Consider the following 55821-nt stretch of genomic DNA (forward strand, 5'->3'; position numbering starts at 1 on the left):
GGTGTCGTAGGCAGGGCGCTTCGCGGCCGGCCCGGTGGGGCCGAAACCGGTGATCGAGCACGTGATCACCCGCGGGTTGCGTTCGTGCAGCGCATCGGGGCCGAACCCGAGCCGCTCGGCGACACCGGGGCGGAAGTTGTCCAGCACGATGTCGGCATCGTCGACCAGGCCGAACAGCGCAGCGAGCCCCTCGGCGCTCTTGAGGTCGAGCACGACCCCGCGCTTGCCCCGGTTGTAGGCGGCGAACTGGGGACTCATGGTCGCCCGCCCCTCCCATCGGCGCATCGGGTCCCCCTCGGGCGACTCGACCTTGACGACGTCGGCGCCGAGGTCGGCGAGCAGCTTGGCCGCGAACGGACCCGAGATGTACTGGCCCAGCTCGACCACGCGGATCCCGGCCAGCGCACCCGTGCCGGGTGATGCGGAATTCGTCACTTCTGGTCTCCTCTTCGATACCGAGGGCGGTCAGCGCACATCGACGACGACCTTCCCGTCGCCCTTGCGGGGGAAATCGCGATACGCCGTGGCGATGTCGTCCAGCGCGTAGCGGCAGCCGACGAGCGAGGGCAGGGCCCCGGCGGCGGCGAGCGCGAGAGCCTCGGCCACATCGTCGTAGCGTGCGCTGGCCACACCCGACAGCCGCTTGCGACGCAGGTAGAAGTCGCGGGCGTCGATGCGCAGGTCGCTGTCGACGGATGCCGCGCAGAACACGGCCCGACCTCCCCACCGCAACGCCGAGATCCCGGCGCTCAGGGTCGGAGCGTGGCCGGAGACATCGAGCACGACGTCGAACCCTTCTCCCCCGTCGAGGGCCGCCGCCAGCGCGGCAGCTCCCGAAGCCTGGATGAGCTGCTCGTCTCCGAGCGGTGCGAGAGTACGGCGCGACGCGGCGACGACCTGGGCCCCGCGAGCGAGGGCTACGGCAACGGCCGCGCGTCCGAGCGTTCCCCCCGCACCGGTGACGAGGATCCGGTCGCCGGCGGAGAGCGCGACCGTGCGCACGGCGTTGATCACGATGGAGGCACTGTGCACCACGGCGGTCGCCTGTGCCGCGTCGAGGCCGTGGCGGTCGATCGCGTTGCGGGAGGGGACGACGACGTACTCGGCGGCGCCCCCGTCGCGGTGCACGCCGACGACGGTCTGGTTCGGGCAATCGGCTTCGTCTCCGGCCTGGCAATGGGCGCACTGCCCGCAGGCGATGTTGGGTTTGACCACCACGGTCTGGCCGATCCGCTTCTGGTCGACACCCGCTCCGATGGCGATGATCTCGCCGGCCGGGTCAATCCCGAGGATGCGAGGCAGCTGCGCCCGTGCTCCTGGGCCGACACCGGCGATGACGTTGAGGTCGAGCTGATTCACCCCGACCGTCTCGACGCGCACGAGCACTTCGCCGTCGCCGGGTGCCGGGACATCCGCGACCGCGACGGTCAACCCGTCCAGGTCATGACGGCTCAGCACGGCGGCACGCATCTTCACCTCTTCATCGCGGGAATCTGTTTGGGATACTGTATCCAATTTTCATCACAGTCGTCTAGACCCTGTTCGAGCACGATATCCCGCAAACCATGGACACCCGATTCCAAATTGGATACCGTATCCCAAAATCCGCGTGAGGCGCCCCACTCCACGGAGGAGTCGCACGCACTTGCCCGAATGGAGAGTCATGCGCACGACACGAAACAGACTCGGCATCGCCGTGGTCGGGGGCGCAGCAGCACTGACGCTGCTCGCCGCCTGCGCCTCGCCGACGCCGACACCGGAAGGACCCGTCGACCTCGGCGACGGCGAACCCGGAGCCGCGGAGGACACCAGCATCACGGTGGCCATCCCCTTCCCCGACATCACGATGTACTCGATGTTCGTCCTGGCGTCCGACCTCGGCTACTACGAAGACGAGGGCCTCACCGTCGAGGTCATCACCGCCGACAACGTCACGGCCGCCGTCGCCAGCGGCAGTGCCGACATCGGCGTCGAGTCGACCGGCACCGTGATCGACGCCATCCGCGGCGGTGTCGAGATCGATCTGGTCTCCGGGCACTACTGCCGGCAGAACTTCGACTTCGCGGTGCAGTCCGACGTGAAGAGCGTCGACGACCTCGACGGCACGTCGATCGTGCTGGCCGGCACTCCCGGCGACCCCGCCGAGTTCCAGCGCGCCCAGGTGCTGAAAGAGGAGGGCTGGGACGTCGCATCCGTAAACACCGAGGTCGTCTACCCGGGCCCCGGATCGGAGTCGTGGACGGAGTTCTTCGTCAACGACAAGATCAGCCTGCAGCCGTTCTACGCCGACGACAGGGCAGCCCTCGAGGAGCACGGCGCGAACATCGTGGTCGAGTCGCTGCGCAACTGGGCGAACGACGTGCAGATCGCCGGCACGAAGTGGGCGCAGGAGAATCCGAACACCCTCGTCCGGTTCCTGCGGGCCACGCTCAAGGGCACCGACTTCATGACGGCGCCCGCACCCGGCGAGTTCCCCGAGAACGCGGAGGAGGCGCTGGACATCTACGAGGCCAACGACTTCGACGTCGCGGAACTGCGTGATTCGGACAGCGTCTGGATCCTCGACGGACACCTCGCCTGCCCGAACCTGTACTTCGACGGCGAGGCGTGGGACACCACCATCAAGACGCAGAAGCTCGAGCCGCTGGAATTCGACGACGAGCAGCTCGTCTACCTCCGCAAGGCGCAGGAGCTCCTGGGCCTCGACAACGAGGGACCGGCCACGCTGACCTACCCGTGAGTCGCTGACTCGCACGAAAGGCCCCACCGTTGCGCATGGCGGTGGGGCCTCTTCGTCTGTTCAGGCTGCGAGATCTACCGCTGAGCGAAGAGCCCTCTGACTCCGGCGGGGTAGAGGGGCAGCGCCTCGGCGTCGTCATAGAAACTGCGCCAGACGACGGGTACGACTGCTCCGTCACTCTCCGTGAGGGTCGCGCCCTCCGCCGCAGGTTCCGGGTCGAGCCGGCCGGTGTACACGAACACGATCTCGTGCCCGACTTTGCCATCGATCCGGAAGATGTTCTCCACCACCCCGAGGTAGCTCAGCTCCTGGATCGTCGCCGACAGCTCCTCGCGCACCTCGCGTCGGACCGCATCGACATGGGCCTCGCCGAGCTCGACACTGCCGCCGATGAGCCGGTGATACCCGCCTGGATTCTCTGCGGTCCCGGCATTGACGCTGACCGCATGCGCGGTTCCCTGCTCGTTCGGCGCGACGAGCATCGCCTTGACCCGGATGTGGCTTCGATCGATCGACACCCGGCCACGCTACGCCAGCCGGTTTCGAATCGCGCAAGTGGCCGTACTCCGACGGCGAATGGAGCCAGTTGCGCAATTCGAAACGGGGGAAGACAGACCCGACCCCCGTCGCGCATGAGACGGGGGTCGGGAGTCTGCGTCGGTGCCGGTCAGCCGACGATCTTGCGCTCGTCGTACCAGGGCGCGAGCCGGCGCCGGAGGATCGAGATGAGCAGCAGCGTGAGGTTGGCGATGATGACCATCACCACGACCATCGCGATGGCCTCGTCCATCCGGAACTGGTACGCCGCGAACTCGAGCAGGTGACCGAGGCCGCCGGTGCCGCCGAGGAACTCGCCGAGCACCTCGCCCGTGAAGCCGAGGGCCGCACCGCGCTGGATGCCGGAGAGGCTGTAGGGCAGCGTGGCAGGGAAGATCACCTTCCAGCCGAGCCCGATCCCCTTGGCGCCGTACACCCTGGCCGCGTTGACGAGCGAAGGGTTCACGGTGACCGCGCCCTCCATCGTGTTCAGCAGGATCGGGAACACCGCGAGCAGGATCACGAGGGCGATCTTCGACTCGCTGCCGAGCCCGAGGCCGAGGATGAACAGCGGGGCGAGCGCGACCTTGGGCGTGGAGTACAGCACCCACAGGAACGGGGCGACCATGAAGCGCAGCACCGGCGACCAGCCGACCGCGAGCCCCACGACGACCCCGACGACGATCGCGATCGCGAGGCCGATCAGCAGGTTGGTGACACTGAACGCGAAAGCGCTCCAGAACTCGGGGTCGACCATGAGCTGGCCGAACGCCACGGCCACCGCGGTCGGTGCGGGCAGGAAGGCCGCCGGTATCCAGTGGAACCAGCTGACCGCCGCCTCCCACAAGAGCAGCACTGCGGCGATCACCCCGATCAGGAGCAGGGTCCACTTTCCCTCGCCGGAGCGCACCACCCGCCGCGGTCGCACGATGCGGACGGTTCCGGTTGCCGAGACGACGCTCATCGCGTGCCCTTCCTCGTCCAGGGCGCGACCCCGCGTTCGATGGCCGTGACCACCTGGGTCATGCCCACGCTCCACAGCACGACGACGGCGATCGCGGCGAACGCCTGGTCGGTCTGATACGTGTTCGACGCGCGGATGATGAGCGCGCCCATGCCGCTCGACGAGCCCGCGAGCTCGGCCACGACCATGCCGATCGTGGCGAGGACGACCGCTTGCCGCAGCCCCGCGAACAGGAACGGGATCGTCGACGGCAGGTACACCGAGCGATACAGCCGCATCCGCCCCGCCCCGTACACGCGGGCGGCGCGGATGATCGACGGGTTCGTGGTGCGCATGCCCGCGGCGACGTTGAGCAGGATCGGGAAGATCGCGCTGATCGTCACGAGGAAGATCACCGGACCGATGCCGAATCCGAACCACGCCTTCGCGAGCGGCTGATAGGCGATCGACGGCGTGGCGTAGATCGTCCACGCGATCGGACCGATCACTCGGTCGACAGGAAGCGATGTTCCCATCAGGAGCCCGACCGGGATGCCGACGACCACCGCGAGCGCGAAACCGGTCAGCCACGCCTGCACCGAGATGCCGGCGTTGGCGGCGAGCGATCCGTTCGCCACGATCTCGCCGAACCCCTGCGCGATGGCCAGGGGCGGCGGCAGGAAGACCGGACTGATCCAGCCGAACACCCCGACGACCAGCTGCCAGAGCACGAGGAGGACGACGACCTCGATCGCGATGACCGCCGCCTTGCCCCGGGCGCTCAGCCCCGCGAGCCAGGCGGCGAGGCCACCCCTGCCGAGGTTCGGCCCGGTGGCGAGCAGCGCGGTCATTTCGACACCGCCGCTGCCGTGGCCTCACCCTCCAGCGCCTCCCAGAGGTGGTCGCGGAGTTCGAGGAAGCGCGGATCGTGCTGCACCGACCGTTCCGAGCGCGGGCGCGGGATGCCGGTCGTGATGATCTCCTTGATCGCACCGGGGTGGCTCTTGAAGACGACGATGCGGTCGCCGAGGAGGATGGCCTCCTCGATCGAGTGCGTGATGAAGAGGACGGTCTTGCCCGTCGCCTCGATGAGCTTCTCGATCTCGTCGCGCATCACCTCGCGGGTGAGGGCGTCGACGGCGCCGAGCGGCTCGTCCATCAACAGGATGCGCGGCTCCGCGACGAACGCGCGGGCGAGCCCGACGCGCTGCTGCATGCCGCCGGAGAGTTCACGGGGGTACGACGACTCGAACCCCGCGAGCCCCACCATCTCGATGGCCTCCTGCACCTTCGCACGCCAGTCGGCGGTGCGCAGGCCCTTCTGCATCTCGAGTCCGAACTTCACGTTGTCGAACACGGTGCGCCAGGGCAGCAGGGCGTAGTCCTGGAAGACAACGGCCCGGTCGGGACCAGGGCCGTCGACCTGCTTCCCATCGACGAGGACGGCCCCGGTGCTCGGCGCGACGAGGCCGGCGATGACGTTCATGAACGTCGTCTTTCCGCACCCCGACGGGCCGAGCACCGTGATGAACTCGCCCTCGAACACGTCGAGGTCGACATCCTCGATCGCGATCAGCTTCTTTCCCGTCCGCGCGACGTCGTAGCTCACCGAGAGCCCTGTGACCGAGATCAGCGGATCCGCCGAGTCCCGTGCGGTGTCGTTCACGTCAGTCATCGTCGACCTCTCGTCTCATCGCCGCGCGTCGGTGCGCGGCTTATCGCAGCTTCGGAAGCACCTCGGTGCCGAGGAGTTCGATCTGCTCGAAGAACCGATCGAACTTGAAGCGGAAGTCGAACACCAGGTGCTCGGTGCCGACCTCCTCGAACCGCTTGATCTGCTCGACCGCCTCGTCGGGGCTGCCGACGATGAGCTGTCCTTCGAGGTCTTCGACGGTCTCGAAGCTGCCGGACGGCGGCTTCACCGCGAACTTGGCCTTGTTCGCCCAGGCGAGAAGGCCCGGGATGTTCACGTGCTTGAGCGCCTCTTCGCGGGTGTCCTCGATCGACGTGGGCGGGATGACGGCGATGGTCGGCATCGGGCGGCCGTTCTCGTCCGTCATCTCGCGCATGGTCTTGATGCGCTTCTCCATGGTGAGCAGGCCCGTGCGTCCGGGCATCCATCCGTCGGCGAACTCCGCCGCGAGACGGGCCGAGCGCGGGGTCGCGCCGCAGTACCAGAACGGGATGCGCCCGCCCACGGGCTTCGGCTCGATCGTGACGTTCTCGAATGTGAAGATGCCGTCGTCGTAGGTGACGTCGTTCTCGGTGAAGACACGGCGCAGGATCTCGGCGTTCGAGCGCACCATCTCGACGCGGTCGAGGTCGCCCCAGCCGATCGCGTCGAACTCGTGATCGAACGTTCCGGCGCCGAAGCCGAGGATCAGGCGCGGGCCGAGCAGCTGGGTCATCGTGCCGGCCATGAGAGCGGTGACGAGCGGGTGCCGGAACGGGATGAGCGATCCGGTGCCGAGCTCGATCTTGTCGGTGACGGCACCGATGGCAGTGAGAGTCGTCAGCGCGTCGTAGAACGTGCGGTTCGGCTTCTCCATCTCGCCGTGCGGCTCGAACACCAGGTGATCGCGCACCCAGACGGAGTCGAATCCGAAGCTCTCGGCGAGCTTCGATCCCTCCAGGAGCTTCTCCTTGCTCGCCTCCTCGCCGAAGTGCGGCAGCAGCAGTCCGAATTTCATGTCAGTTCCTCTCCAGCGGCGAACGCCGCCCTGTCTTCCGCCGATGCGGCGAGCTTTCCGAATGTGCGGTCGCCGACGACCTCGTCGCCGACGTAGACGTCGACACCGCGCACGAGCGTGCGCTGGATGCGGGCGCTGATGGTGCGCCCGTCGTAGGGGGTCCAGCCGATCTTCGACAGCACGCCGTCGTTCGTGATGGTCCACTCCTCGGCCAGGTCGGCGATGACGATGTCGGCATCCGCCCCGATCGTGAGAGACCCCTTCACACCCTCCAGGCCGAACTTGGCGGCGGGGATGTGGGCGACCATGTCGATCGCGCGCTGCAGATCGAGCTCGCCCTTATTCACGGCGTCGAGCATGAGCTCGTAGTAGTACTGGATGCCGGGGGTGCCGGTGTGCGAACTCCACATCTGCGTCCACCCGACCTCCTTCTCCTCGCGCGTGTGCGGGGCGTGGTCGCTGGCGGCGATGTCGATCGTGCCGTCGCGCATGCCCTCCCAGACCGCCGCGCGGTTGTCGTCGGGCACCCAGTAGCTGAGCGCGTACGGGCCGAGGGTCTCGACGTCGTTCCAGGTCGACAGGAACGGCGCCCAGTGGTTGACCTCGCAGGTCACGTCGATGCCGTTCTGCTTGGCGCGCCGAACGGCCTCGATCGAGCGTCGGGTCTGGATGTGCGCGATGTGCACGGGACAGCCGGAGGCCCCGGCGAGACGCAGCACGACGTCGATGGCCGTGTCCCAGATCACACCCTCGCGCGCGGCGTAGGCGGAGGCGTAGCCCTCGGGGGTATTCTCACCGCGGGCGAGGTAGGCGCCCTCGATGTAATCCATGAGCGCCTGGTCGTGCGGGTGCACGATGAAGCGCTTGCCGGTCTGGGCGATGTGATCCATGATCTCGAGCAGGTGGCCGTGGTTGTGGATGCCGGTGCCGGAGGGGTGCGGGTAGTCGCGGCCCGTGTCGACGACCATGTAGATCTTGTACGCCCGGATGCCCATCTCGCTCATGCCGGCGATCTCATCGAACTTCGTCGGCGCGGGGTTGTGGTTCCAGTCGACGATCGACGACTCCTCATACCGGTGGAACACGTCGGTCAACGTGGCGACGTCGGTGGTCGGCGGCTTGAGGTTGGGCATCCCGAACATCGTGGTGACGCCACCGGCCGCGGCCTGCAGGCTCGTCGTGTAGATGTCGTCCTTGTGCTCGTAGCCGGGTTCGCGGGTGTGCACGTGCACGTCGACCATGCCGGGAAGCACGAGCTTGCCCGCGGCGTCGATCGTGCGCACAGCCACGACGTCGGTACCGGCCGCGACCATGCCCGCGACCTTGCCGTCGGCGACGAGCAGGTCGGCCAGGACCGGCCCTGCGGGGGTGACGACGGTGCCGCCGGTGATCTTCAGATCCACGCTCATCGCGCGACCTCCTCTTTGCTGTCGGACTGTGTCTGCACGGTTTCGGTGGTGATGGATTCGCCGATCGCGGGCGACGGCGAAGACCGGTGGATGAGGTGCGCCGGGCGCACGTACCGGTCGAACCAGCCCACGATCACCGGGGTGGTCTGCTCCCAGTACGCGTCGTAGGCGGCGTAGTGGGTGGTGTGCCGCTGCATGATGAGCTGCTTCGGTCCACGTGCCGCCTCGTACAGCGCCTCGGCGTGGTCGGTCGGGGTGGTGGCGTCGCCTTCGACGCCGATCACGAGCAGCGGTGTGGTCAGGCGGCCGGCCGCGTCGATCGGCCGGTACGCGATGATGCCCTCGGCACACGCGAGCGGCACGGCTGTCGGGATGCGGTCGTCGACGTCGGCCTTGATCTTCGTCGCCCGACGCTCGGCCGTGGGGATCATGATCTCCTCACGGGGGTGCACGATCCGCCCCTCCCCCGTGGCGACGCGCAGGCGGCGGTCCTCTTCGAGGGACTTCTGGAAGTCGAGCCACTCGTACTCGCTGCGCATGCGGTGCAGCCAGTCCTCGCCGTCGGCGACCGGCACCTGGCTGACCGCGGCCTTGATGCGCGGGTCGGCGTCGGCGAGGAGCACGGCGTTGCCGCCTCCGGTGCCGCCGGTGCCGAAGACCCCGATCGCGTCGGCGATCACGTCGTCGCGGGTGGTCAGGTAGGTCACGGCGTTCACCAGGTCCTGCAGCTGCCAGGCCGGCGAGAGGTATCCGCGGTCGCCTTCGGAGTCGCCGAAGCCGCGGTAGTCGATCACGAGCACGGCGAAGCCGGCCTCGACCAGGGCCTCGTGGTAGCGGACGTAGAGTTTGGCGTCCTTCAGTCCGAGCCAACCGGGCCCCTGCACGATCGCGCGGTACGGCCCCGCGTGATCGGGGGTGCGCCACACGGCGGAGATGCGCTGACCCTCGCTGAAGTACGAGACGGGTGTGGTCTGCATGGGTTCCTCTCGGCTGAACGCGGCGTCGCGATCGGCGATCTGCGCCGCTGCGGTGGGGCGTTTCCCATCCTTATCCATTTTGGATCCAGAATCCAGTATTGATTTGGATCCAGTATCCGCGCTACCATGACCCCATCGCGTCGACCCGATTGGCCGACGCCGGTGGTCCCGACCTGGACTGCGAACGTGCTCTCTCTTGCGCCCTTCCCGTCCTCGTCTCCCGGAGAACCATGCCTGCCACCGCCCGCGCCCTCGGCGCCCTCCCCGCCCTCGCCCTGCTCGTCGCCGCCGGACTCAGCGGCTGCGCCGGCGCGCCGGCGTCATCGGCCGAAGCGCCCGACGCCGAAACCCCCAGCACCGAGCCGATCGTGCTCGACAACTGCGGCACCGAGGTCTCGCTCGGCGCCACGCCGCAGCGCATCCTCACCGTGAAGTCGTCGACTCTCGAACTCGCGCTGGCCCTCGGCGCCGGGGATCGGATCATCGGCTCCGCCTTCTCCGACGGCCCGCTGCCTGACGATCTCGCGGCGGATGCCGAGGACATCCCGGTCGTCTCCGACAAGGTGCCGTCGAAGGAGGCCGTGCTCGACCTCGAGCCCGACCTGGTGTTCGCCGGATGGGAGTCGAACTTCTCGGTCGACGGCGCCGGTGAGCGAGCCGACCTGCAGAATCTCGGCATCACCACCTACGTCGCCCCCGCGGCCTGCAAGGCTCCGGCCTACATGCCCGACCCGCTCACGTTCGACACGGTCTTCGATGGCTTCGCGGAGGCCGGCCAACTGCTCGGCGAGACGGAGGCGGCGAGCGCGCTGATCGCCGAGCAGCGCGCAGAGCTCGACGCGATCACCCCCGACGACCGTGGCCTCACGGCGCTCTGGTACTCGTCCGGCACCGACCAGCCCTTCGTGGGCGCCGGCATCGGCGCGCCGGAGATGATCATGTCGGCCGCCGGGCTCGAGAACGTCTTCGCCGACGTGCACGACACCTGGACGTCGAGCTCGTGGGAGCTGATCGCCGAGGCCGACCCCGACGTGATCGTGCTGGTGGACGCCGCCTGGAACACCGCCGCGTCGAAGATCGCGCTGCTCACCTCGAACCCGGTCACCGCACAGCTCGACGCGGTGCGGAACGAGCGGTACGTGCTAGTCGACTTCCCGGCGACCGAGGCGGGCATCCGCAACGTGACGGCCGTGGAATCGATCGTGACGCAGCTCGGAGAGCAGTGAGCGTCACGGTTCCGCTGCGCACGGCGCTCCCTGTCACGGCGGCATCCGCCCCCCACCCCCGGGGACGTACCGTCTCGGCGATCACGGTGCTGCTGCTCGCCCTGGCGGGATCGGTGGTCACCGCGGTCGCGATCGGGCCGGCCGACGTCGCCCCGGCCGAGCTCGCGGCGAGCGTGTGGTCGCACCTGACCGGCGCGGCCACAGGCCTCACCCCGCTCCGCGACGCGATCATCTGGGAGGGGCGAGTACCCCGCGTTCTCACGGCCGCGGCGGTCGGAGGCGGCCTGGCCCTGTGCGGTGCCGTGATGCAGGCCCTCACCCGCAACCCGCTCGCCGATCCCTACCTGCTCGGTCTGTCCTCCGGCGCCTCGACCGGCGCGGTGATCGTCATCGTGCTCGGTGCGGCGGTGGCACTGCCGTTCGCGGCGTTCGCGGGTGCGCTGCTCGCCCTGACACTCACGTTGGGCCTCGCGCGCGCGGCCGGTTCCGCAGGAGCCACCGCCGTGGTCCTCGCCGGTCTCGCCGTGTCGGCCGTGCTCGCGGCACTGACCAGCCTCGTGATCTTCTGGAGCGCGACGAACGACAGCTACCGTGAGATCCTCAGCTGGCTGCTCGGCTCCCTCGGAGGTGCCGACTGGGCGGACGCCGCCCTCGCCGGGGTCGCCGTGGCGGTCTGCGCCGTCCCCCTGCTGGCTGCAGCCCGGCCACTGGACACCCTCGTACTGGGTGACACCGCGGCCGAGGCACTCGGCATCCCGGTGACCCGGCTGCGCGTGCTGCTCTTCGTGTGCACGGCGCTGCTGACCGGAGCGCTCGTGGCGGTGAGCGGGTCGATCGGCTTCGTCGGACTGATCCTGCCGCACGCGGTTCGGGCGGTCGTCGGCGCCCGGCATCGCGCGCTGCTGCCGGTCTCGTTCCTCGCGGGCGCCGTGTTCCTCATCTGGGCCGACACCATCGCCCGCACCGTGTTCGAGCCACGCGAGCTCCCGGTCGGGATCGTCACCGCTTTGATCGGCGGCCCCGTGTTCGCGCTGCTGATGCTGCGTATGCGGAAGAGCCGCGCATGACCGGAGTGCGTGAGGACGGCCTCGATGCCCGACGCATCCGATTCGCGCACGGGGGTCGGATCCTCTGCGACGACATGCACATCACCGCCCCCGGAGGTTCGGTGACCGCTCTCCTCGGCCCCAACGGCTCGGGCAAGAGCACGCTGCTGCGGCTGATCGCCGGAACCCTGCGGGGCGAGGTCGAGACCCTCGCGCTCGACGGCGCATCGCTGCCCTCGATGCGGCGGCGGGAGCGCGCACAGCGCGTCGCCCTGGTCGAGCAGGAGTGGTCGACCGCCGAGGGGATGACCGGGCGCGACATCGTCGGGCTCGGACTGCTTCCCCACCGCGGGTGGCTGTCGTTCGAGGGGGCGCAGACGGATGCCGTCGCCACCGATGCGGCTCTCGTCCGCGCGGGGGCGCTCGAGTTCGCGGAGCGCGATGCCGCGACCCTGTCCGGCGGCGAACGCCAACGGGTGAACCTCGCGAGGGCCCTCGCTCAGCGACCGGCGCTGCTGTTGTGCGATGAGCCGACGAACCACCTCGACATCCGCGCGCAGCTGGACGCACTCGCCCTCCTCGCGTCCCTCGCGCGCGACGGCATGACCGTGCTGGCTGCTCTGCACGATCTCAATCACGCGGCGGCATTCGCCGATCGCGTCGTCGTGATCGCCGACGGTCACGTGCAGGCGGCGGGTTCCCCACAGGAGGTGCTGACGCGGGAGCTCATCGCGCGCGTCTGGCAGGTCGACGCCGAGGTGCTCCTCCGGCCGGGCAGCGATCGTCCGCTGATCGTGTTCGATGCGGCTCCCGCCCTCACGCGCTGACCGGTTCGGACGATCGGGATTCAGACGAGCTCGGCGGATGCGAACTGCGGAGCGAGGACGAACGAGCCCAAGCGGTGCGCGAGCGCTTCCGCCTCGGCCTCCAGCGCCACCTGCTCCTGGCAGTCGTCGAGCGCCACGGAGCCGGCACCCCCTCCCACCCCGACGAGCGCGCATACCTGCGCGGGCTTCCGCAGCTGGTCGAAGGTCATGGGCAGACTCTCGCATCGCGTGTGCCCGCACAGCAGGTGCGAGAGCTCGTGGATCACCACGTGCAGTCGGTACCACTGCGGATCGGAGCGGCGGACCGGAATCCTCGCACGGTCACCGTCGACGAGCAGGAACCGCGGAACGGCCCGCCACTCCTCCTCGTTCAACACGTCGACCTCGATGTCCAGCCCCAGCAGGGCGGACGCCCGTTCCGTGATGCACTGCATACTCGCGCCGCACTCGACCTCCAACTCTTCGAAGAGCCGGTCCACTCGACTTCGACCACTCACGATTCCCTCACCCCTCGCACAGCCCGACCCCCTTTCGGCCGGACAACCCTCACAGTGGAGAGACGGCGGTGGGGGCCCGGTCATTACGCCGAAAGACTGGGAACTTTCGGCCAGTCTTTCGAGACCTGTGACTATGACGTTTGGTGCGCGTCGAGCTCAGCCGAGTGGAGAGCCTCGGCGGCGAGAGCCGTCGCAGTGTCGAGATCGCGCATCCACAGCGGATGCACCGGCGCGCGCAGTCCGGCCGCCTCGAGCCCGCCTGCGAGAGAAGCATCCTCCTCGGCGATGAGCCACGCATCCAACAGTCCGCCGGCTGCGCGTGCCCCGTAGTGGTGTCCGACCGCGTCGGCGGTGGCGGCGAGACCGATGGCGGCGAGACAGGCGTCGGCCATACCGCGCACGGGCGCACCGGCGATGATCGGCGACACCCCGACCACGGCTCCGGGGGCGGCACGTACGGCGTCGGCGATGCCGGGGACCGAGAGGATCGGCCCGAGCGAGACCACGGGATTCGACGGGGCGAACAGGATGACGTCCGCTGCAGACAGCGCGTCGACCACTCCGGGTGCGGGCACGGACTGCGCGATCCCCGGCGCGTCGAACCGCTGCGCCGGGAGGGTCGCACGATGCCGGGTCCACCACTCCTGGAAGTGCATCCGACCCCGGGCGGTGAACACGTGGGTGTCGACTTCGGTATCGGTCATGGGCAGCAGTCGGATGCCGAGCGGCCATCGGGAGGCGAGGCGATCGACGACCTCGGTCACGGAGGCGCCGTCGCGGAGCCAGCCCGTGCGGGCGATGTGGGCACCGAGGTCGAGGTCACCCAACGTGAACCACGGCCAGCCGGCTCCCCATGCCTGCAACTCGGTGGCGACGCTCTCGCTCTCGCCCTCCCTCCCCCATCCGCGTGCGGTGTCGTTGACACCGGCGAGCGCGTAGATCATCGAGTCGACATCGGGCTGCAGCCGCAGGCCGCTGAGCCACAGGTCGTCGCCGGTGTTGACGATCACGGTGATGTCTGCTCGGGTTCCTCCCGCGGCATCCGGCCATCGTCGCCGTGCGGCCTCCCGCACCCCGACCACGAACTTCGATCCGCCGACGCCACCGGCGAGGACGACGATGCGCGGGCCATCGGAGGTGTCGGCGACGCCGCCGGTCATGAGGCGAGCACCAGCGGTCGGTCGACCAGCGCCGCAGTGCGCGGGCCCAGTCCGGCACGGCGGGCGGCCCGCAGGTGCTCGGCATGATCGAGGTCACGTCGCAGACCACTCAAGACGGGAAACCCGACCTCGACGAAGCCGGCCGCGCGATGTGCGGAGGCCGAGTCCGCCCCGAAACACGGAGTGAGGTCGAAACCCGCCCGCGCCGTGGCGAGCACGGTGCCCGTGCCCTCGGCGTCCGGCACGAACGCCCGGGAGTGCGAAGAGGCGAACGCGAGCGCCCTGGCCAGCTCATCGGGGCGCAGGGCCGGCAGGTCCCCGAGCATCACGGCACGAGGACGCATGTCGGGGGCCGCGCTCACGCCGAGCCCGATCGCCGCGGTCAGCCCTTCGCTGCGGTCGCGCACCAGTCGCACCCGCGGCAGCACACGCAGAGCGGTCCCCGTGACCTCGTCGCTCGTGACGACGATGACCTCGGCGACGCGCTCGCATGCGGTGGCCGCCTCGACCGTGTCGAGGGCGATCGCGCGGGCGAGGGGCTCGCGATCGACGCCGGGGATGCGCAACCGCGACTTGCCGATCTCCGCGCGCTTCACCGGGATCACCACGATCCACTCACGAGCGGGCACTCCCGGCAGCGGCACCCCGACTCCCGAACCGCGGATCATCTCCGTCGCCTCACCCGCGCAGTTCGGCAGCAGTCTCGCGCAGTACGGCGGTGTCGCGCAGTACGGCGGTGTCGCGCAGCCGGGGCGCGATGTCGCGCTCGAACAGTTGCAGGAACCGGCGCTGGTCGTGACCCGGCGCGTGGAAGACGAGGTGGTTGAAGCCCCAATCGATGTACTGCTGGATCTCGGCGGCCACGGCATCCGGGTCGTTCCCGACGATCCAGCGCTTGGCGATGGTCTCGAGCGGCAGCGCATCGGCGGCCTTCTCCATCTCGACGGGGTCGGTGATGTCGTGCTTCTGCTCCTTCGAGAGCGACAGCGGCGACCAGAAGCGGGTGTTCTCCAACGCCGCCTCCCGGGTCTCCTCGTACGACAGCTTGATCTCGATCATCCGGTCGTAGTCGTCGAACGAGCGCTCGGACTGCTCGAGCCCCTCTTTCACGGCCGGGAGCAGCTGGTCGACGTAGAGCTCCTGGCCCTTGCCCGAGGTGCAGATGAAGCCGTCGCCCGCGCGCCCGGCGTAGCGCGCGACCATCGGTCCGCCCGCGGCGATGTAGATCGGGATGCCGCCCTCGGGACGGTCGTAGATCGAGGCGTCGTGCGTGGAGTAGTACTCGCCGTCGAAGTTCACCCGGTCGCCCGACCACAACGCGCGCATCAGACGCACGGATTCGCGCAGCCGCGCATAGCGCTCCTTGAACTCGGGCCACTCCTGCTCCCCGGCGCCGCGGAATCCGGTCGCGATCTCGTTCAGCGCCTCGCCAGAGCCGACGCCGAGGATGATGCGGTCCTGGTACAGGCAGCCCAGGCTCGCGAACGCCTGCGCGAGCACGGCAGGGTTGTAACGGAAGGTCGGGGTCAGCACCGAGGTGCCGATGCGGATGCTCGACGTGCGCTCGCCCACCGCCGCCATCCAGGTGAGCGAGAACGGAGCATGGCCGCCGGTGTGGCGCCAGGGCTGGAAGTGGTCGCTCGCGAACACGGACTGCATGCCGTGCGCCTCGGCCGCTACCGAGATCTCGACCAGCTCCCGCGGGTCGAACTGCTCTGCGCTGGCCTTGTATCCGAGGGTCAGTGTCATGTCGCATCCTTCGTGTCGGGTTCCTGCTGTGCGTGTAGGTGCTGTTCGTGGGTGCCGAGGTCCGCGAGCGCAGCGGCGTAACCGTCGCGGTATCCCTCGTCGAGTGCTTCGGCGGTGCCCAGCCAGAAGAGGTCGCGCTCCGCGCCGCGCACGATGCTCGCGGCCCCGGGCAGGGTGAGGGGTCCGACGAGATCGGAGCGGCCGCGCACCACGGCGACCGGGTTGCCGCTCGCCTTGCCCTTGACCAGATCTGCGGCCGCGGCGAGCTCGTCCGCGACACACGGGGTCGTGACGCTCAGGACCTTTCCCGCCTGGTCGGTCGTGCCACGGAGGTCGGCGATCATGTGCACGCCCCCGCCGCCGATCGCGACGTCGGTCTGCCCTTCGCGCCAGGGACGGCCGAGGGTGTCACTGAGGATCACGCCCACCTCCGCGCCCGTGGCCGCCCGCAGTCCCGCGGCGAGCGCACGCGCCGAACGGTCGGGGTCTTCGGGGAGCAGCAGCACCCAGCCGTCCGGGGTGTTGCTGGCATCGACGCCGGCGGCCGCGGCCACCATGCCGAGCCGGTTCTCGACGATGCGCATGGTGTGCCCGTCGAAGGTGCGCGAGGCGACGAGCCGCACGGTCTCGGCGGTGATGGCCTCTTCGCGGTCGGCGGCCTGTACGTAGCGGCCTTCGGCCTTGGAGACGATCTTCGAGGTGACGACGAGGATGTCGCCGTGGGCGAGCTCGACGCCGGTGGCGAGGATCAGGGCCACGAGGTCATCACCGGGGTGCACCTCGCCGATGCCGGTAGGGGCGAAGACGGTGATCGCGGGGGCGCTCATGCGTGCACCTTCGGCAGCACGTCGCGGCCGAAGACCTCGACGAACTCCCGCTGGTCGGGCCCGACATTGTGCAGGTAGATGCGCGTGAAGCCGAGGTCGGCGTACCGCTGGATCTGTGCGCGATGCACGTCGGGATCGGAGGAGATGGGCATCGACGCCCGCATGTCGTCGGCCGTCACCCCGCGCACGAGCTGCTCGAAGTCGTACGGCGAGCGCACGTCGCCCCGACGCATCCGGAGTCCGGCGACCGGCCACTCGGTCAGTGCGTTCGCGAGGGCCTGCTCGTCGGTCGGCGCCCACGAGAGCCGCAGCTGGAGCACCCTCGGGAGGGCCTCGGGATCGTGACCGGCCTCCCGTGCCCCCTCGGCGAATCGGGCGAGCAGCGGCGCGAGGCGCTCGACTTCGGCCGAGGTCGTGATCAGGCCGTCGGCGTTCCGGCCGGCGCGGCGAGCGGTGGCCGGGCCCGCCGTGGCCACGTAGACCGGTGGCGCAGTGGGCGGCATCGTCCAGAGCCGGGTCGATTCCATGCGGAAGTGCTCGCCACGGTGACGGGTGTCGCGGCCGCCGAGCGAGGCGGTGAAGAGCTTGCGGATCAGGTCGACCGCCTCGAACATGCGGTCGATGCGCTCGGCGGGTTCGGGCCAGTATTCGCCGACGATGTGCTCGTTCAGCGCCTCCCCCGATCCGACGCCGAGCCAGGCCCGGTCGGGGTAGAGGGTCGCCAGCGTCGCTGCGGCCTGCGCGACCACGGCGGGATGCGTGCGGAAGCCGGGGGTCGTGACGCCGGGGCCGAGGTCGCCGGTGGTGTGCGCGCCGATCGCGCCGAGCATGGTCCACACATGAGCGGCGTTGCGGTGGCGGGGAAGCCAGGGCTGGAAGTGATCGGTGGCCATGATCCCGCGGAACCCGTGCGCCTCGGCGAGGACGCAGTTCTCGATCACGGCGGTGGGCTCGATCTGCTCGAGCATCGCGGCGTACCCGATGTGCATGCGGCCTCCTCACCCTTTCTTCTCCTGCTGTTCCTATTGAATGGATACTGGATCCAAAAGTCAAGGGAGAGGTTCGGAGTGGTGTCGAATGCACGGGATCTCGCCGAGCGCACGGCGTGTTCACGCCAGGAAGCCGTGCACTCGACAGGAAGCCGTGCACTCGACAGGAAGCCGTGCACTCGGCGGGAGCGAGAGGGTGGGAGCGAGAGGGTGGGAGCGAGGGAGCGGGAGCGAGAGGGTGGGAGCGAGGGAGCGAGGGCGGGCTATCCCTTGTGCGGCCGCTCGACGCGGGCGAGGCGGGTCGCGGAGAGCGCATATGCCCCGGCCACCGCAAGCGTCAGCAGCGCGCCCAGAACGACAGCGGCCGGGAACGGGGCGGTCCCCGCTCGGAAGAGACCGACAACGGCCTGAACCGCGAAGAGCACGGAGAGGACCGCGCTGGAGAGAGCCGTCGTCGTCATCCGCCACCACGGCCGCGGCGCCATGCTCTCTCCGGGACCACGGAACACCCGCGCGGTGAACACCACCAGCGCGATGACCGCCAGCAGCGACCAGACATATCCGGCGAACAGATCCATCACGGCGAGAACGACCCCGATCATCGGAAGGATGAGCAGGGCCCCGACGACGATCCCGGCCTTGGCCGATGGCGCACGTACACGCATCGCTCCCTCTCCTCTCCCCCACACGACAAAGAGCACGTTACCCGTCGAACGCACGTTATCCGTCGAGAGCACGGGATCTCGTCGAGTGCACGGCTTCTTCACGCCAGGAAGCCGTGCACTCGACAGGAAGCCGTGCACTCGGCGGATGGGGTCAGCGCTTGTGACGCTGCACGGCCAGGGTCACCGTCGCGGAATCGGCCGGAGCGGGAGAGGCGGCGGCGAGGTCGGGGAGACCCGCGGAGACCGCCTTGCGTGTGCGACCGATCGCTCGGCGAGAGAGCGCCCACTGCAGGCCGTAGCCGATCGCGAACACCATCAGCGTGAAGATCAGCGCCATCGCGGCCCCCTGGTCCGGCGCATACAGCTGCGCCGAGCGCGGGTTGATCATCGCGTAGATGTACATCGACAGTGGCCGCGACGACGGGGTCGCCAGGAACGCCGGGAGCGTGAACTCATTGGTGCCGAGGATGAACATCTGGATCCACACCGCCATCACGGTCGGCATCAGCAGCGGCGCGATGATGCGTCGGAATCCCTCGAACCGACTCGCTCCGCTGGTGAGCGCCGCCTCCTCCAGCTCGGGTCGGATCTGCAGCGTCGCGCTGTACGACGAGCGGTAGGCGATCGACACCCGGTAGGAGTACGCGATCACGAGCGCGAGCAGCGTGCCCGCGATCGGGATGTACGGGTTGATCACCATGAAGGTGAGGAACATCGCGAAGCCGGCGATGGTCGCGGGGATCGCGACCGATGAGGAGGCGAACAGGTCCATGGCCTTCACCCACCAGGTCTTCTTGCTGCGGGCGATGCCGTAGGCGAGCACCGTTGCGAAGACCACCGCGATCGTGGCGCTGCCGCCCGCGATGATGACCGTGCGTCCGAGCGACACCCAGAACTCGGGGTCGGCGAGCACCGTGCCGAAGGCGCCGAAGTCGGTGCTGCCGAGCATCGCGTCGATCGAGAACGCCACCGGATAGGGCGTGATCGCCGCCCACAGCAGAGCGAGCAGAGGGAGGATGCCGGTGAGCAGGATGAACACGGCGACCAGCAGCATGACCGGGATCTTCCACGGCCCCATCCGCATGGTCGACGGCCGGAAGCCCTTGCCCGACACCGAGGCTCTGCGCTCGGCGTTGCGTGTCGCCCGCAGGTAGATCGCGAACGCGACGGTCGTGATCACGAGGAACACCAGCCCCCATGCGGCGGCCAGACCGTACTGCGGCAGTTCGCCCGCGTTGGAGCTGATGAGCGTCCAGAGCTTGAGGGCGAAGATGTCGCGTCCCGACTCCTGGCCGAACAGCAGCGGCACCTCGAGACTGCCGAGGCCGAGGATGAAGGTCAGCACCGTCACCCCGAGGAGCCCCGGCCACAGCATCGGCAGCGTCACTCGACGAAGCGTCTGCGGCCAGGAGGCCCCCGAGACCCGCGCCGACTCCTCCAGCGAGCCGTCCATGTTCGTCAGGATCGGCACGATCATCAGGTACGGGAACGTGACGTTCGTGAGCGCCTGGATGAAGATCATCGTCGGGAACGCATAGGGATCGATCGGCACGTCGCTCGCGAACGGCAGCAGCCGCAGCAGCTGGTTGAGCACACCCGACTCGGGCGACAGCATCAGCAGGTAGGCCTGGGCCTTCACGATCGGCGGAATGATGTACGGCACGATCACCAGCACCGAGATCAGACGGCGCCACGGGGCATCCGTGCGCACCGTGACCCAGGCGAGGCCGAAAGCCATCAGGAGTGTGAGCAGCGTGGAGCCGCCGACGAAGGCGCCGGTCGCGCCGAGCACGCCCCAGAAGTCTTCGCGCAGCTGCCACAGGGTGACGAAGTTCTCGACACCCCACTGGGCCGACGAGACGCCGAAGGGCAGGAACGGACCACGGAACGCGGTGATCACCTGGACGATCAGCGGTACCGCGAGAAGGATGAAGATGACCGCGCCCGAGACGATCATCGCGATCGTCATCGTGGTGGGACGCTTTCGCCCCGTGGTCCGTCCTGCCTTGAACATCGTTATCCGTTCAGCGCCTTGTCGGCGGCGTTGATCATGGCCTGCCAGTCGTCACGAGTGGCCTGCGTCTCGGTCTCGGCGCCGTTCTCGAGGCCGAGCAGCAGCGCGTCGGAGTTCGTCTTCATGAGTCCGGTGGACTCGTCGAAGGTCGCGGCGGGCAGACCGGCGAACGGCACCTGGGTGCTGGCGAAACGCTCGTCGGTCATGCGGAGCTTGATCCAGTCGGGGTCGAATGCGTTCCACAGGGTCCACAGCGCGGCCCCCGGCTTGTTCTTGGCGTCGGAGTTGACGCCGGAGAACTGCGCCCAGACTCCCGCGTGCTCGAACGGTGAGACCTGCAGCGCCGGGTTCGGGTTGAACAGCGTCTGGTTGAGCGCGATCGGCACGTCACCGCTCGACAGCGGAGCACCCTGGTCTTCCAGCAGCTTCAGGTTGCCCGATGACAGGAGCTCGTCGATCAGCGAGACCATCTTGTCCTCGCCCTCGGCCATGCCGTATCCGGCGAAGACCACCGCGTTGTAGCCGGCGACCGACACCTTGTCCTTGTATTCGGGGGCGAGCAGCCCGTCGAGCGTCTCGGGCACCGCGGTCACCTTGTCGGTGTTGTACTGGATGAGCGTGCCGTTGATGCTGTCGGGCATGAGCTCGGGGGCGCCGATGGTCAGGAACTCCTTCGGAACGCCGAAGCTCTCCCAGTCGACCTTCTCCCAGAAGCCCTCGTCGTACATCGCGGCCATCGAGGTGATCGAGCCGGACACCACATCGGTGTTGCGCGAACCGGTCGCCTTCGCCGAGATGATCGCCGACGACAGGTTGTACGTCAGCCCCCTGGTCTCGACCTTGATGTCGGGGAAGCGCTTGTTGAACTGCTCGATCACGTCAGGCGACAGCTCGTACCAGTCCCAGATGACCAGCGTGCCGCCGTCGGCCTTCTTCGCCTCTTCGTAGAGGGCGTCGAGCTGCTTGTCGATCTCGGGCCAGTAGTCGTCGTAGAAGTTCTCGCAGCGGGTGATCGCTCCGACTTCCACGGCGTCGCAGGTGGCCGACGCGGCGTCGCCCTCGAGCGCGCTGTCACCGCCGCCGGCATCGGTCGACGTGTTGCATCCGGTCAAGGCGAGCGCGAAGACCGCCGTGATGGCGACAGCTCCCAGTGTTCTCTTCATGATCTGAATGTCCTCTCTGACATCAGGTGTGTGATTGCGGGTGTGGTGCGGGGTGGATCAGGCGCCCAGCACGCGGCAGGCGTGCGAGACCAGTTCGAGGAAGACCCTGCCGCCCTCGGGGGGTGTCGCGAGTGGCGCTCCGCGTCCGACGATCGTGGCGACGGGCTCGCCATCGGTGAGCACTTCGGCCTCGTACTCGACGATCTCGCCGAGGAACTCCACCCGCACGATGCGCACGGGAAGGACGTTCGGGCGATCGATGTCGGTCTCATGCCAGCGCACGGTCTCGGGCCGGAATGTCAGGGTGACCTCGTCGCCGATCGAGACCCCGTCGGGCACCGGCGTCTGCAGCCGGGTGCCGAGCGCCTCGACCACCGCGTCGCCGGCGCCGTCACGATCGATCACCACGGCGGGGATCATGTTCGCGCGACCGACGAAGTTCGCCACGAATCGGTCGGCCGGCTGGTCGTAGAGCTCGCGGGGTGACGCCTCCTGCACGATGCGTCCGCCGTTCATCACGGCCACCCGATCCGACATCGACAGCGCCTCGGACTGATCGTGCGTGACGTAGAGGGCACTGATGCCGAGGGTGCGCTGCAGGCTCCGCAGCTCGTTGCGCATGGTGTCGCGCAGCTTGGCGTCGAGGTTCGACAGCGGCTCGTCGAGCAGCAGCAGACGCGGTCGGTGGGCCAACGCGCGAGCGAGGGCCAGGCGCTGCTGCTGACCGCCTGAGAGCGCGGTGGCCGGGCGCTGCGCGAGATGATCGAGCTGCACGAGCTCCAGCGCCTCCATCGCCCGCTTGCGCGCCTCCTGCTTCGGAAGCTTCGAACCCGCGACCTGCAGCGGGAAGATCGCGTTGGCGAACACCGTCATGTGCGGCCAGATCGCGTAGTTCTGGAACACCATGCCGATGTCGCGCTTGTCGGGCGACACGTGCGCGGTGCCGGTCGACAGCACGTTGCCGTCGAGCGAGATGACGCCGCCGTTGCTCCGTTCGAGGCCGGCGACACAGCGCAGGGTGGTGGTCTTGCCGCATCCCGACGGGCCGAGGAGCGAGTAGAACGTCCCGGGCTCGATCGTGAACGTGACGTCCTTGACCACGGGGACGGCGGCGCCGTCGAGCTCATAGTCCTTCTTCAGGGCGTCGACGACCAGTCGACCGCCTCCGGAGCTGACCGTCATCGGAGTCCTCTCGTCCTTCGTGCTCATGGTCGGATTCGTTCTGGATGTTGGATCCACTGCGATCGCCGCCATCATCGTCCCTCTCTCACAACAGAACCCGCCGTCTGCGGGGTGGCCGGGGCTCCCCAGGCTCGCGGCTTCTCGAAGAACACCACGACGACCGCGCACACCGCGAAGGCGATGGCCGAGAGCAGCAGCGACTGCGACATGGCCGCGGCCAGTCCGCTCCCGTCCTTCGCCGACAGCTCGCTCCCCGGGTGGATCGCCCCTGGCACGAAACCGGTGATGTGCGCGGCGAGCGTCACGTTCATCAGCACCGCCAGCAGCGCCGATCCGATCACGGACCCCATCTGCCTGGTGGTGGAGTAGACGCCGGATCCCGCTCCTGCTTGCGTGTGCGGGAGATTGCGCGTGGCGGTCGACGCGAGCGGACCGAACATCCCCGATACGCCGACGCCCAGCAGCGCCGAGGGCAGAAGCAGGAGCCAGAACGGGGCGTCGATCGTCATCGTCGCCGCATACCAGGCCATGGCCACCGCCGAGATGACGAAGGCGGCGAAGGTGACCCAGCGCGGACCGATCCGGTCGCTCAGCTTGCCGACGAAGGGTCCGAGCACACCCGAGACGACCGCCATCGGTGCGAGCATGAGCGCTGCGAGCGTCGGGTCGAGCCCGCGGGCGACCTGGAAGTAGAAGGCGAGGGGGACGGGCATGGCCGTGATGCCGACACCGACGAGGAAGATCGTGGCGTTCGCGACCGAGAAGTTGCGGTCACGGAAGAGGCTGAGGGGCATCAGGGGCTCTGCGCGATTGACGCGCTGCCACACGACGAAGAGCACCAGGAGCACGACGCCTGTGACGATGACGCCCCACACCGTGACCGGGCCGAACATCACTCCCCAGTCGTAGACCTCGCCCTCCTGGATACCGAAGACCAGCAGGAACAGTCCGAGTCCGGACAGCGCGACCCCCACCACGTCGAAGCGGTGCGGGTGTCCTTCGAGATCGGGGACCAGACGCCAGGCGACGACGAAGGCGACGATCCCGACAGGCACGTTGACGAAGAAGATCCACTCCCAGCCGACGGTGTCGGTGAGCACGCCGCCGAGGATCGGGCCGACGAGCGTCGCGAGCCCTCCGACAGCGCCCCACGCCCCCATCGCCTGACCCCGACCGCGCGGCGGGAACACCCGCGCGATGATCGCCATGGTCTGCGGCGTCATCAGCGCGGCACCGAAGCCCTGCACGGCGCGAGCCGCGATGAGCATCTCGATGCTGCCCGCCAGACCGCACGCGAGCGAGGCGAGGGTGAACAGCACGAGCCCCACGAGATAGACCCGTTTGGGACCGAAGCGATCCCCCAGGCGACCGGTCACCAGCAGGGGGACGGCGTAGGCGAGCAGGTAGGCGCTGGTGACCCAGATGACCGTGGTCAGGTCGGCGTCGAACGCCGCGAGGATGACCGGGTTGGCGATCGCCACGATCGTCGTGTCGACGAGGATCATGAAGAAGCCGATGCACAGCGCCCACAGGGCCGGCCACGGCCTAACTGTCTGAGTCATGGATCACTTTCGGGAGGGATCGTCAGGGGTCGGGAGCCGGTGTCCGTCCACTCAGCCCCTTATGTGGAGGACGGACACCGGAGTTTCCGGGAAGTGTTCAGCCTTCGGTGGCGGGGAGACCGACCACGGGTTCACCCAGCAGCGGGGTCGACACCGCGTAGATGCCGTGGTTGGCGAAGAGCCAGATCACGTTGCGATCCCACTCCACGAAGATGCCGTGCACGGGGGCGGCGAGGTCATCGTCGTCCTTGAGTCCGATCGGGGGGACGAAGTACGCGCCGACCTCGGGGTTCTCCGGGTCGCGCACGTCGAAGATCTGCAGACCCGCGGCGTAGAACGCGTAGGGGATGACGCCGCCGTGCGGCGTGCCCGTGTTGGTGAAGTAGCCCGAGCGCTTGGGTCCGAACGACCCGCGGCGCTGCGCCCAGTCGGTGAACGCGGCGTCTGCCGGCGGCGTCGGGCGGGGCAGCGTGCGCACCACCCGCGGGTTGGTGGGGTCGCTCACGTCGATCTGGTAGATCTCCTTGGCCGGTTCGTAGCAGTCGGTGTTCATCGGGTATCCCGAGACGTAGACGTAGCCCGTCTCCTCCACCTGGGTGGTGTCGACGTTGTCGCCCTCGGTGCCGGCGACGCTGACCGGCAGGTGGCACCAGCCGACGTGGTGGATGTTCGCGGGGTCGGACACGTCGAGCACGAAGAAGCCCTGACCACCCTGGGCGGCGTAGCCGTACTTCCACCCGGACTCGACCGAGCGCGGCAGGAAGATGCCCATGCGCGAGCCGAACCACGAGGTCTTGTTGTTCCAGCGCTCGTTGTCCGCGAGGTACTCGGAGTCCGCCTCCTCGCCGGCACGGGATCCGGGCACCCACCAGTTCGAGAGCAGTTCGGGCTTCGCCGGGTCCGACACGTCGTACGCCGCGTGTCCCGCGGTCCACAGCGTGGTCTTATAGGGCTGGTTGGTGAAGGTGTTGTCGGGCGCGGTGGCCACGAACAGGTACTTGTCGCCGTAGTAGACGGGCAGATCGAGCACGCCGTTGCCCTCCTGGATCTCGTCCGGCCCGTGGTTCGGATCGGTCGAGACCTCGGTGAGGAGCGTCCAGTCGCGGGGGCTCGGGCCGTTCATCTCCCAGGTGCGGAAGCCGCGCAGACCTTCCCACTCCTTCAACTGGCCCTCGACGGTGTCGTCGATCCACTTGTTGGCGACGCGCCCCTTGAGGAAGTACCGCGGAGTCTCGCTCGCCTGGATCGCGATGTGCTTTCCGAGCTTCTGGTTCCACTGCACCGTGGTGGCGCCGAACTGCGGGCGGGGGTCGTCCCAGCCCCACTGCTCCTCGTCGACGATCGTCAGGTCGCGAGGGTCGGTGATGTCGTAGAGCTTCCAGTGGTTGCCGCCGCCGTAGTGGAGCATGAGGCGACGGCCGTCCCAGTCGTAGATGCACTGCCACGAGTGACTGGTGTTCACCACGATCGGGTAGAACGCCTCGGCCTTGGCGTTGAGCGCATACGTCTCGGGGTCGCGGTAGTCGAGCTGGCCCGGCCAGTCGATGAAGACGTCGCGCGGGACGGACGGCGTGTGCGCCGGCGGCAGGAAGGTACCGTCGGGCTGCATGCCCCAGCTGGAGGGATCGGGATCGGCCGGTTCACCCTCGACGCGCTGGAAATCCTCCGGGCGGTACTTCTTCGCATCGGGCACGTAGGGAGAGCCGGCCATGTCGCCTCCATTGGCTGAATCGGGTGAGATCGTCACGACGTGGTGTCGTTCTCATCAGGTTCGTCCCGGTGAAGCGATGCTGTCCAATATCCATACGGGTCAGAGCTATGACCGTTCGGGCATATCAGCCGGCGAAGCGCGGCTCCGTCTCCGCGTAGTCCCGCTCGAGCTCCGCCAAGCGGGCGCCCTCTTCGCGCAGATGGGCCAGCAACGCGGATGCCGCCGGCGACGGCGCCCGATCCTTCGGCACCGTCACGCCGACCGAGCGGCGGATGGAGCTCAACGGCGTGGGCAGGATCCGCAGCTCACGGTCGTCGACGGCGATGAACATCGGCAGCGCCGCGATCACGTCGGTCGAGATCAGCAGGGTGCGCAGTGTCAGCATGGAGGTGCACTCGACGCGGTCGGGCGGCAACGGCAGCCCCTCGTGGAAGAAGACCGCTTCGAGCTCGGCCCGGAGCGCCGTCTGGGCCACGGGGAAGATCCAGGGATACGCGATCAGCTCGGCGAGGGAGTTCGCCTTGACACCGCCGAGCACCGGATGCCCGGCCCGCGCGACCAGACGGATCGGCTCCAGGTGCAGTCGCTCCTGCTCGAGCCGCACCGGCACCGTCGGCGAGAGCCGCCCGACGGTCAGGTCGAGGTCGCCCGCGAGCAGCAGCTGCTGCAGGGTGTCCGGGGTGCCCTCGCGCACCACCACGGTCAGCCGTGGATGCTCGGCCTTCAGCGCCGCGATGGCCCGCGGCAGCAGCAGGTTGGAACCTGCGAGGTGCGTGCCGACGGTCACCGTGCCGAGCTGCCCCGACTGCAGCAGCCGCACCTCCTCCCCCGCGGCGCGCAGCTCGGCGAGCACCGAGCGGGCGCGCTCGATGAACGAGTGCCCGTATTGCGTCGGGCGCACGCCGCGCGGCAACCGTTCGAACAGCGGCACACCCAGCACCTCTTCGACCTCGCGGAGGCCACGGGTGACGACCGGCTGGGTGATGTGCAGCGACTCGGCGGCGCGCACCAGAGTGCCTTCGTCGGCGATGGCGGTGACGAGGACGAGGTGGCGGATCTTGACCCGCCCGTCGAGCAGTCGATCGGTGACCATGATCCGGACTATAGCCGTACGGGCATGGCAGTGCATCAAGAGAGTATTTGTCGGCATCCCTCGAACGTTCCTAGCCTGAGCCCATGCCTTCCGAGACGATGACGCCTCCCCTCCGTGCCTCCGAGCAGGAGCGAGCGCCCCGCGCGATCCACAACATGATCGCCGGCGAGCGCGTGGAGGGCATCGCCACCTTCGCGAAGGTCAGCCCGGTCGACGGCTCGATCATCGCCGAGGTGCAGGAAGCCGGCACCGAGCAGGTCGACCGCGCCGTGGCCGCCGCGCGCGCCGCGTTCGACGGACCCTGGGGACGGATGACGGTCGCGGAGCGCGCCCGTCTGCTGCGCGGTGTGGCCGACGCGATCGACCGCCGCGCCGATGAGCTCGTCGCGGCCGAGGTCGGCGACACCGGCAAGCCCGAGGCACTCGCCCGCGACCTCGACGTGGCCCGTGCCGCCGCGAACTTCCGCTCCTTCGCCGACACGGTCTCGACGGCAGGCCTCGACTCGTTCCTCACCGAGCTGCCCGACGGCCGGCGCGCCCTGAACTACGCCGTGCGCAAGCCGCTCGGGGTCGTCGCCGTGATCGTGCCGTGGAACCTGCCGCTGCTGCTGCTCACGTGGAAGCTCGCTCCGGCCCTCGCCACCGGCAACACCGTGGTGATCAAGCCCTCGGAGGAGACGCCGTCGTCGGCGACGCTGCTGGCCGAGATCCTCGCCGAGGCGGGGGTGCCCGCCGGGGTCGTGAACGTCGTGCACGGTTTCGGCGCCGATTCCGCGGGCGAGGCCCTCACCACGCATCCGGGTATCGACGGGGTCACGTTCACCGGCGAGTCGTCCACCGGATCCGCGATCATGCGGGCGGTCGCGCCGCGCGTGCGCCCGGTCTCGTTCGAGCTCGGCGGCAAGAACGCCGCGCTCGTGTTCGCCGACGCCGACCTCGATGCCGCCGTCGCCGGGCTCGCCCGCTCCACGTACCTCAACACCGGCCAGGTGTGCCTGTGCACCGAGCGCATCTACGTGCAGCGCGCGGTCTTCGATGAGGTGGCCGCCGGCCTCGCCGAGCACGCCGCCCGTCTGCGTCTGGGCCGCCCGGAGGACCCGGCCACGACCACCGGTCCTCTCATCTCGCAGGCGCATCGCGAGAAGGTGCGCTCGTACTTCGACCTCGCCGTCGCGGAGGGGGCGACGGTGCTCGCGGGCGGTGGCATCCCCACCCTCGGCGACGGACTCGACGGCGGATCGTGGATCGAGCCGACCCTGTGGACGGGCCTCGACAACACCAACCGCACCGTGCGCGAAGAGGTGTTCGGTCCCGTCGCCGCCCTCATCCCCTTCGACACCGAAGAGGAGGCGATCCGATTGGCGAACGACACCGACTACGGCCTCGCCGCGGTCACCTGGACCACCGACCTGACCCGCGGACACCGCGTGGCGCAGCAGATGCGCACGGGCATGTCGTGGGTGAACACCTGGTATCTGCGCGACCTGCGCAGCCCCTTCGGCGGCGTCGGACTCTCGGGCATCGGCCGCGAGGGCGGGCACCACTCGCTCGAGTTCTACACCGAGCCGACGAACGTGTGCGTGCAGCTGTGACCGGCCTCCCCGAGTCCGACGGTGTGCGTGCGGCCGACGAACGGCTGCGACGCGCGGCCGAATCGGGGCACCCGTGCGCCCCGGTGCGCGACCTGCTCGGCGAGACGGATCAGGATGCCGCGTACGCCGTGCAGTCTCTCGGCATCGCCCGCCGCCTCGACGAGGGTCGACGGGTCGTCGGCCGCAAGATCGGCCTCACCTCCCCCGCCGTGCAGACGCAGCTCGGCGTCGACAGCCCCGACTACGGGGTGCTGCTCGACGACATGATGTTCGCCGACCGCGAGCCGATCGACCTCGCCCGCTTCCTGCAGCCGCGGGCCGAAGCCGAGGTCGCCTTCGTGCTCGGCAGCGACCTCGACTCCCCCACCACCCATGTCGCCGACGTGATCCGTGCCACGGAGTTCGTGCTGCCCGCGATCGAGGTCGTCGACTCCCGCGTGGCCGGGTGGGACATCCGCATCACCGACACGATCGCCGACAACGCCTCGAGCGGGGCGGTCGTGCTCGGCACCACGCCTCGGCGCCTGGACGGGTTCGACCTGACCGCGCTCGGCATGACGCTCGACCGTGAGGGCCGCCCGGTCTCGACCGGGTCGGGTGCCGCATGCCTCGGCAGCCCCGTGATCGCGGTCGCCTGGCTGGCTCGCGAGGTCGCCCGCCGCGGGCAGCCGCTGCGCGCCGGCGAGGTGATCCTCTCCGGAGCCCTCGGCCCCATGGTCGACGCGACCGCCGGGGTGTACCGCGCCCGACTCGACGATCTCGGCGAGGTGCGTGCCGACTTTTTCGGCACGGCATCCGGAAGAGCGTCGGGCACATCATCGGAAGGGGCTGCGGCATGACCGTCGGCATCGCCATCATCGGCTCGGGCAACATCGGCACCGACCTGCTCATCAAGGTGAAGCGGCTCTCGACCACGCTGCATGTGGTCGCGATGGCCGGCATCGACGAGCACTCCGACGGCCTCGCCCGTGCGCGACGGCTCGGAGTCGCCACCACCCACGAGGGCGTGGACGGACTGATCGCGATGCCCGAGTTCGCCGACGTCGAGCTCGTGTTCGACGCCACCTCGGCCGGCGCCCACGCCCGCAACGACGCCCTCGTGCGCAACGCCGGACGGGTCATGGTCGATCTGACCCCCGCCGCGATCGGGCCGTACGTCGTGCCCGTCGTCAACCTCGACGCCCACCTCGGTGCGACCAACGTCAACATGGTCACGTGCGGCGGCCAGGCCACGGTGCCGATGGTGGCCGCCGTGTCGCGCGTCGCCCCGGTGGCCTACGCCGAGATCGTCGCCTCGATCGCCTCGAAGTCGGCCGGTCCCGGCACCAGAGCGAACATCGACGAGTTCACCGAGACCACGGCCCGTGCGCTGGAGGTGATCGGCGGCGCCGACCACGGCAAGGCCATCATCGTACTCAACCCCGCCGACCCGCCGCTCATCATGAGGGACACGGTGTTCTGCCTGGTCGAGGGCGACCCTGAAGCCTTGGATCGGGATGCCGTCAGCGCCTCGGTCGCCGACATGGTCGCCGCGGTGCAGGCCTACGTCGGGGGCTACCGGCTCAAGCAGCAGGTGCAGTTCGACGCCGTCGACGAGGCCTACGTGCCTGCACTCGACCGACCGTTCCGGGGCACGCGCGTGACCGTGCTGCTGGAAGTCGCCGGCGCCGGCCACTATCTTCCGGAGTACGCGGGCAATCTCGACATCATGACCTCGGCCGCCCTGCGCACGGCCGAACGACTCGTCGCCGAACGGACAGGGGTTCCCGCATGACCACCTCATCTCCCCGCGTCTACGTGCAGGACGTCACCCTCCGCGACGGCATGCACGCGATCGGCCACGGCTACACGACCGACCAGGTGCGCGGCATCGCCCGTGCTCTCGAGGCGGCGGGCGTGGATGCCATCGAGGTCGCGCACGGCGACGGCCTCGGCGGTTCGAGTGTGGCCTACGGGCAGGGAGCGCACACCGACTGGCAGTGGATCGAGGCGGCGGCCGAGGTGCTCGACCGCGCCGTCCTGACCACCCTGATCCTTCCCGGCATCGGCACGATCGACGACCTCGCCCGGGCCCGCGACCTCGGCGTCGCGAGCGTGCGGGTCGCGACGCACTGCACCGAGGCCGACGTCGCCATCCAGCACATCACCTGGGCGCGCGAGCACGACATGGACGTCTCGGGCTTCCTGATGATGAGCCACCTCAACGACCCGCGCGGTCTCGCGGAGCAGGCACAGATCATGGAAGCGGCCGGCGCGCACTGCGTGTACGTCACCGACTCGGGCGGGCGCCTCACGATGCGCGACGTCGCCGACCGCGTCGACGCCTACCGCGAGGTGCTCGACCCCGGCACGCAGATCGGCATCCACGCACACGAGAACCTCTCGCTGAGCGTGGCCAACAGCGTCACGGCCGTCGAGCACGGTGTGTACCGGGTCGACGCCTCGCTCGCAGGGCAGGGTGCCGGAGCGGGCAACTGTCCGATCGAGGCGTTCATCGCGGTTGCCGACCTGCTCGGCTGGGAGCACGACTGCGATCTGTTCGCACTGCAGGATGCGGCGGAGGAACTGGTGCGTCCGCTGCAGCGCCGCCCCGTCCGCGTCGACCGCGAGACCCTTACTCTCGGCTACGCGGGTGTGTACTCGAGCTTCCTGCTGCACGCCGAGCGCGCGGCCGAGAAGCACGGCCTCGACGCCCGCGACATCCTCGTGGAGCTGGGCCGCCGCCGCATGGTGGGCGGCCAGGAGGACATGATCGTCGACGTCGCCCTCGACCTGGTCGCCGCCCGCTCGGGGGTGACCGCATGACCGCCGACGCCGTGTTCGCCGCCGCGCTCGACACCGCGCAGCGCACCGCGACCGCGATCAGCCAGCTCTCCGCATCCGCAGAGGTCGATCTCGACACCGCCTACGCCACGCAGCATGCGCTGATCGCCCGTCGGCTCGCCCGCGGCGAGCGCCTCACGGGCCTCAAGCTCGGGTTCACGAGCCAGGCGAAGGCGCAGCAGATGGGCGTGCATGACGTCATCATCGGCAGTCTCACCGATGCGATGCGCCTCGACGACGGCGCGCTGTTCGACCGGCGGTCCGCCATCCACCCGCGCATCGAGCCGGAGGTCGCGTACCTTCTGTCGGCCGACATCGACGGGTCCGGGCCCGGGCGTCCGCTGTCGGAGGTCATCGCCGCGGTCGCCCCCGCGCTGGAGATCATCGACTCGCGGTACCGGGACTTCCGCTTCCGCCTCTCCGACGTCGTGGCCGACAACACGTCAGCCGCCGCGTACGTGATCGGCCCCTGGACCCCGTTCGACCGAGCCGGCGCTCTCGACAACCGGGCCGTACGGCTCGAGGTCGACGGCAGGGTCAGCGCGACGGGCTCGACGGCGGCCATCCTCGGCGACCCCGCCCGTGCCATCGCGGCAGCCGCACGCCTCGCCTCCCGTCACGGCTTCACGCTCCGCGCCGGCATGGTCCTCCTCGCCGGTGCCGCGACCGCCGCCGTCCCGCTGCCCGACCAGGGCACGGTCGAGGCGACGATCACCGGCCTCGGACGCGTCTCCATCCACACCCACGACGGATCCGACAGCCTCGAGAAGGGATCACGATGACAACATCACGCGGCATCCTCGTCGAGGGCAAGGCGACGCCCCGAGGTCGCTTCCCGCATGCCAAGGTCTCCGGCGACCTGGTCTTCGTCTCGGGCACGTCCAGCCGACGCCCCGACAACTCCATCGCCGGAGCGGAGGTCGACGAGTTCGGCGCGACCCGGCTCGATGTCGCGGTGCAGACCCGCGCGGTCATCGAGAACATCCGCGAGGTGCTGGCCGCCGCCGGCTGCACCCTCGACGACCTGGTGCAGGCGACGAGCTTCCTGGTCGACATGAACGACTTCGCTCCCTACAACGCGGTCTGGGCCGAGTACTTCGACGAGCAGGGACCCGCCCGCACGACGGTCGCCGTGCACGCCCTGCCGCATCCGCATCTGCGCATCGAGATCCAGGCGGTCGCCCGCCGCCCCGAAACCACCACCGATCGCAACACCGCTGACCACAACACCGCCGACCACAACACCGCTGCCACTCTCGAGGAGGAGAAATGAGCACCATCCCACCCGTCATCCCACCCGTGATCGATTTCCCCGCATGGATCAAGGAGAACGAGCATCTCCTGAAGCCGCCGGTCAACAACAAGGCCGCCTGGACCCCCATGGGCGACTTCATCGTGCAGGTCGTCGGCGGCCCGAACCAGCGCACCGACTTCCACTTCGACCCGTACGAGGAGTGGTTCTACCAGTACCGCGGCAACATGCACGTGAACATCCAGACCCCCGACGGCCTGCAGCGCATCGACATCCGCGAGGGCGAGATGTGGCTGCTCCCCGGTAACGTCTTCCACTCCCCGCAGCGCCCCGAAGAGGGCTCCATCGGCATCGTGATCGAGCGCATCCGCGAAGAGGGCACGCTCGAGAAGTTCGCCTGGTTCTGCCCGAACTGCAATGCCAAGGTGCACGAGGTCGAGCTGCAGGTGCGCGACATCGTCGAGGACCTGCCGCCGGTGTTCCGCGACTTCTACGAGAGCGAAGAGGGGCGCACCTGCCCCGAGTGCGGCGCCGTCCACCCCGGCAAGGGCTGAAGCCCCTTGGGCACGATCGACGTCCACACGCACTTCGTGCCGAGTTCCTGGCCCGACCTGTCGACACAGGTCGGGCCGGGTGTCTGGCCGACCCTGCGGGTGGATTCCGAGCGCGAGGCGATGATCATGCTCGGCGAGACCGAGTTCCGCCGCGTCGGCGACGACTGCTGGGATGCGTCGGTGCGCGTGGCCGACATGGACGCCGACGGCGTCGAGATGCAGGTCGTCTCTCCCACGCCGCTGTTCTTCTCGTACGACAAGTCGGGTGACGAGGCCGTCAAGGTCGCGCGCATCTTCAACGACCTCGCTCTGGAGATCTGCGCTCCGGCCCCCGGCCGGCTGATCCCGTTCGCACAGGTACCCCTGCAGGATCCGGATGCCGCGTGCGCGGAGGCCGACCGCGCGATCGCCTCGGGCCACGCCGGTGTCGAGATCGGCAACCACGTGGGCGACCGCGACCTCGACGACGAGGGCACGGTGACCTTCCTGCAGCACTGCGCCGACAGCGGCATCCCGGTCTTCGTGCATCCGTGGGACATGCCGGGCTCCCCTCGTCTCGACCGCTGGATGGCCCGGTGGCTCACCGGCATGCCCGCAGAGACGCACCTGTCGATCATCGCGATGATCCTGGGCGGGGTCTTCGATCGCGTCCCGCCCACCCTCCGCCTGGCGTTCGCGCACGGCGGTGGTTCGTTCGCGTTCTGGCTGGGCCGGTTCGAGAACGCCTGGCGGCAACGCCCCGACCTCATCGGCGTCAGCGAGCGGCCGCCCTCGGCCTACCTGGACCGTTTCAGCGTCGACAGCGTCGTGTTCGACCCCGTGGCCCTGCGCGTGCTGGTCGAGACCCTCGGCGCCTCCCAGGTGATGGTGGGCAGCGACTACCCCTACCCCCTGGGCGAGCGACCCGTCGGCGGCGTCATCGACCGCGCCGACTTCCTCGACGAGGCGCAGAAGAGCGCCATCCGCCGCGACAACGCCCTGCGATTCCTCGGGCGCTGACCCGCATGACCTCGAACGGACCCGCCGCATGAGCACCACCTCCACCCGCCCCGCCATCGACCGCGCGACCTGCACGGCCCTCGACGATGCCGATCCGCTCGCCTCGATGCGCGAGCGCTTCGTGCTGCCCGACGGTGTGATCTACCTCGACGGCAACTCGCTCGGAGCGCTGCCCCGCCACACCGCGGCGCACCTGCAGCGCGTGATCACCGAGGAGTGGGGCACCGGCCTCATCCGCAGCTGGAACGATGCCGGGTGGTTCGCCAAGCCGCGCACGATCGGCGACCGCATCGCGCCGCTCGTCGGAGCGGATGCCGGAGAGGTCGTGCTCGGCGACTCCACGTCGGCGAGCCTGTTCCAAGCCGTGGTCGCTGCGGTCAGACTCCGACCGGGACGACGCGTGATCGTCGCAGAGCGGGGCAACTTCCCCACCGACCTCTACATGCTCGAAGCGGTGCAGGAGCTGCTCGGCAGCGGAACGCCCCTGGAGCGCCGACTGATCTCCGACGACGGCCCCACGCTCGACGACGTGCTCGACGATCACGTCGCCGTCGTCGTGCTCACCCAGGTCGACTACCGCACGGGACGCATGCACGACATCGCCGAGGTCACGCGCAAGGTCCACGCCGCCGGCGCCCTCGTGGTCTGGGATCTGTGCCACAGCGTCGGTGCCGTGCCGATCGACCTGAACGCCGCCGACGCCGACTTCGCGGTCGGCTGCACCTACAAGTACCTCAACGGCGGCCCCGGTTCGCCCTCGTTCATCTGGGCGGCCGCTCGGCATCACGATGCTGCCCGCCCCGCCCTCACCGGCTGGCACGGCCACGCGCGGCCGTTCGACTTCACCGTGGACTACACCCCGGCCCCGGGCATCGAGCGGTTCCGCGTCGGCACCCCGCAGCTGCTCTCGGTGGCCGGACTCGAGGCGAGCCTCGACATCTGGGACGACGTCGACCTGGCGCTCCTCCGCGAGAAGAGTCTGCGGCTGACCGAGCTCTTCATGTCGCTCGTCGACGCCCGCCTCACACCGCGCTGGGGCATCGGGCCGGTGACCCCCCGTGAGTCCGCCCGCCGTGGCAGCCAGGTCTCCCTCCGACACGAAGACGGCTATGCGGTGATGCAGGCGCTGATCGAGCGCGGAGTGATCGGCGACTTCCGCGCCCCCGACCTCATCCGCTTCGGGTTCACACCGCTCTACACCTCCTACACCGACGTGTGGGATGCGATCGATGCGCTGGAAGACGTGCTGCACAGCGAGATCTGGCGTGAACCTCGCTTCGCACGTCGCGGCACCGTCACCTGAGAGCACCGTCACCTGAGAGCACCGTCACCTGAGAGCACGGTCACCTAGGTCACACACCTGCATGACTGCTGCCCGGATGGATGAACGGACTGGTGTGCCGAGTCATGCATCCGTGTAGGAGCCATGCATTCGCCCCAGGCGTCAGGCTCCGTCGCCCGCAGCCTCGGTCGCCGCCGCGTCGAGCAGTGCGATGACCCCGTCGCGCACGTGGTTCAGGTGCGACTCGAGCACGCGCAGAGCCTCGTCCACATCTCCAGCTGCCACGACGTCGATCAGCTCACCGTGGGAGTGGTCATGTGCGCCGGGAGAGACCAGACGCCAGCCGAGCACGTAGCGTCCGAGCTTGAGCCGCAGCTGCTCGATCATCTCCCACATCACCGGCCGGGCCTCGGCGTCGTAGAGCGTCGCGTAGAACTCGGTGCGGGCCTCGACGAACTCGCCGCCCTCCGAGATGTCGTCCGCCGTCTTCGCGAGCTCCCGCAGCCGGCTGACCCGCTCCGGGGTGATCTCCTCCATCGCCAGGCGCAGTGCGTCCTTCTCGAGCAGCGTGCGCAGGTGGTAGACCTCGGTCGCCTCCTGCACCGAGAGTGCCCGCACCATCGCGCCGCGGCGGGCATGGAAGACCACGAGGCCGTCGGCCTCCAACTGGATCAGGGCGGAGCGGATCGGCAGTCGCGAGATGCCGATGGACTCCGCCAGGGTCTCCTGCCGCAGCTTCATCCCCGGAGGCAGGGTGCCGTCGAGGATCGCATCGCGGATGATGTCGTAGGCCATCGCTCCGACGGACCGGTATCCGGCTCCATGTCGCTGCGCGAGCTTCTGCAGAGCCTCGGCCCGTTCCTTGGGCGACGCGGCGTTCCCTGATTGCACCATGGGAGCGAGAGTATCGGATCATCCCGGCCAACTCTGCATTCTGGATCCAAAATCACCTCGCGTCGCGGGACCACTGCCGCGCCTCGGCGTGCGCACGCCGGGGCGCCCGGGACGCATGTCGGGCCGGGCACGCCGAGTCCACCCGCGGGGGACGAGGATCACCCCGCGGGAGGATGCCCCGGCACCCTCGACCCGGCAGGCTCGAACTGTCGATCGTGTCGCCGAAGCTCAGTCGCCTCTCGTCGCGCTGAGCCGGAGCCACAGGATCCGGCTCAAGTGACGAGGGTCGGGTGACCACAGGCGGCTTCCGCGTCGCGCGCGTGCTTCTCGGCCTGCCGCAGCGACCCAGCCGAAAGCACCTCATCGCTCCATGTCGTTCCTCACACGCAGCAGTCTCAAGAACCGCCTGATCCTCTCTCTCGCGACGCTCGCCGTCGTCGTCCTCGGCCTGATATCGATGGGTTCCCTCAAGCAGGAGCTGATGCCCTCGCTGCAGGCTCCGATGGCGTTCATCTCCGCACAGTCGCAGGGCCTGGCACCCGAGGAGATGGCGAGCAGCGTGACCGAGCCGCTCGAACAGGCGGTGCGAGCGGTTCCCGGCGTGACGAGCGTGACCTCGACGACATCGAGCGGCAACGCGCAGGTGCTCGTCGAGTGGACCTTCGGCGAAGACGACGAGGAGACGCTGCGCACCATCCGCAGCGCGGCCGAGTCGCTGAAGCCGAGCTTCCCCTCGGACACGGAGGTCAGCGTCGCGTCCGGCGGTGCGGGCGACCTGCCGGCCATGGCACTGAGCGCCGGCACCAGCGGCGACCAGGAGGCGTTCGGCGATGCGCTCCAGCAGACCGTCGTCCCGGCGCTGAAGGGCGTGCCGGGTGTGCGCGACGTCACACTCGCCGGCCAGGAGACGCAGCGCATCACGATCGACCTCCGCCCTGCCGACGTCACCCGCCTGAAGGTCGAGCCCTCGACGCTCGGACCGATCCTCGAAGCGCATGGCGCCGCCCTCCCGGCTGGACAGGCGGATTCCACCGAAGGCCCCCTCTCGATCACGGTGGGGTCGCGTCTCGCGACGCCGGAAGACATCCAGGCGCTCCCGGTGCCCACGAGCGAGGGGGCCGTCACGGTCGCGGAGTTCGCCGACGTCACGGTCGAGACCGTGCCGGCGGAGACCATCTCGCGCGTCAACGGCAAGCCGTCGCTCACGCTGCAGGTGATGCCGGCACAGGGTGCCAACGTCGTCGACATCTCCCACGGCGTGAACGCCGAGCTCGACCGGCTCGCGCCGATCCTCGACGCCGAGTTCGTCACGATCTTCGACCAGGCCCCCTACATCGAGCAGTCGATCCACGACCTCTCCGTCGAGGGCGGGCTCGGTCTGCTCTTCGCGGTGCTCGTGATCCTCGCGTTCCTGCGCTCGTGGCGCTCGACGGTCATCGCGGCCGTGTCGATCCCGCTGTCGCTGCTGATCACCCTGGTGGGCCTGTGGTGGAGCGGCAACACCCTCAACATCCTCACCCTCGGCGCCCTCACCATCGCCATCGGACGTGTCGTCGACGACTCCATCGTGGTGATCGAGAACATCTCCAGACGCCGTGGTGACGGCCCGCTCACGATCGACGGCATCGTCGCCTCTGTGCGTCAGGTCGCCGGGGCCATCACCGCCTCGACACTCACCACGGTGGCGGTCTTCCTGCCGATCGCATTCGTCTCGGGCATCGCCGGCCAGCTGTTCCGACCGTTCGCGGTGACCGTCTCGATCGCGCTTCTCGCCTCGCTCGTCGTCTCGCTCACGATCGTGCCGGTGCTCGCATCCTGGTTCCTCAACAAGGCTCCGAAGCAGCGCGCCGCCGACGCAGACACGGCTCAGCCCGCGGCCGAGGGCATGACGACCGACGCGGCTCCTGCCGCCGCAGCCACCGCGGTGGCGGCAGAGGTCGCGGCTCCTGCCGCGGCGGCCGTCTCGCCGTCGCCGTCTGCCGAGAGCGACGTCCCGTCCGAGCTCGACGAGATCCACACCGCCCCCGACCGGCTGCAGCGCACGTTCATGCCGGCGTTGAACGCGACCCGTCGTCACCCCGTGATCACCCTCGTCGCCTCCGCGCTGCTGCTCGTCGCCACGCTGGGGATGACGCCGTTCATCCAGACCGACTTCCTCGGTTCCTCCGGCCAGGCCACCCTGCAGGTCGTCCAGACGCCCCCGAAGGAAGCCACCGCCGACCTGGTCGCCGCGGCCGAGCCGGTGGAGAAGACTCTCGGGAAGGTTCCGGGCATCGCCGACATCACCACCTCGATCCCGGTCCCCACTCCCGGCACCCCGGCGTCGATCACGTACGACCTCCGTCTGAAGGACGGCTCCGACGTCGCCGAGGTCGAATCGGAGGTGCAGAAGGCGCTCGACGGGCTTCCCGACAGCGGTGAGATCGACCTCGCGTCGCAGGACGCCTCGCTGGCAGGTGCCGGTGACGGCATCGACCTGCAGATCCAGGGCAACGATCCGGCAGCATTGCGCGCGGCGAGTGACCTGCTCGAGAAGCAGCTCGCCGACGCCGACGGCGTGCGCTCCGTGAAGAGCGAGCTCGCAGGCGAGCAGCCGGTGCTGCGGGTGAAGGTCGACGAACCGTTGGCCGCGCGCCTCGGCTTCGACCGCGCCACGATCGCGAAGGCCGTGCAGGAGGCACTCTCCGGCACCACGGTCGGCACGCTCATGTACGAGGGCCGTGAGCGCGACATCGTCGTGCGCACCCCTGGTGCGGCGCGCACCGCCGACAAGATCGGTGAGATCATGCTCCCGGTCACGCCCCAGCAGACCGCCGAGGCGCAGAAGGCGGCAGCGGATGCGCTCCAGGCCAAGGCGGAGGCGAAGGCCGCAGAGGCGAAGACCAAGGCCGAGAACGAACTGAACTCGCAGATCAACACCGCCACGAAGCAGCGCGCCGAGCTCGCCGGCCAGATCGGGGCCCTGAACAGGCAGCTCGCCGAGCTTTCGGCGGCACCGATCGTGCCCGAAGACCCGCTGAGCCCGGATGAGGAGGCCGTGCTCAAAGCGCAGGCCGAACGCGCCGAGCAGCTCGCGGCGCTGCAGGGTGCGATCGAGGGGGCCCAGTCCGGCGTCGCGGCGGCGGACGAGCAGATCAAGGCCCTGCGCCAGAGCCGCAGCGACGCCGCGGCCCAGCAGGCCGAGGCCGATGCCGCCGAGGCCGAGCAGAAGGCGGCCGCCGAGGTCACCGGCACGGCGATCCCGCTCGCCGCGATCGCGACCGTCGAGGAAGAGCTCACGGCGCCCACCATCACGCGCGCCGAGGGCGAGCGTCAGGTCACGCTGACCGTGACCCCGGAGAAGGGCGGGCTCGCGGCTGCCGGTCGGGCGATCGACAAGGCGATCGCCGACACCGATCTGCCGGCGGGAGTCACCTTCCTGCAGGGCGGCGCGTCCGCACAACAGGATGAGGCCTTCAGCCAGCTCGGACTGGCGATGCTGGCCGCCATCGTTCTCGTGCTGCTGGTGATGGTGGCGACCTTCCGCAACTTCCGCGGACCCCTCGTGCTGCTCATCTCGATCCCGTTCGCAGCGACCGGCGCGATCCTCGGCCTGCTCCTCACCGGAACCCCGATGGGTCTTCCCGCCCTGATCGGACTCCTGATGCTCATCGGCATCGTGGTGACGAACGCCATCGTGCTCATGGATCTCGTGAACCGCCTTCGTGGTGCGGGAGCGAGTCTCGACGAGGCGGTGGAGCATGGAACCCGCCTGCGCCTGCGACCGATCCTGATGACGGCGGCCGCGACCGTGTTCGCGCTCGTCCCGATGTCTCTCGGGCTGACCGGCGGCGGAGTGTTCATCTCGAAGCCGCTGGCGATCGTCGTGATCGGCGGCCTGGTGTCGTCGACGCTGCTGACTCTGGTTCTGGTCCCGGTTCTCTACACGCTCGTGGAGCGCAGTCGGGAACGCCGGATCGCCAAGCGCGCCGAGCGACGAGCCCGGCGCGAGGAGCGTCGTGCCGCTTCGGCCGAGACGTCGACGGACATCTTCGAGGTCACGTCCGAGAAGCCGTAGCCCCGAGGCACGGCGACGTGCGGCACATGTCGGGAGAATCGGGCGGATCCCCTGCGGACCCACCCGATTCTCCCGACTTCCGCGCTTTCTCCAGGCATCCGTGCCGGGGTACGGGATCGGGGCGCTGTCTCAGGGGTGGGTTCAGCGGCCGCGCGACGCGGCCGCCTGGATCAGCTTGGCGAGGTCACCGGGACGGCTCCACATCGGCCAGTGCCCCGTGGGCAGGTCGACGACGTCGAGGTGGTCGAGCATCGCGACCTCGGCGAACATGGGATGACCGGCGCGCGCGAGTTCGAGCAGCTGTGCACTCGGGATGGAGCAGCAGATCAGGGTGGTCGAGATCGTGCGTCGCTCGTCGGTCGTGAGCTCGACGGGCTGACGCAGCACGGGCCCGGGCTCGGGAACGGCCCGCTCGCGGAAGCGCTCGAGCACCTCTGCACTCAGGCCTTCGAGGCTCGCCTGCTGTCCCAGCACCTCGAAGGGCGGAAGCGGAAGCTCCTCCACGTCGTCCAGAAGGTCGGGCGCGAACACGCTCCCGGCGGCCACCGGGCCGGAGTCGACCCACACCACGCGTGCGATCAGGGCGGGGTGTCGGTCGAGCACGAGGCTCACGGGGGCGTTCGCCCCGCTGTGCGCGACAATGATCGCGGGCTGTTGCTCCGAGACGCCGAGCCGGCCGACCTCGTCGAGAATCGCGTCGGCCTGGTCATCGAGCGTCTTCGCCGCCCGCGCGGGGTCGGTCGCGTCGAGACCCGGCAGCGTCATCGCGACGGCGCGAGACCTGTCGGCGCCGAGGCTTTCGAGGACCTCGTCCCACGCCCAGGCACCCAGCCAATGGCCCGCGATGAGAAGGATGGTCGGAGTGCTCATCGTGTGTGTCATACCCCCATGCTGCTCCGCACTGTGGACAGGTGTGTGTCACTATTCATGTCATGAATTCCTCACGGATCGAACGATGAAGCGCGCAGAGCGTCTGCATGCCCTCTCCGAGATGCTGCGCCGCAGCGGGTCGCGGGGGACGTCGGCCGAACGCCTGGCCCGCGAGTTCGAGGTGTCCGTGCGCACGGTCAAGCGCGACCTGGCGGCCCTCGAGCGCGGTGGAGCACCGCTGTGGTCACGCCCCGGTCCGGGTGGCGGCTATGGACTGGCGGTGGGGGCATCGCTGCCGCCCGTCTCCCTCTCCCCTGCGCAGGCCGTGGCACTGCTGGCGGCCGTGGCTGCCTCACCCGATGCGCCCTATGCGGATCTGGCCGCGGCCGGCGTGCGGAAGATCCTCGACGTGCTCGATCCCCGCACCCGTGCGCGAGCCGACGAACTCGCCCACCGCGTCTGGGTCGACGCGTCACCCACCCCCTCACGTGCGATCAGATCGGCACTGGAGGAGGGCATGGCGGAGCAGCGGGTGGTACGCATCCGTTACACCGCAGGAGACGGGAGCACCACCACCCGTGATGTCGAACCCGTGCTGTTCGCCTCCACGAACGGCCAGTGGTATCTGGTCGGATGGTGCCGACTGCGCGACGCCATGCGGTGGTTCACCGTGTCGCGTGTCGAGAGGGCCAGCGTGACCGCGACGGCGTGCAGCGGCCACACCGTCGATGAGGTCGGCGAACCCCCGGCGAACGCCCGACCGGTGCACGGTCGGAGCGGGTGAGGCGGCGCCGATCACCCTCGGAATGCAGAACGCCCCCTGTCCCGAAGGACAGGGGGCGTTCTCGACGTGCCTTACTTGGCGGCGACGACCTGCAGCGTGATCACTGCGGTGACGTCGTCGTGCAGACGCACGGTCGCCTCGTGCTCACCGGTCACCTTGATGGGCGACGGGATGTGCACCTTGCGCTTGTCGATCGAGCCCAGGCCGGCGGCTGCGACAGCATCCGCGACGTGGTCGGTCTTGACGGAGCCGAAGAGACGACCCTCCTTGCCGGCCTTGACCGTGAGGCGCACCTTCGTGCCCTCGAGAGCGTTCTTCAGTGCGACAGCGTCGTCACGATCGTGGATCGCGCGTGCCTGACGCGCGGCCTGGATCGATGCGACCTGCTTTTCGCCACCGCGGGTCCACGCCGTAGCGAAGCCCTGCGGGATGAGGAAGTTGCGGGCGTACCCGTTCTTGACCTCGACCACGTCACCGGCGCTACCGAGCCCGGCGACCTCGTTCGTGAGAATCAGCTTTGCCATCTCGATACCCCTTACCGGCCGGCGCCAGCGTAGGGCAGGAGCGCCATTTCGCGCGCGTTCTTGATCGCCGTGGCGATCAGACGCTGCTCCTGCACCGAGACACCGGTGATACGACGGGCACGGATCTTGCCGCGCTCCGAGACGAACTTGCGAAGGGTGGCGACATCCTTGTAATCGATGACACCGACCCGGATGGACTTCGCGGGAGCGGTGGGCTTGCCACCCTTCCGCGGCTTGCGGCGGTCGCCGCTCGACTTTCCAGCCATAGTTTTTCCTTAGTGATGAGCGGATGCCGGCCGTGCAGGCCGGATCCAGAAGTTGTTCAGAACGGGGTGTCGTCGCCGAAGCTGCCGGGAGTGCTCCAGGCATCCGCGCTGGTCGACGAACCGGGCGTGGACCACGGCTCCTCCGACACCTGCTGCTGCGCGGGACGGGACTGTCCACCGCCACCGGCACCGCCGGCACCGCCGGTCGAGGCCGCACGGGTGACCTGCGCGGTCGCGTACCGGAGCGAGGGGCCGATCTCGTCGACCTCCAGCTCGATCGCGGTGCGCTGGTTGCCCTCGCGGTCCTGGTAGGAGCGCTGACGCAGACGGCCCTGCGCGATGACGCGCATGCCCTTCGTCAACGAACCCGCCACGTGCTCGGCGAACTCGCGCCAGACGGATGCACGGAGGAACAGCGCATCGCCGTCCTTCCACTCATTCGCGGCACGGTCGAAGTTCCGAGGCGTCGATGCGATGGTGAAGTTCGCCACCGGCAGCCCGTTCTGCGTGTAGCGCAGCTCGGGGTCGGCCGTGAGGTTTCCCACCACGGTGATGACGGTTTCGCCGGCCATGAGACTTAGGCCTTCGCAGCCTTGGCGGCCTTGCGGGCAGCCTTCTCTTCGGAGCGCTTGGCCTCGGAGGCGATCATCGCCTGAGCCTCTTCAGCGCGGAGCACCTTGGTGCGCATGATCTGCTCGTTCAGCTTCAGCTGACGGTCGAGCTCCTGCGTGGCGGCGCTGGTCGCGGTGAAGTTGACGACGGCGTAGATGCCCTCGGTCTTCTTCTGGATCTCGTATGCGAGACGGCGCTTTCCCCAGATGTCGACGTTCTCGATAGAGCCACCATCGTTGGTGATGACCTTCAGGAACTTGTCGAGCGTCGGGGCGACCTGGCGCTCGTCGATCTCGGGGGTCAGAATGACCATGAGTTCGTACTGGTGCGTCACTTACCCACCTCCTTCGGACTAGAACGGCTCTCGGGACTTTCCCGGGAGCAGGAGGGTGTGTGCACGTGCCCGCCTCTGGAATCCCGAATGGACGCCGCAAGGCAGACAACCTCGACAGTCTAGCGGAATCACGCGTCCGCCGCGAATGATGCCCGACACCACGACTGCGGCTCGCGAGAACCTCTGCGACGTTTGGCATGCTGGGACGAGTGCCCGATGACGGTCATCGGGCATCTCGACCTGAGGGGGGACGCGATGCGCGTCAACAAATGGGGGGTCGGCGTCATTCTCGCCGCCGCCGTGCTGCTCACGGGATGTTCAGGGGGCGGATCGGACACGACAGCCGAGAAGAAGCCCGACTCCGGGGCATCGCAGGAGGCGGAAGCGCCGAAGACGGACTGCCCCGAGCTGAAGGAGGGCGCGACCGTCGACGGCTCCACGCTGGCGGAGTGCGTGACGGCGGCGATGACCGACACCGCCGGATTCTCGGCGACGATGACGACTCTGGGCATGGAGTCGACCACCCGCTACAACCCGGCCGACAAGGCCGTCGAGACCAGCACCAGCTTCGGCTCGGTCATCGTGATCGGCGACGACGCCTGGGTGAAATCCACCACCGGCGAGTGGCAGGTCGCCGACGAGAACTCCACCGACCAGGAGATCAGCACGCTCAGCACCGCCGCGAAGGCCGTCGACGCCTCCGACCCGATGGGCGTGGCCGACACGCTCTCCGGCGAATACACGGTCACCGGCACGGGCTCGCGCCTGGGCCAGGACGTGTACCTGCTCAGCGGCACGACCGAGTCGCAGGGATCGACCGTCACGATGCTCTTCGAGGTCACGAGCGACTACGTGGTGCTCGCGGCCAACGCCTCCACTGAGGTCGAGGGCCAGAAGATCGAGAGCGTTCAGGAAGTCACCGAGTGGGACGTGAAGCAGGACATCGTCGCACCGCTCTGACGCCGGTGACCCGTGCGGGCCGGGGCTGCAGCCTCGGCCCGCACGGTCCTCTCACGGCCGGCGGGCGCTCGGAGCACACGCGCGAGCGGAGCACGAGTGAGCGCGGAGAGTTCTCAGTACATGACGGGCGGGATCTCCGCCCACACCGTGCGGTCGTCGACCGACGGTGCGGCGGGGATGCGGCCCGCGCCGTCGGGCTCGGGGATCGCCGCGAGCAGCGCCTGCGTATAGGGATGCCGCGGTGCGGTCCAGAGCTGATCGGTCGGACCCGACTCGAGCACGCGTCCGCCGAACATCACGAACGTGCGGTCGGCGATGCGGCGGACCACGGCGAGGTCGTGCGAGATGAACAGCATGCCCGCTCCCGACTCCGCCACCAGGTCGCGCATCAGGCCGGCGACGCTCGTCTGCGTGGACGCATCGAGCGCTGAGATCGGCTCATCCGCCACCAGGAGCGAGGGACGAGCGGCCAAGGCCCTGGCGATCGCGATGCGCTGTTTCTGCCCGCCCGAGAACTGATGCGGGAAGCGTGTGCTCACGGTGGTCGGCAGACCGACGCGCTCCAGCCACTCGTCCACGGTCGATCCTTCGGCGCCACGGGCGCGGGCGGTGGCGATGCCGTCGGCGATCTGGTCGCCGACCCGGCGCCGCGGATTCAGCGAGGTCGCCGGATCCTGGAACACCATCTGGATGCCGGTGAGGGCGATCGAGCGACGGCGGATGCCGAGCGGCGACACCGGAGCATCGCGGAACAGCACGGTCCCTGCGGCGGTCTTCTCGATGCCGACGACGGCACGGGCGAGACTGGACTTGCCGCTGCCGGACTCGCCCACCAGGGCCACGGTCTCCCCGGCGGCGACGCTGATCGACACGCCGTTCACGGCGATCACCGGCGGGTTGCCCGGGTAGCGCACGACCACGTCCTGCGCATCGAGGACGGAGACCTCACTCATCTGCGGCCTGCCCTTCCGGTGCCTCGTCGATGCGCGACCCCGGCAGGGCCGCGAGCAGCATGCGCGTGTACTCGTGCTGGGGATCGCGGAACAGCGTCTCGCGATCGGCGAGCTCCACGATCCGGCCGTCCTTCATGACGGCGACCCGGTCGGCGATCGCGCTCATCACGCCCAGGTCGTGCGTCACGAGCAGCACGGCCAGGTTGCGTTCGACCGCCAGGTCGCGCAGCAGCTTCAGGATGCCGGCCTGCACCGTGACGTCGAGAGCCGTGGTGGGCTCGTCCGCCAGCAGCACCTCGGGGTCGCAGGCCAGGGCGCATGCGATCGCGATGCGCTGACGCTGGCCGCCGGAGAACTGGTGCGGATAGCGCTTCAGTGCCTCGGCGGGGTTCGGCACCTGCACGGTCTCGAGCAGCTCGACCGCCCGCGCCCGTGCGGCGGCGCCCTTGAGTCCGAGGTGCACGCGCATGTGGTCGGTGAGCTGGCGTCCGACCGGCAGCTGCGGGTGCAGAGAGGCCGACGGATCCTGGAAGACCATGGCGATCCGCTTGCCGCGCACCCGGTTGAGGGCGCGACGGCGCAGTCCCACCAGCTCTTCGCCGCCGAGCAGGATCGACCCGCCGGTCCGCGCCTGCCGCGGGAGCAGCCCCAGCACGGCGAGCGAGGTGAGCGTCTTGCCCGAGCCCGATTCCCCGGCGAGGCCGTGGATGCGACCGGCCTCGAGTTCGAGCGAGACACCCTTCACGAGCGGGCGTCCGATGTCGATCGTCAGGTCGCGGATGCTGAGCGTCGATGTCTGCTGCACGGCAGCGCTCTGCGCGCTCATGCGGCCACCCCCGTCGCGGAAGCCTTGTGATCGGCTGCCTTCTCGTGCGTGATCTCGGCCGTGGGGTCGAGCACGTCGCGCATCGCGTCTCCGAGGAAGTTGAACGCCAGCACCACGGTCAGGATCGCGAGCCCGGGGAAGACCCCGAGCCACCAGGCGTCGAAGTTCTGCATCGCGCCCGAGATCATCGAACCCCACTCCGCGGTCGGCGGCTGCGCGCCGAGACCGAGGAAGGAGAGGCCGGAGAGGAGCAGGATCGCCGCACCGATGTCGAGCGTCGCGAGCACCAGGACGGGGCCGGCGATGTTCGGGAGGATGTCGACGAACAGCGTGCGTGCCGGCGAGTGCCCGAGCAGGCGGCCCGCGATCACGTAGTTCTGACCCCGGAGCCCCAGCACGATGCTGCGCGTGACGCGGGAGTACTGCGGCCACGACACCACGATGGCGGCGATCACCGCGTTGAACAGCGACGGTCCGAGCGAGGCGGCGACCACCATGGCGAGGATCACGGTCGGGAAGGCCATGAACAGGTCGGTGATGCGCATCAGCGTCTCGTCGACCCAGCCACCGAAGTATCCGGCGAGCGCACCGATGAGCGTGCCGATGATCATGGCGGCGATCACGAGCATGAGTGCCAGCGGGAGACTCACGGTGGCTCCGGTCATCAGACGCGAGAAGATGTCGCGTCCGTTGCCGTCGGTGCCCAGGAACGTGTCGATGCCCGGCGGCTGCAGACGCGGCAGCACCTGCGCGTTCGGCGGATACGGGACCCACCACTGCGCCGTGAAGGCCACGATGATCCACGCTCCGGCGATGACGGTGCCGATGACGCCCAGCGGCGTGCGCCAGGCACGGGGCCAGCGGAATCGGAAGCGCCCGGCGGGGGACGCGGCGGCGATGCGGCTCATGCGATCCTCACTCTCGGGTCGAGCACGCCGTAGAGGATGTCGACGATGAAGTTGATGAGGAGGTAGATGATGCCGACCACGAGGCCGACGCCCATGATGCCGGGCAGGTCGAGGTTGGCGGCCGAGTTGTAGGCGTAGGTGCCGAGGCCCGGCCAGGCGAACACCGACTCGACGAGCACCGTGCCCGACAGCAGTGCCCCGAACGCCACGCCCACCACCGTGAGGATCGGCAACGAGGCGCCACGCAGCACGTAGTCGAGGATCACGCGCATGGCCGGGAGGCCCTTGGCGCGTGCGGCGCGCACATAGTCGCTGCCGAGCACCTCGAGCACCGAGGTGCGGATGAAGCGGGTCAGCAGGCCGATGGTCACGAGCGAGAGCACCATGACGGGAAGAGCCAGGTGCGCGAGGGCGTCGAAGAAGCCGACGGCGTCTCCGTTCAGGAGATAGTCGACCGTGTAGAGCCCGGTCACGCGCGGCGGCGGGGTGATCGACGGCGAGATGCGACCGGAGCCCGGTGCGATGCGCAGCTCGAGGAAGAAGACGTAGAAGCTCACGAGCGCCAGCCAGAAGGTCGGCACGCTGAGGCCCACCAGCGTCACGACCCGGATGACCTGGTCGGTGACGAGTCCACGGCGGTAGGCGGCGAGCGTGCCGAGCACGATGCTGACCGCCAGGCTGACGATGATCGCCCCGATCGCGATCTCGATGGTCGCCGGCACCGCGGTGGCGAGGTCGCTGGTGACCGGGCGTCCGGTCACCAGCGACGTGCCGAGGTCCCCGCGCAGCAGGTTCCCCATATAGATGAAGTACTGCACGAACAGCGGCTGGTCGAGACCATGCTCCTTGATGAACGCATCACGTGTCGCGGGGTTCTGCGACGCACCCTCACCGAGCGCGGCCGAGACCGGGTCTCCCGGCACCAGGTTGGTGAGCGCGAACGTGACGATCGTCACGCCCACCAACAGGAGCAGGGAGGTGCCGGCCCGCCGCAGCAGGTATCCGATCAGAGGCGACCGGCGCCGTTGCGCCTGCCTCTGCACCGCCACTGTCGTCATGGGATGTCCGTTCAGCCGGCCGGCGTGATCTCGGCGATGTCCATCTCCCAGACGGAGTTGTACACCGCGCCCTTCACGCTGTCCGCGGAGGAGATGTTGCGACCGGGCACGATCAGCGGGACAAACGGGCCCTCGGCCTGCATCGCCTCGGCGAAGTCGGTGAAGGCGGCGGTGCGCTGGTCGGGGTCGGTCGCGGCGGCAGCACCGGCCGCGATACCGGCGATCTCCGGGTTGGCCTCGGCGGCCCAGCCGGCGCGGAGGCCGACCTTCAGGCCCGGGGCGAAAGGCAGGAAGTTCGCGGAGTCCGCGTAGTCCGGACCCCAGAACCACAGACCGAAGCCCTCGGTGCCGTTGACGTAGGCGTCGAGCTCGGTCGCGAAGGGCGCGGGGGCGAGGTCGACCGTGATGCCGGCGTCTTCGAGCTGTGCCTGCACGCGCTCGGCGAGCGGGGTGAACTCCACGCCGCCGACCGGGTAGTCGTTCGGGAACTGCAGCTTCAGGGTCTGGCCCGTGTAGCCGGCCTCTGCGAGCGCGGCCTTCGCCTTGTCGAGGTCCTGCTCCACGCCGCTGTCGAGAGCACCCTCGAATCCGGGAGGGATGACGCCGGTCGCCTGCACGGAGCCGGCGCCGGCCAGCTCCAGCAGCGCGTCGTAGTCGAGCGCGTAGCGGATCGCCTCGGCGATCTTCACGTTCGCCAGGTCACCGGCGACGGCCGAGGACTGGTTCAGCAGCAGGAAGATCGTCTGGCCGGACGGAACGGAGTCGACCGTGATGTCGTCGCCGAGGCCGGCGACCTGGTCGCCGTTCAGGTCCATCGCGACCATCGAGTCGCCGCCCTTGAGGTTGGCGAGCTGGGTGGCGCTCTCCGAGACGTTGCGGACGACCACGCGCTTGTAGTCGGAGGCCTCGTCACCGTTGTACTCGTCGTTCTTGGTCAGCACGACCTGCGAGCTGAGGTCGAGGGTGTCGAGCACGAAGGGACCGGAGCCGGCGGATGCGCCGTCGAGGAACTTCTGTGCCGAGTCGGTGCCGTCGATCGCACCGCCGTTCTCGATCACGACGTCGGAGTTGACGATGCCGAGTGCCGGGTTCGCGAGGATCGCGGGCAGCTGCAGCAGCGGGGTCTCGGACGTGAACTGGATCGTCTTGTCGTCGACCTCGGTGATCGTGAGGCCGCCGAGGAGGAAGTTCGGCTTGGCGTCTTCCATGCCCTGGATGCGCTGCAGCGAGAACACGACGTCCTTCGCCTCGATCGGCGATCCGTCGGAGAAGACGCGGTCGCCCTCGAGCGTGAAGGTGAACTCGGTCGCCTCGTCGTTCTGCTCCCAGGATGCCAGGCCCGGCACCGGGGTCGAGACGTCGGAGCCCTCGAAGTCGACGAGGGTCTCGTACAGGGCCTTCGCGATCATGTTGCCGGTCGGGTCGTAGGTGTGACCCGGGTCGGTGGTCTCGATCGAGAACGCGGTGTCGATGACGAGGGAGTCGGAGCCGGACTGTCCGCCGCCCGTCGCCGAGTTCCCTCCCGAGCAACCTGCGAGCGCGAGGAGCGCGACGGCTCCGAGCGCGATGACCGGCGTGATACGGCGTGACGACATGAGGGCCTCCAGAGGCGAGGAGTACATTCGGGTGAGTCGCCACCGATGTGGACGACCGTGGATCAGATTCGCATCATATGCGACGATGTGTCCAGCAAGAGCGGGTCACCTCGACACGCTCTGTCCAGAACCTCGGATGTGAGGAACAATATGTCCAGCAAGAATGCGGAAGATCCGAAGCATTCTGGACGAAGTGCTGCCCCTTTGGACGAGACGGCGTACAGAATCCTCGAAGTCCTGCGTGATAACGGTCGTGTCTCGATCGCGGCACTCGCCGACAAGGTCGGGATCTCCCGCGCGAATGCGTACACGCGGGTCGAGTCGCTCGTGCACGACGGGGTCATCACGGGCTTCAGCGCCCGCGTCGATCAGGCGAAGGCGGGGCTCTCCATCGGCGCGCTCGTGTTCGTCACGGTGATGCCGCAGGCCTGGGCGTCTTTCCGCGAACGCGTGCTGGAGATGCCCGACGTCGAGTGGTGCGCCATCACCACCGGCGAGCACGACGCCATGCTGCTCATCCGCGCCGTCGACGTCAGCGGCGTGCACGAGTTCTCCACCGGCGTGATCGCCCAGCTGCCCGAGGTGCGCACGGTCGTGAGCGTCGTCGTGCTCGACGAGGTGATCCGCCGCCCCTACCTGCTGCCGGCGGACCTGCCGAAGCGCGACACCGAGATCCCGCTCGGGATGACGCGGTGGACGCCCGCCTCTCCCGGTCGCGACGCCCTCCCGCCGCGCTGAGGCGCCGTCACTCAGGCACAGGCCTCAGGCGGAGATCTCCTCGCACACGCTGAGCTGCGGGAGTCCGTGCATCTCGTAGTGCTCCACGAGACGGATGCCACCGTCGTCGGTCAGCTCCAGCTCGCTCTCACCATCGCCGGTGACGACCGTGCCGTCGGCCTTGAGCACGTGCACGAACGACACCCAGATCGTGTCACCCGTGCGGGTGCCGACGAACTTGCCGAAGGTGACCGTGTCGCCCTCGTACCCGCCCCAGATGGCGCCGTCACGTTCGAAGTACTCGAAGATGCTCGGGGCTTCCGGGTCGACCGCAGAGGTCGTGGACGACACCATCCGGAATCGGCGGCCGTCGAGGGAGGGAAGGGTTGCAGTCGCAGTCACACCCTTGATTATGCCCGCCGAAACTCACCCGCAAAGTCACCCGTCGCGGGTGGTGACACCCTGGACCCGCCTGCTTAGGCTGAGCGCGAAGCGGGCTGCTCTGCTCGCCGAGAGCCGTAGGAGTCAGTATGTCCGAACCCCAGCGTTCCAGTCTTCCGATCCCCGATCTGGCCTACACGGGCACGGTCACCTACGACGCGACCGACCCGGACACGTCCTTCCCGCCGATCACGCCCGTGCGCCCGCCGAAAGATGCCCCGAACGTCCTCGTGGTACTCATCGACGACGTCGGCTTCGGCGCGTCCAGTGCCTTCGGCGGTCCGATCCACACCCCGAACTTCGAGCGTGTGGCCGCCGCAGGGCTCAAGTACACCCGCTTCCACACCACGGCCCTGTGCTCGCCGACCCGTGCCGCTCTGCTCAGCGGACGCAATCACCACACCGTCGGCATGGGCGGCATCACCGAGATCGCGACATCGGCCCCCGGCTACAACTCCCTGCGCCCCAACAGCTGCGCGCCGCTGGCCGAGACCCTCAAGCTCAACGGCTACAACACCGCCCAGTTCGGCAAGTGCCACGAGGTGCCGGTGTGGCAGGCGAGCGCGATCGGACCGTTCGACGGCTGGCCCACCCCGGGCAACGGCTTCGAGTACTTCTACGGCTTCATCGGCGGCGAGACCAACCAGTGGTATCCGGCGATCTACGAGAACACCACGCCCGTCGAGCCGTGGGGCACACCCGAGCAGGGCTATCACTTCATGGGCGACATGACCGACAAGGCGATCGGCTGGACGCGCGAGCAGAAGATGCTGGCCCCCGATGTGCCGTCGTTCACCTACTTCGCCCCGGGCGCGACGCACGCCCCGCACCATGTGCCCGCCGAGTGGGCCGACAAGTACAAGGGGCAGTTCGATCAGGGATGGGACGAGATCCGCAAGGAGACCTTCGCCCGTCAGCTCGAGCTCGGTGTCATCCCGGCCGACGCCGTGCTCACCGACCGCAGCCCCGGCATCCCCGCATGGGACGAGATGAGCGACCTGATCAAGCCCGCCCTGGCCCGACAGATGGAGGTGTACGCCGGCTTCCTCGCCTACGCCGACCATCACGTCGGTCGCCTGCTCGACGCCTATGAAGAGCTCGGCATCCTCGACGACACCCTCGTCTACGTGATCATCGGCGACAACGGCGCGAGCGCCGAGGGGTCGATGCACGGCACGACCAACGAGGGCTTCACGATCAACCACATGAACGATGTCGAGACCGAGCAGTATGTGGCCGACCACATCGACGACATCGGCACCCCGAGTTCGTACAACCACTACGCGGTGGGCTGGGCCCACGCCATGGACACCCCGTATCAGTGGACCAAGCAGGTCGCCAGCCACTGGGGCGGCACCCGCAACGGCACGATCGTCAGCTGGCCGAACGGAGGCGTGGAGAAGGGCGGCATCCGCAACCAGTTCTCGCACGTGATCGATGTCGCCCCGACGGTGCTCGAAGCCGCGGGCATCCCCGAACCGACGAGCGTGAACGGTGTGACGCAGCGCCCCTACGAGGGGACGCCGATGAACTACACATTCGCGGACGCGGAGGCCGAGGAGCGCCACATCACGCAGTACTTCGAGATGGTCGGCAACCGCGCGATCTATCACAAGGGGTGGACGGCGGTCGCGAAGCACAAGGATCCGTGGCTCGGATCGGACCACGGACTCGACGACGACCGATGGGAGCTCTACAACGTCGACGAGGACTGGACCCAGTCCCACGACCTCGCCGACCAGGAACCGGAGCGGCTCGCCCACCTGCAGCAGCTCTTCCTCATCCAGGCAGCGCGCTTCAACGTGCTTCCCCTCGACATCCGCACTGCCGAGCGGTTCAACCCCGACCTCGCCGGTCGGCCGGTGCTCTCGATGAGCGACACCCAGAAGTTCTACCCGGGCATGAAGCGCCTCAGCGAGAACACCACCATCAACATCAAGAACAAGTCGTGGACCGTGACCGCCCGCGTCGCGGTGCCCGAATCCGGAGTCGACGGCGTGCTCATCGCGCAGGGCGGCGCCTACGGCGGATGGTCTTTCTACACGAAGGACGGCCGCCTCGCGTTCGCCTACAACCTGCTCGGCATCGATGTCGACATCATCCGCTCCGACGATCCGATCCCTGCCGGCGAGCAGGAGCTGCGGGCGCACTTCGCCTATGACGGCGGCGGACTCGCCAAGGGCGGCACCGTCACCCTCTACGCGGGCGACGACAAGATCGGCGAAGGGCGCGTGCACAAGACGATCCCGTTCCAGTTCACTTTCGACGAGACCGTGGATGTCGGCTGCGACCTGGCCTCGCCGGTCTCGCCCGACTACCCGGCAGCAGGCAACGGCTTCACCGGCACGCTCGAGTGGGTGCGCATCGATCTCGGAGACGACGACCACTCCCATCTGATCGACGACTCGCACAAGCTCGCCGTCGCGATGCTCAAGCAGTAGCGGGAGGGCTTCGGGGCGGCGTGCGATCAGTGATCGCACGCCGCCCCGGTCATCTCCGCCCGCTATCTCCGTCCGCTACCTCCGCCCACGGCGTTCGCGCCATTCGTCGCCGAGGAGGGCGTAGACGAGCAGGGTCGTCCACTCGTCCTTGAACCACTCGCTCTCCACGAACCGCGCTTCGCGTCGGAAGCCGAGCCTTTCGGCGACGCGTGCGGATGACGTGTTCCGCTCATCGAGCCGCGCGACGATGCGATGCAGGCCCAGGCCGTCGAAACCGAGGGCGAGGAGCGCATCGACCGCCTCGGTCGCGTAGCCCCGGCCTGTGGCCCGCGGGTCGAAGATGTATCCGACTTCGCCGGATCGGTCGTTCTCGCTGCGCCAGAACAGCACCACGTCGCCGACCAGGGCTCCGGACGCACGCTCCTCGACGGCGAGGGAGACAGCGTCGCCCTCCTTCGTGAACCGCGTGTTCGACCAGGTGGTGGCGATGCGCTGTTCGACGTCGGCCAGCTCCAGCGGTGGATACGGCACGTATCGCACGGCATCCGGATCCGACTTGTACACGTGCATCGCGACGGCATCGGCGGGGGCGATCGGGCGCAGGAGCAGCCGCTCCGTGCGGATCGGGTACTCGGGGGCGAACCTCGCCGGCACCGGCACCGGCCCCTGCTCCGGCGCCGTCACTCGAGATCCAGGGAGAGCAGGCCGGGCAGATGCGCCGTCCTGGCACGTACCGCCAGGAGGAGATCGCCGTAGTCCGGCGTGATGCCCACGCGCGAGGAAGCGAGCAGGTGCGTCGTGGCCTTGCCGCCGGCACGCTCGAGGCGGAGGCGCTTGACCGGGTACGCGGGCGGAGTCAGCCAGATGCGGGTGAGCTGCGCGTAGGGGGTGTCGACGCCGTCGATGCGGATGCCCTGACCATCGACGGAGACGTGGGCGGGAATCGACCGCACCAGGCGTCGTCGCTGCACCGCCCCGATCCCGAACCCGATGGCGGCGAGTGCCGCGAACGGGGCGAGCAGGATGAGGGCCGAGAGCTCGCTCTCGACGAAACCGGGCACCGCCACGAGCAGCCCGACAGCGATCGCGACGACGAGGAACACGACTGCGGCGATGGTGATCCGCGTCGCCAGGCGCCGCTCGCCCCCGCCGTCGATCGCGAACTGCGTCGGCAGCTGGGCCCCGGCGCGCGCGGCGGCGACGGGATCGTCGAACACCGGCTGCGCGATCGGATTGAGCGTCGCCATCAGCTCGTTGAACATCGGCCTCGAATAGCCGGGGAGCTCGATCGTGATCTCCCGGTCGCCGCTGTGAACGATCAACGCACGCGTGGTGCCGCTGGGGAGTCCGTTCGTGCGGTGCTCGGTGATCTTCGCGCGGAAGGCGGTCGTCGCCCGCGCGAACGTCTCACGACTGCCCGCCTTGCCGATCTCGACCTCATGGGGGCGCACCACGATCCGGATGTTGCGGAACCAGAAGAAGCCGGCGAACACGGCGATGGTCAGCGCGATCGCGACCACGAGAACCACGACGCCGCGGGTCGAGATCTTCATGGTGGCGGGCAGGAACCTCGGGAGAAGGAAGAGCGTCGCCGCAGAGAGCACCACCGAGAGCGTGATCGCCCCGACGGCCGAGCGGAGCGGGTGCCTGCGGAAGACCCTCTCGCCGGACACCGCTTCGGCCTGATTCAGCATTCGGACTCTCCCCCACCACCATCGGCTCGCGTGACGCGGTTCCTACCGTAGTGCCCGGCCCGGGACAGCACAGCACCGGGTCGGATCAGGTGCGGTCGATGCGACGACCGGCGCTCCACACGCCGCGGAATCGGCTGGCGGACCAGACCAGGACTCCGGCGAGCAGAACGGCGGCGAGCAGGACGACGATGTGGAGCAGCAGCGACAGCGGGCCCCGCTCCGGGAGCAGGAAGCCGTACGGAACCCACCCGTCCGTCACGCCACGCAGAAGCACGACGATCAGCCACATCACGGGGTACGGCAACAGCAACCACAGCAGGCGCCACGGCAGGCGCGGGCGATCGCCGACCAGCAGCCAGTCGAGCACGACCACCACGG

55 protein-coding genes (2 of these 55 only partly in view) are annotated in these 55821 nt (G+C 69.0%); 18 read left to right on the forward strand and 37 right to left on the reverse strand.

Features of this window, described 5'->3' with window-relative positions; genetic code table 11:
* Together MST3598_RS17565 and MST3598_RS17570 are read right to left on the reverse strand one after the other, a co-directional pair.
* Window positions 1-435, reverse strand: partial view of a CaiB/BaiF CoA transferase family protein gene (locus tag MST3598_RS17565; RefSeq protein ID WP_029260744.1) — the 5' portion only. Its footprint begins 756 nt before the window's first position; 435 of the gene's 1191 nt are visible here — the first part of the coding sequence; its start codon is at window positions 433-435; the stop codon falls past the left edge of the window.
* Between the two features lie 30 nt (window positions 436-465).
* Window positions 466-1470, reverse strand: a complete 1005-nt coding sequence (locus tag MST3598_RS17570; protein WP_136053572.1) for an alcohol dehydrogenase catalytic domain-containing protein — start codon at window positions 1468-1470, stop codon at window positions 466-468.
* 193 nt (window positions 1471-1663) lie between these two features.
* On the opposite strand from MST3598_RS17570, the gene MST3598_RS17575 reads away from it, so the two are divergent.
* Complete coding sequence (locus MST3598_RS17575; RefSeq protein WP_029260746.1) at window positions 1664-2740, forward strand: ABC transporter substrate-binding protein; 1077 nt, start codon at window positions 1664-1666, stop codon at window positions 2738-2740.
* A gap of 74 nt (window positions 2741-2814) precedes the next feature.
* On the opposite strand, the gene MST3598_RS17580 is transcribed toward MST3598_RS17575, so the two are convergent.
* From MST3598_RS17580 to MST3598_RS17610, 7 genes are all read right to left on the reverse strand, one after another.
* On the reverse strand, window positions 2815-3258 hold the full coding sequence (locus MST3598_RS17580; RefSeq protein ID WP_051671243.1) for an NUDIX domain-containing protein: 444 nt from the start codon (window positions 3256-3258) through the stop codon (window positions 2815-2817).
* Between the two features lie 149 nt (window positions 3259-3407).
* Window positions 3408-4241: an ABC transporter permease gene (locus tag MST3598_RS17585; RefSeq protein ID WP_029260748.1), complete on the reverse strand. Its 834-nt coding sequence runs from the start codon at window positions 4239-4241 to the stop codon at window positions 3408-3410.
* Complete coding sequence (locus MST3598_RS17590) at window positions 4238-5071, reverse strand: ABC transporter permease (protein WP_036271970.1); 834 nt, start codon at window positions 5069-5071, stop codon at window positions 4238-4240. The genes MST3598_RS17585 and MST3598_RS17590 overlap by 4 nt, the downstream gene beginning before the upstream one ends.
* Window positions 5068-5895, reverse strand: a complete 828-nt coding sequence (locus tag MST3598_RS17595) for an ABC transporter ATP-binding protein (protein WP_021201485.1) — start codon at window positions 5893-5895, stop codon at window positions 5068-5070. Before MST3598_RS17595 ends, MST3598_RS17590 begins: the two co-directional genes overlap by 4 nt.
* Before the next feature lie 40 nt (window positions 5896-5935).
* Window positions 5936-6910, reverse strand: coding sequence for an LLM class flavin-dependent oxidoreductase (locus tag MST3598_RS17600; RefSeq protein WP_021201484.1), 975 nt, complete (start codon window positions 6908-6910; stop codon window positions 5936-5938).
* Window positions 6907-8319 (reverse strand): dihydroorotase, encoded by a 1413-nt coding sequence (locus tag MST3598_RS17605; protein WP_029260750.1) that lies wholly within the window; start codon window positions 8317-8319, stop codon window positions 6907-6909. The genes MST3598_RS17600 and MST3598_RS17605 overlap by 4 nt, the downstream gene beginning before the upstream one ends.
* Complete coding sequence (locus MST3598_RS17610; RefSeq protein WP_197703112.1) at window positions 8316-9374, reverse strand: alpha/beta hydrolase; 1059 nt, start codon at window positions 9372-9374, stop codon at window positions 8316-8318. The genes MST3598_RS17605 and MST3598_RS17610 overlap by 4 nt, the downstream gene beginning before the upstream one ends.
* Window positions 9375-9526: 152 nt before the next feature.
* On the opposite strand from MST3598_RS17610, the gene MST3598_RS17615 reads away from it, so the two are divergent.
* From MST3598_RS17615 to MST3598_RS17625, 3 genes are read left to right on the forward strand one after another with little or no spacing between them, the layout of a single operon-like run.
* Window positions 9527-10522: a putative F420-0 ABC transporter substrate-binding protein gene (locus MST3598_RS17615; RefSeq protein WP_021201481.1), complete on the forward strand. Its 996-nt coding sequence runs from the start codon at window positions 9527-9529 to the stop codon at window positions 10520-10522.
* Window positions 10519-11589 (forward strand): putative F420-0 ABC transporter permease subunit, encoded by a 1071-nt coding sequence (locus tag MST3598_RS17620; protein ID WP_197024866.1) that lies wholly within the window; start codon window positions 10519-10521, stop codon window positions 11587-11589. Before MST3598_RS17615 ends, MST3598_RS17620 begins: the two co-directional genes overlap by 4 nt.
* Window positions 11586-12395: an ABC transporter ATP-binding protein gene (locus MST3598_RS17625; protein WP_036271971.1), complete on the forward strand. Its 810-nt coding sequence runs from the start codon at window positions 11586-11588 to the stop codon at window positions 12393-12395. The genes MST3598_RS17620 and MST3598_RS17625 overlap by 4 nt, the downstream gene beginning before the upstream one ends.
* A gap of 20 nt (window positions 12396-12415) precedes the next feature.
* Here MST3598_RS17625 and MST3598_RS17630 read toward each other — a convergent pair whose 3' ends face one another.
* The 13 genes from MST3598_RS17630 to MST3598_RS17690 form a co-directional block, all read right to left on the reverse strand.
* A complete protein-coding gene (locus MST3598_RS17630) occupies window positions 12416-12829 on the reverse strand; it encodes a hypothetical protein (protein ID WP_136025495.1) in 414 nt (137 codons plus the stop codon).
* Window positions 12830-13023: 194 nt separating this feature from the next.
* The gene (gene cofD / locus MST3598_RS17635; protein ID WP_051671244.1) at window positions 13024-14052 is read right to left on the reverse strand and encodes a 2-phospho-L-lactate transferase; all 1029 of its coding nucleotides are present in this window, start codon (window positions 14050-14052) and stop codon (window positions 13024-13026) included.
* Window positions 14049-14720 carry a 2-phospho-L-lactate guanylyltransferase gene (gene cofC / locus MST3598_RS17640; RefSeq protein ID WP_051671245.1) on the reverse strand — a complete coding sequence of 224 codons (672 nt, stop codon included), beginning with the start codon at window positions 14718-14720 and terminating at the stop codon, window positions 14049-14051. The genes cofD and cofC overlap by 4 nt, the downstream gene beginning before the upstream one ends.
* Window positions 14721-14730: 10 nt before the next feature.
* Entirely contained in the window at window positions 14731-15801 is a 1071-nt protein-coding gene (gene fgd, locus MST3598_RS17645) for a glucose-6-phosphate dehydrogenase (coenzyme-F420) (protein ID WP_051671246.1), read from the reverse strand.
* Complete coding sequence (cofE, locus tag MST3598_RS17650; protein ID WP_081860218.1) at window positions 15798-16628, reverse strand: coenzyme F420-0:L-glutamate ligase; 831 nt, start codon at window positions 16626-16628, stop codon at window positions 15798-15800. Before cofE ends, fgd begins: the two co-directional genes overlap by 4 nt.
* A complete protein-coding gene (locus tag MST3598_RS17655) occupies window positions 16625-17617 on the reverse strand; it encodes a TIGR03557 family F420-dependent LLM class oxidoreductase (RefSeq protein ID WP_029260758.1) in 993 nt (330 codons plus the stop codon). The genes cofE and MST3598_RS17655 overlap by 4 nt, the downstream gene beginning before the upstream one ends.
* Window positions 17618-17880: 263 nt before the next feature.
* Window positions 17881-18282 (reverse strand): hypothetical protein, encoded by a 402-nt coding sequence (locus tag MST3598_RS17660; protein ID WP_029260759.1) that lies wholly within the window; start codon window positions 18280-18282, stop codon window positions 17881-17883.
* Window positions 18283-18433: 151 nt separating this feature from the next.
* The gene (locus MST3598_RS17665; protein WP_168436355.1) at window positions 18434-20251 is read right to left on the reverse strand and encodes an ABC transporter permease; all 1818 of its coding nucleotides are present in this window, start codon (window positions 20249-20251) and stop codon (window positions 18434-18436) included.
* 47 nt (window positions 20252-20298) lie between these two features.
* On the reverse strand, window positions 20299-21459 hold the full coding sequence (locus tag MST3598_RS17670) for an ABC transporter substrate-binding protein (protein WP_029260760.1): 1161 nt from the start codon (window positions 21457-21459) through the stop codon (window positions 20299-20301).
* Between the two features lie 57 nt (window positions 21460-21516).
* On the reverse strand, window positions 21517-22668 hold the full coding sequence (locus tag MST3598_RS17675) for an ABC transporter ATP-binding protein (RefSeq protein WP_051671247.1): 1152 nt from the start codon (window positions 22666-22668) through the stop codon (window positions 21517-21519).
* 44 nt (window positions 22669-22712) lie between these two features.
* Window positions 22713-24203, reverse strand: coding sequence for a DHA2 family efflux MFS transporter permease subunit (locus MST3598_RS17680; RefSeq protein ID WP_029260762.1), 1491 nt, complete (start codon window positions 24201-24203; stop codon window positions 22713-22715).
* A gap of 97 nt (window positions 24204-24300) precedes the next feature.
* Window positions 24301-25914 (reverse strand): LVIVD repeat-containing protein, encoded by a 1614-nt coding sequence (locus tag MST3598_RS17685; RefSeq protein WP_051671248.1) that lies wholly within the window; start codon window positions 25912-25914, stop codon window positions 24301-24303.
* A 124-nt stretch (window positions 25915-26038) separates the two neighbouring features.
* Window positions 26039-27007: a LysR substrate-binding domain-containing protein gene (locus MST3598_RS17690; protein ID WP_029260764.1), complete on the reverse strand. Its 969-nt coding sequence runs from the start codon at window positions 27005-27007 to the stop codon at window positions 26039-26041.
* 83 nt (window positions 27008-27090) lie between these two features.
* Between MST3598_RS17690 and MST3598_RS17695 the strand changes: the two genes are divergently transcribed.
* From MST3598_RS17695 to kynU, 9 genes are read left to right on the forward strand one after another with little or no spacing between them, the layout of a single operon-like run.
* A complete protein-coding gene (locus MST3598_RS17695; protein WP_231494503.1) occupies window positions 27091-28599 on the forward strand; it encodes a 2-hydroxymuconic semialdehyde dehydrogenase in 1509 nt (502 codons plus the stop codon).
* On the forward strand, window positions 28596-29438 hold the full coding sequence (locus MST3598_RS17700) for a 2-keto-4-pentenoate hydratase (protein WP_051671249.1): 843 nt from the start codon (window positions 28596-28598) through the stop codon (window positions 29436-29438). The genes MST3598_RS17695 and MST3598_RS17700 overlap by 4 nt, the downstream gene beginning before the upstream one ends.
* Window positions 29435-30373: an acetaldehyde dehydrogenase (acetylating) gene (locus MST3598_RS17705; protein WP_029260767.1), complete on the forward strand. Its 939-nt coding sequence runs from the start codon at window positions 29435-29437 to the stop codon at window positions 30371-30373. The genes MST3598_RS17700 and MST3598_RS17705 overlap by 4 nt, the downstream gene beginning before the upstream one ends.
* Entirely contained in the window at window positions 30370-31404 is a 1035-nt protein-coding gene (gene dmpG, locus MST3598_RS17710) for a 4-hydroxy-2-oxovalerate aldolase (RefSeq protein WP_029260768.1), read from the forward strand. The genes MST3598_RS17705 and dmpG overlap by 4 nt, the downstream gene beginning before the upstream one ends.
* Window positions 31401-32204 (forward strand): 2-keto-4-pentenoate hydratase, encoded by an 804-nt coding sequence (locus MST3598_RS17715; protein ID WP_036271973.1) that lies wholly within the window; start codon window positions 31401-31403, stop codon window positions 32202-32204. The genes dmpG and MST3598_RS17715 overlap by 4 nt, the downstream gene beginning before the upstream one ends.
* The gene (locus MST3598_RS17720) at window positions 32201-32695 is read left to right on the forward strand and encodes a RidA family protein (protein ID WP_081860221.1); all 495 of its coding nucleotides are present in this window, start codon (window positions 32201-32203) and stop codon (window positions 32693-32695) included. Before MST3598_RS17715 ends, MST3598_RS17720 begins: the two co-directional genes overlap by 4 nt.
* Window positions 32692-33228, forward strand: a complete 537-nt coding sequence (locus tag MST3598_RS17725; protein WP_029260771.1) for a 3-hydroxyanthranilate 3,4-dioxygenase — start codon at window positions 32692-32694, stop codon at window positions 33226-33228. Before MST3598_RS17720 ends, MST3598_RS17725 begins: the two co-directional genes overlap by 4 nt.
* Before the next feature lie 6 nt (window positions 33229-33234).
* Window positions 33235-34227: an amidohydrolase family protein gene (locus MST3598_RS17730; RefSeq protein ID WP_021201458.1), complete on the forward strand. Its 993-nt coding sequence runs from the start codon at window positions 33235-33237 to the stop codon at window positions 34225-34227.
* Window positions 34228-34255: 28 nt separating this feature from the next.
* Window positions 34256-35530 carry a kynureninase gene (gene kynU, locus MST3598_RS17735; RefSeq protein WP_029260772.1) on the forward strand — a complete coding sequence of 425 codons (1275 nt, stop codon included), beginning with the start codon at window positions 34256-34258 and terminating at the stop codon, window positions 35528-35530.
* A gap of 141 nt (window positions 35531-35671) precedes the next feature.
* Here the strand turns inward: kynU and MST3598_RS17740 are convergent, their stop codons facing one another.
* On the reverse strand, window positions 35672-36403 hold the full coding sequence (locus MST3598_RS17740) for a GntR family transcriptional regulator (protein WP_021201456.1): 732 nt from the start codon (window positions 36401-36403) through the stop codon (window positions 35672-35674).
* A gap of 370 nt (window positions 36404-36773) precedes the next feature.
* On the opposite strand from MST3598_RS17740, the gene MST3598_RS17745 reads away from it, so the two are divergent.
* Window positions 36774-40460, forward strand: a complete 3687-nt coding sequence (locus MST3598_RS17745) for an efflux RND transporter permease subunit (RefSeq protein WP_029260774.1) — start codon at window positions 36774-36776, stop codon at window positions 40458-40460.
* A gap of 141 nt (window positions 40461-40601) precedes the next feature.
* On the opposite strand, the gene MST3598_RS17750 is transcribed toward MST3598_RS17745, so the two are convergent.
* A complete protein-coding gene (locus tag MST3598_RS17750; protein WP_029260775.1) occupies window positions 40602-41342 on the reverse strand; it encodes an alpha/beta fold hydrolase in 741 nt (246 codons plus the stop codon).
* 73 nt (window positions 41343-41415) lie between these two features.
* Here MST3598_RS17750 and MST3598_RS17755 point away from each other — a divergent pair, with 73 nt between their 5' ends.
* Entirely contained in the window at window positions 41416-42114 is a 699-nt protein-coding gene (locus tag MST3598_RS17755) for a helix-turn-helix transcriptional regulator (protein ID WP_029260776.1), read from the forward strand.
* 71 nt (window positions 42115-42185) lie between these two features.
* Here the strand turns inward: MST3598_RS17755 and rplI are convergent, their stop codons facing one another.
* From rplI to rpsF, 4 genes are read right to left on the reverse strand one after another with little or no spacing between them, the layout of a single operon-like run.
* Window positions 42186-42638 carry a 50S ribosomal protein L9 gene (rplI, locus tag MST3598_RS17760; protein WP_021201452.1) on the reverse strand — a complete coding sequence of 151 codons (453 nt, stop codon included), beginning with the start codon at window positions 42636-42638 and terminating at the stop codon, window positions 42186-42188.
* Window positions 42639-42649: 11 nt separating this feature from the next.
* Complete coding sequence (gene rpsR / locus MST3598_RS17765) at window positions 42650-42904, reverse strand: 30S ribosomal protein S18 (protein ID WP_017829850.1); 255 nt, start codon at window positions 42902-42904, stop codon at window positions 42650-42652.
* Window positions 42905-42960: 56 nt separating this feature from the next.
* A complete protein-coding gene (locus tag MST3598_RS17770) occupies window positions 42961-43476 on the reverse strand; it encodes a single-stranded DNA-binding protein (protein ID WP_021201451.1) in 516 nt (171 codons plus the stop codon).
* Between the two features lie 5 nt (window positions 43477-43481).
* Window positions 43482-43850, reverse strand: coding sequence for a 30S ribosomal protein S6 (rpsF, locus tag MST3598_RS17775; RefSeq protein ID WP_021201450.1), 369 nt, complete (start codon window positions 43848-43850; stop codon window positions 43482-43484).
* A gap of 216 nt (window positions 43851-44066) precedes the next feature.
* Between rpsF and MST3598_RS17780 the strand changes: the two genes are divergently transcribed.
* Complete coding sequence (locus MST3598_RS17780) at window positions 44067-44810, forward strand: hypothetical protein (RefSeq protein ID WP_029260777.1); 744 nt, start codon at window positions 44067-44069, stop codon at window positions 44808-44810.
* A 113-nt stretch (window positions 44811-44923) separates the two neighbouring features.
* Here the strand turns inward: MST3598_RS17780 and MST3598_RS17785 are convergent, their stop codons facing one another.
* The 5 genes from MST3598_RS17785 to MST3598_RS17805 are packed head-to-tail and all read right to left on the reverse strand — an operon-like array spanning window position 44924 to window position 50150.
* The gene (locus tag MST3598_RS17785; RefSeq protein WP_029260778.1) at window positions 44924-45763 is read right to left on the reverse strand and encodes an ABC transporter ATP-binding protein; all 840 of its coding nucleotides are present in this window, start codon (window positions 45761-45763) and stop codon (window positions 44924-44926) included.
* A complete protein-coding gene (locus tag MST3598_RS17790; RefSeq protein WP_021201447.1) occupies window positions 45756-46589 on the reverse strand; it encodes an ABC transporter ATP-binding protein in 834 nt (277 codons plus the stop codon). The genes MST3598_RS17785 and MST3598_RS17790 overlap by 8 nt, the downstream gene beginning before the upstream one ends.
* Window positions 46586-47497, reverse strand: coding sequence for an ABC transporter permease (locus tag MST3598_RS17795; RefSeq protein WP_029260779.1), 912 nt, complete (start codon window positions 47495-47497; stop codon window positions 46586-46588). Before MST3598_RS17795 ends, MST3598_RS17790 begins: the two co-directional genes overlap by 4 nt.
* Entirely contained in the window at window positions 47494-48555 is a 1062-nt protein-coding gene (locus tag MST3598_RS17800) for an ABC transporter permease (RefSeq protein ID WP_029260780.1), read from the reverse strand. The genes MST3598_RS17795 and MST3598_RS17800 overlap by 4 nt, the downstream gene beginning before the upstream one ends.
* 11 nt (window positions 48556-48566) lie before the next feature.
* Entirely contained in the window at window positions 48567-50150 is a 1584-nt protein-coding gene (locus tag MST3598_RS17805; RefSeq protein WP_029260781.1) for an ABC transporter substrate-binding protein, read from the reverse strand.
* Window positions 50151-50354: 204 nt separating this feature from the next.
* On the opposite strand from MST3598_RS17805, the gene MST3598_RS17810 reads away from it, so the two are divergent.
* On the forward strand, window positions 50355-50888 hold the full coding sequence (locus MST3598_RS17810) for an Lrp/AsnC family transcriptional regulator (protein ID WP_021201443.1): 534 nt from the start codon (window positions 50355-50357) through the stop codon (window positions 50886-50888).
* 24 nt (window positions 50889-50912) lie between these two features.
* On the opposite strand, the gene MST3598_RS17815 is transcribed toward MST3598_RS17810, so the two are convergent.
* On the reverse strand, window positions 50913-51269 hold the full coding sequence (locus MST3598_RS17815; protein ID WP_231494504.1) for a hypothetical protein: 357 nt from the start codon (window positions 51267-51269) through the stop codon (window positions 50913-50915).
* Between the two features lie 128 nt (window positions 51270-51397).
* On the opposite strand from MST3598_RS17815, the gene MST3598_RS17820 reads away from it, so the two are divergent.
* On the forward strand, window positions 51398-53749 hold the full coding sequence (locus MST3598_RS17820; protein ID WP_021201441.1) for an arylsulfatase: 2352 nt from the start codon (window positions 51398-51400) through the stop codon (window positions 53747-53749).
* A gap of 75 nt (window positions 53750-53824) precedes the next feature.
* Here the strand turns inward: MST3598_RS17820 and MST3598_RS17825 are convergent, their stop codons facing one another.
* The 3 genes from MST3598_RS17825 to MST3598_RS17835 all read right to left on the reverse strand — a co-directional run.
* Window positions 53825-54433 carry a GNAT family N-acetyltransferase gene (locus MST3598_RS17825; RefSeq protein WP_231494505.1) on the reverse strand — a complete coding sequence of 203 codons (609 nt, stop codon included), beginning with the start codon at window positions 54431-54433 and terminating at the stop codon, window positions 53825-53827.
* The gene (locus MST3598_RS17830) at window positions 54430-55443 is read right to left on the reverse strand and encodes a hypothetical protein (RefSeq protein WP_029260786.1); all 1014 of its coding nucleotides are present in this window, start codon (window positions 55441-55443) and stop codon (window positions 54430-54432) included. Before MST3598_RS17830 ends, MST3598_RS17825 begins: the two co-directional genes overlap by 4 nt.
* Window positions 55444-55528: 85 nt before the next feature.
* On the reverse strand, window positions 55529-55821 hold the end of the coding sequence (locus MST3598_RS17835; RefSeq protein ID WP_036271974.1) for a Pr6Pr family membrane protein. 385 nt of this gene lie beyond the right edge of the window; only the last 293 of its 678 coding nucleotides appear in the window; the start codon falls outside the window, past its right edge; it ends in the stop codon at window positions 55529-55531.

It is taken from the genome of Microbacterium sp. TPU 3598 (assembly GCF_002356155.1).
GTDB lineage: Bacteria > Actinomycetota > Actinomycetes > Actinomycetales > Microbacteriaceae > Microbacterium > Microbacterium maritypicum_A.

Bases quoted from the DNA above. Each gene is read 5' to 3' on its own strand.
- dmpG (WP_029260768.1), top strand. From the start codon at position 30,370: ATGACCACCTCATCTCCCCGCGTCTACGTGCAGGACGTCACCCTCCGC.
- MST3598_RS17790 (WP_021201447.1), bottom strand. From the start codon at position 46,589: ATGAGCGCGCAGAGCGCTGCCGTGCAGCAGACATCGACGCTCAGCATC.
- MST3598_RS17755 (WP_029260776.1), top strand. From the start codon at position 41,416: ATGAAGCGCGCAGAGCGTCTGCATGCCCTCTCCGAGATGCTGCGCCGC.
- MST3598_RS17600 (WP_021201484.1), bottom strand. From the start codon at position 6,910: ATGAAATTCGGACTGCTGCTGCCGCACTTCGGCGAGGAGGCGAGCAAG.
- MST3598_RS17605 (WP_029260750.1), bottom strand. From the start codon at position 8,319: ATGAGCGTGGATCTGAAGATCACCGGCGGCACCGTCGTCACCCCCGCA.
- MST3598_RS17655 (WP_029260758.1), bottom strand. From the start codon at position 17,617: ATGCACATCGGGTACGCCGCGATGCTCGAGCAGATCGAGCCCACCGCC.
- MST3598_RS17670 (WP_029260760.1), bottom strand. From the start codon at position 21,459: ATGAAGAGAACACTGGGAGCTGTCGCCATCACGGCGGTCTTCGCGCTC.
- MST3598_RS17590 (WP_036271970.1), bottom strand. From the start codon at position 5,071: ATGACCGCGCTGCTCGCCACCGGGCCGAACCTCGGCAGGGGTGGCCTC.
- MST3598_RS17705 (WP_029260767.1), top strand. From the start codon at position 29,435: ATGACCGTCGGCATCGCCATCATCGGCTCGGGCAACATCGGCACCGAC.
- MST3598_RS17795 (WP_029260779.1), bottom strand. From the start codon at position 47,497: ATGAGCCGCATCGCCGCCGCGTCCCCCGCCGGGCGCTTCCGATTCCGC.
- MST3598_RS17610 (WP_197703112.1), bottom strand. From the start codon at position 9,374: ATGGATAAGGATGGGAAACGCCCCACCGCAGCGGCGCAGATCGCCGAT.
- cofE (WP_081860218.1), bottom strand. From the start codon at position 16,628: ATGAGCGCCCCCGCGATCACCGTCTTCGCCCCTACCGGCATCGGCGAG.
- MST3598_RS17680 (WP_029260762.1), bottom strand. From the start codon at position 24,203: ATGACTCAGACAGTTAGGCCGTGGCCGGCCCTGTGGGCGCTGTGCATC.
- MST3598_RS17575 (WP_029260746.1), top strand. From the start codon at position 1,664: ATGCGCACGACACGAAACAGACTCGGCATCGCCGTGGTCGGGGGCGCA.
- rplI (WP_021201452.1), bottom strand. From the start codon at position 42,638: ATGGCAAAGCTGATTCTCACGAACGAGGTCGCCGGGCTCGGTAGCGCC.
- MST3598_RS17780 (WP_029260777.1), top strand. From the start codon at position 44,067: ATGACGGTCATCGGGCATCTCGACCTGAGGGGGGACGCGATGCGCGTC.
- rpsR (WP_017829850.1), bottom strand. From the start codon at position 42,904: ATGGCTGGAAAGTCGAGCGGCGACCGCCGCAAGCCGCGGAAGGGTGGC.
- MST3598_RS17595 (WP_021201485.1), bottom strand. From the start codon at position 5,895: ATGACTGACGTGAACGACACCGCACGGGACTCGGCGGATCCGCTGATC.
- MST3598_RS17685 (WP_051671248.1), bottom strand. From the start codon at position 25,914: ATGGCCGGCTCTCCCTACGTGCCCGATGCGAAGAAGTACCGCCCGGAG.
- MST3598_RS17800 (WP_029260780.1), bottom strand. From the start codon at position 48,555: ATGACGACAGTGGCGGTGCAGAGGCAGGCGCAACGGCGCCGGTCGCCT.
- MST3598_RS17830 (WP_029260786.1), bottom strand. From the start codon at position 55,443: ATGCTGAATCAGGCCGAAGCGGTGTCCGGCGAGAGGGTCTTCCGCAGG.
- kynU (WP_029260772.1), top strand. From the start codon at position 34,256: ATGAGCACCACCTCCACCCGCCCCGCCATCGACCGCGCGACCTGCACG.
- MST3598_RS17820 (WP_021201441.1), top strand. From the start codon at position 51,398: ATGTCCGAACCCCAGCGTTCCAGTCTTCCGATCCCCGATCTGGCCTAC.
- MST3598_RS17805 (WP_029260781.1), bottom strand. From the start codon at position 50,150: ATGTCGTCACGCCGTATCACGCCGGTCATCGCGCTCGGAGCCGTCGCG.
- MST3598_RS17570 (WP_136053572.1), bottom strand. From the start codon at position 1,470: ATGCGTGCCGCCGTGCTGAGCCGTCATGACCTGGACGGGTTGACCGTC.
- cofC (WP_051671245.1), bottom strand. From the start codon at position 14,720: ATGATCCGCGGTTCGGGAGTCGGGGTGCCGCTGCCGGGAGTGCCCGCT.
- MST3598_RS17690 (WP_029260764.1), bottom strand. From the start codon at position 27,007: ATGGTCACCGATCGACTGCTCGACGGGCGGGTCAAGATCCGCCACCTC.
- MST3598_RS17585 (WP_029260748.1), bottom strand. From the start codon at position 4,241: ATGAGCGTCGTCTCGGCAACCGGAACCGTCCGCATCGTGCGACCGCGG.
- MST3598_RS17625 (WP_036271971.1), top strand. From the start codon at position 11,586: ATGACCGGAGTGCGTGAGGACGGCCTCGATGCCCGACGCATCCGATTC.
- MST3598_RS17750 (WP_029260775.1), bottom strand. From the start codon at position 41,342: ATGACACACACGATGAGCACTCCGACCATCCTTCTCATCGCGGGCCAT.
- MST3598_RS17695 (WP_231494503.1), top strand. From the start codon at position 27,091: ATGCCTTCCGAGACGATGACGCCTCCCCTCCGTGCCTCCGAGCAGGAG.
- MST3598_RS17725 (WP_029260771.1), top strand. From the start codon at position 32,692: ATGAGCACCATCCCACCCGTCATCCCACCCGTGATCGATTTCCCCGCA.
- fgd (WP_051671246.1), bottom strand. From the start codon at position 15,801: ATGACACTGACCCTCGGATACAAGGCCAGCGCAGAGCAGTTCGACCCG.
- MST3598_RS17770 (WP_021201451.1), bottom strand. From the start codon at position 43,476: ATGGCCGGCGAAACCGTCATCACCGTGGTGGGAAACCTCACGGCCGAC.
- MST3598_RS17665 (WP_168436355.1), bottom strand. From the start codon at position 20,251: ATGACGATCGCGATGATCGTCTCGGGCGCGGTCATCTTCATCCTTCTC.
- MST3598_RS17660 (WP_029260759.1), bottom strand. From the start codon at position 18,282: ATGCGTGTACGTGCGCCATCGGCCAAGGCCGGGATCGTCGTCGGGGCC.
- MST3598_RS17785 (WP_029260778.1), bottom strand. From the start codon at position 45,763: ATGAGTGAGGTCTCCGTCCTCGATGCGCAGGACGTGGTCGTGCGCTAC.
- MST3598_RS17740 (WP_021201456.1), bottom strand. From the start codon at position 36,403: ATGGTGCAATCAGGGAACGCCGCGTCGCCCAAGGAACGGGCCGAGGCT.
- MST3598_RS17675 (WP_051671247.1), bottom strand. From the start codon at position 22,668: ATGAGCACGAAGGACGAGAGGACTCCGATGACGGTCAGCTCCGGAGGC.
- MST3598_RS17715 (WP_036271973.1), top strand. From the start codon at position 31,401: ATGACCGCCGACGCCGTGTTCGCCGCCGCGCTCGACACCGCGCAGCGC.
- MST3598_RS17720 (WP_081860221.1), top strand. From the start codon at position 32,201: ATGACAACATCACGCGGCATCCTCGTCGAGGGCAAGGCGACGCCCCGA.
- MST3598_RS17615 (WP_021201481.1), top strand. From the start codon at position 9,527: ATGCCTGCCACCGCCCGCGCCCTCGGCGCCCTCCCCGCCCTCGCCCTG.
- MST3598_RS17745 (WP_029260774.1), top strand. From the start codon at position 36,774: ATGTCGTTCCTCACACGCAGCAGTCTCAAGAACCGCCTGATCCTCTCT.
- cofD (WP_051671244.1), bottom strand. From the start codon at position 14,052: ATGACCGGCGGCGTCGCCGACACCTCCGATGGCCCGCGCATCGTCGTC.
- MST3598_RS17630 (WP_136025495.1), bottom strand. From the start codon at position 12,829: ATGCAGTGCATCACGGAACGGGCGTCCGCCCTGCTGGGGCTGGACATC.